The sequence below is a fragment of the Pontibacter populi genome (assembly GCF_040278685.1).
Classification (GTDB): domain Bacteria; phylum Bacteroidota; class Bacteroidia; order Cytophagales; family Hymenobacteraceae; genus Pontibacter; species Pontibacter populi.
The window spans coordinates 171,753-229,423 of record NZ_JBEOKT010000002.1 but is presented as its reverse complement, the minus strand read 5'-3'; the positions used below and the strand labels follow the sequence as shown (position 1 = coordinate 229,423).

Genomic DNA, 57,671 nt, shown 5'->3' with positions numbered 1-57,671 from the left:
TCAGACAGGTTACAGAACAACTGTCGAGTCAGATGGTGGCCGCACGATAAACGTGGCCGGTATTTCGCGCGACGAGAACGACAACCCGGTTGACCAGAACCGCGCCATGATCTTTGACTCTGAGAACTGGACCGGCGATGATGACGACCTGGCTACTACTGACTGGGGTAACGTGCTTATCTCGCAGCAACTGGGCGATGAATCAGCTCCGAACGATAACCAGTGGGGTTCCGAGCTGCGGCTGGGCTTCCTGGAGCCGGTTACGCTGCGCTCGATGCGGGTGATGGATATTGATGCAAACGAGCATGATTCGTGGGCATTTGTGTACGTGGAAGGTGAGGATGAGCCACGAAGAATTTACCTGGAGCCACATGGCGACAACGTAGGTTTTACTGTGGATTTCGGCAACATCCAAAACGTGCTGAAACTGGTGATCTGGTTTGATGGCGACGGTGCGTATGGCTCCGGTGCGATCGATAACGTGGTGTTCTGTGTGCCATAGCCAGCTTAGGAAATAAGAACTAAAAGGGAGGCGTAAGCTTCCCTTTTTTTATGTGTTTTGCTTATGTAAACTATAGCCGGCGATAAAACAGGTCATTCGTTTTAGTCGAAGTTCAAAGCGTATCCAAAGTTAATATTTTAAGATGTAAATATTTGATTTATAGTGTCTTTGATCTGTGTTTTAAGCGCAGAACCAGGTGTCGTTATGCACCTTATTTTGCCAAAATATTCTTTCACGAAAAATTTAAGGGGGTCTAAGCAGTTTAAAGCATCCTTCACTAACATTAGCAGATTGGAGTACTAATCCGTCATCTGTTCTCGTATTAATACAGGGTAAATCTTAATTTATTTATGTAAATATGTTTTGCTGAGCAAAGGCATAAAGTAAACTATAAATGTACATCTTAATTACCACAAGCCATGCTAGCCATGGACCAACACCCTTATAGCAGAAAAAGTGACTTACTTATTATTGTAAACTTTAAAAACTAAAAACTATGAAGGGAATGAACGGAAAACTATTAGCACTTTGTGCATCTGCACTCTTATTTTATGGATGCGATAAAGAAGAAGATGCGTTGGTAAGTTCCAGAAGTGGAAACCAGGTAATGAGCCAAGAGTGCGATATGATCAGCTTTGAGGGCCAGTCAGGTTACAGAACTACTGTCGAGTCAGACGGTGGCCGCACGATAAACGTGGCCGGTATTTCGCGCGACGAGAACGACAACCCGGTTGACCAGAACCGCGCCATGATCTTTGACTCAGAGAACTGGACCGGCGATGATGATGACCTGGCTACTACTGACTGGGGTAACGTGCTTATCTCGCAGCAGCTGGGCTATGAAAGCGCTCCGAACGACAACCAGTGGGGCGCTGAACTGCGCCTGAGCTTTCTGGAGCCGGTTACGCTACGCTCGATGCGGGTACTGGACATCGATCCTTACGAGAATGACTCCTGGGCCTTTGTGTACGTGCAAGGTGAGGCCGAGCCACGAAAAATTTACCTGGAGCCACATGGCGACAACGTAGGCTTTACTGTGGACTTTGGTAACATCCCAAATGTGCTGAAACTGGTGATCTGGTTTGATGGCGACGGTGCGTACGGCTCCGGCGCGATTGACAATGTGGTGTTCTGTGTGCCTGTGCCTGAACAAGAATACGGCTGCACCAGAACACAAGGCTACTGGAAAACTCACTCAGGTGTAGACAACGGTAAAGGAAAAGGTAATGGTAAAGGCAAAACTAAGTATGATGCTACCTGGGATGATTACCTGAACAGTACGCTTGACAGATTAGGCAGCACTACTTATCCTCATTTATTATGGATGGAGCCTAAAGGAGGAGATGCAAACCTGATACTGGCGCACCAGTTTATTGCTGCCGAACTTAACGTAGCTTCAGGTGCATCTATACCAGGTGATGTGTTGGCGGTTTGGTTAAAAGCACAAGCCTATTTTGCCGGCGACAGAGAAGCTACCCGTAGCGAGCTGCTAGACTGGGCCGAAATGCTGGACGACTATAACAATGGTATGGTTGGTCCGGGACACTGCGATGATTAAGATTTGCTGATTACTAGAACAAAAAAGGCAGGTGAGAACCTGCCTTTTTTGTTTTAACCCAACTATGAAATTACGGTTTGAAAAGTTGTAAACTGATTTCACTTAAAATTTTTTAAAATATTTTTCCATAACATAAGGTAAAGGTTGCTTGGGTCAAACATACTTGCGGCAGGCCTCTGGAGTTGAAATAAAGCAATGTAGAGTCTCTTATTAGTGCAATAATGAAAAAATTGTCATATGTGTATGAAATCAAAATTTACCGACAATTTTAAAAACAGGTCAACCTTTTTAGCATACTTCCCCGTACAAGTGTGAAATGTTTTTTGCCAAAGGGACATTAAAATATACAATTCTGATGATATAAGCCCGGCTATAGTTGGGCTCCTCCGGCAACTACATTGTTTTTAAAATTTACCCTTTACACTAGTTGCCATATGAAAACAATCTTCTACAAAACCCTCGCCCTTTCACTTGCAAGTTTTATAGCTACATCCTGCGCTCAGGAAACAGAAGCAGAAGTTAAACCGCTTGCCGCTACAGAATCTAAAAAGTTTGGTACCATACCAGGTGCTACTATCATCGATTTTTCTGAAGCCAACGGTTATATAAGCGAAATCAATGTTAAAAAAGACAGCTACACCACACTGCCTGTTAAAATAAAAGCAACCCGTTTTACCACCGGCAAAGGTGCTTTGGGTAACGCAGCATTGGTCTATGATACCACAAAACCAGACAAAAAGAATGCAGGTTATACTGCTGTAAACCGTGGCCCGTTTCAGTTGGGTAATGTGCTTACGGTTGGTGAAGACCACGGCAGCAACGCAACTATAAACGATAAAGGCGGCAGCATAGAAATGGACTTCTCGAGCTTCGGGAGCGTAGTGATGCGTGGCCTTTACATAGCAGACATTGAGGAACATGAAAAAGGCTCTACACTGGAGCTGCTTGATGCTGCCGGTACCGTTATCTACTCTATGGTTTTACCTGTAACGGGTGCCTATACATTTCAGCCGCTGGTACTTGGCCCGGGTGTGGCTGGTGTAGCAAAACTGCGCGTTACGTTTAAATCTACGACTGGCCGCGGTGGTTCAGGTGCGATAGATGTGGTGCAGTTCTGCCCAGGCACGGTTTGCTACAGATAATTAAACTATAAGCAGTAACCCTGCTGCCATATTTAACCCGTAATATAACTAAGTTTATATTACGGGTTTTTTGTTTTGAGACGGGGTCTAATAATTTTTGTACAGTTTGCAAGGCGTTTTGTGTTTTATGGCTCGTTTATTTTGTGTTTAGTGGTTTTTTTAGGAAGTAAATAGGATTAAGTGTAATTAGTATAACTATTGTTTCGTGTATCAGTATGTTATAAGTAATTGTACTTTTTTGCTTGTGCGGCTACTTGCATAAGCTTAAACATAAAACCTAAATTACTATACTATGAAGACAACTTTATTAAAGACCGGATTACTTGCTCTGGCAACTATAGCATTTATGGGATGCGAATCTGACAACGAGATGGAAGAACTAAACCCAACAATTTCCCAAAGTATAGTTGCAGGCACCTGCGATGTAATTGACTTTGAAAACGCGCCTGTTGGAGAATTTATAACTGAAGTGCAGTCAGCGAAAGGCGTTTCTGTTATGGTGCATAACATGGCCCGTAACTCAAATGGCGAAATGCTGAACGATAACCGGGCAATGATCTATGATACCCGAAAGATCACTGGCGACGATGAAGATCTGTACACGCCAGAGTGGGGCAATACCCTGATAATTCAGGAAATTGGTGTTAATCCGGTTGATGACCCGAATGTGTACGGAGATGGCCCGAACGATAACCAGTGGGGTGGCGAGATGATGGTAACTTTCCCGAAACCAATGTCACTGGAATCTATGAAAGTGCTTGACATCGATACCTATGAAGACAACTCATGGGTTTACCTTTACAACGAAAACGGAGAGGAACTATACAAAGTAAAACTACAGCCACTAGGCAATAGCAGCCGCCAAACAGTTGACCTGAAGAAAACTGCCGGTGTAAAAATGCTGAAAGTAGTATTGGCCGGTACACAAAGTTATTCAGGATCTGGTGCTATAGATGATATCATGTTCTGTGAGACAGCGGTAACGCCACCAGCAGAAGAAGTAACAGGTTGCACCCGCACACAAGGCTACTGGAAAAACCATGCCGACCCTTCTAAAAAGCAATACAACAGCGCCTGGGACAACTACCTAGAAGCTAAGTTTTATAGCAGCGATATGGATTACCTGACTGTACTAAAAACATCTCCTAAAGGTGGAGACGAATACTATATCCTGGCGCACCAGTTTATAGCAGCCGAACTTAACGTAGTATCAGGTGCCTCAATGCCGGCAGATGTAAAAGCTGCCTGGGATGCTGCAGAAGCTTACTTTAAAGGAGAAACAACCCCGACAAGAACTGAGATATTAGCATGGGCGACATTACTGGATGACTATAACAATGGTAAAGTTGGTCCGGGCCACTGCGACTAAACTGCAACTATAGATCATTACAACTATAACTACAAAAAGGAGCTCAAACATTGGGCTCCTTTTTTTGTTTTGAAGAACACAAACCGGTTTGCATTGCCGTACACAGTTTATGGATAAGGAGTTTTTAGCACAACTATACGAAGACCACATGCACACGCGGCACCTGGTTCCGGCATCAGCCACCTGCCTTTTTGCAGAAGCAGTGATTCAGTTACTATTTCCGCCACTTTCCGAAAAGCGCTATACTTCCCTTTCTGATTTTGAACTGCATACTAACCAACTGCAAGTTAACCTGGAGCGCATACTGGATGGAATGCGCAGCACCTTGCCAGAACCACCTGCTTTACTAGCAGCCGCTGTAATGAATGAGTTGCCCCAGATACACAGGGTGTTACTTGGCGATGCAGAGGCTATTACAAAGGGCGACCCGGCAGCCCAGAGCATGGAAGAAGTAATCCGGACCTATCCTGGTTTTAAGGCAGTGGCACTCTACAGGTTAGCACATGCCATGCGTCGGTTGCAAATTCCGTTACTGCCACGTGTAATTTCCGCGTTTGCGCATGCCCGCACTGGTATCGACATTCATCCCGGTGCAACTATAGGCGAATATTTCTGCATCGATCACGGCACAGGCGTAGTTATAGGTGAGACAACTATAATCGGGAATTGTGTGAAAGTATACCAGGGCGTAACGCTTGGCGCCATCAGTGTAGAAAAAAGTATGGCCAACATAAAACGCCACCCAACTATAGAAGACCATGTGGTGATCTATGCCGGGGCAACTATACTGGGCGGAAATACTGTGGTCGGCACGCGCAGCATCATTGGTGGTAATGTGTGGCTTACAGAAAGCGTTCCGCCTTATTCCCGCGTCTACCATCATCCGCAAATAAAAGTACGCAAAGCACCCGAACCTGAGAATGTGCTCAATTTTTCGATTTAATTATACTGTAAAACATGAAAGCTACCACTATACTGGATACTATAGGCCGCACACCGCATGTGCGTATCAATAAATTATTTGGCGACAAAGCAGAGGTCTGGATGAAACTGGAGCGCAGCAACCCGGGCGGAAGCATTAAAGACCGCATTGCGCTTGCCATGATTGAAGATGCCGAACAGAAAGGCATATTAAAAGAAGGGAGTGTTATAGTTGAGCCAACATCGGGTAATACCGGGGTAGGTCTGGCCATGGTGGCTGCTGTAAAAGGCTATCAATTAATACTGGTAATGCCGGAGTCGATGTCGGTGGAGCGCCGCAGATTAATGACCGCTTATGGTGCCCGGTTAGAGCTGACCCCACGCGAAAAAGGAATGAAAGGCGCCATTGAAAGAGCAAAAGAAATACTGACCGAACACGAAAGCTCTTGGATGCCGATGCAGTTTGAGAACGAAGCCAATACCCAGGTGCATATCGAAACTACGGCAGAAGAAATTCTGCAGGATTTCCCGGAAGGCTTTGATTACCTGATAACCGGTGTAGGTACAGGCGGGCATATAACCGGTGTAGCGCGTGTTTTGAAAGCCCGTAACCCGGATATTAAAGTTTTTGCCGTTGAGCCAGCCGCATCGGCAGTGCTGAGTGGAGGTCAGCCGGGGCCGCACCCGATACAAGGCGTAGGGGCCGGATTTATACCAGCCATTATGGATACCAATTTACTGGATGGCGTAATACAGGTAGAGGCAAATGATGCCTATGATTATGCACGTCGCTCGGCCCGCGAAGAAGGTATCTTTATAGGTGTGTCGTCGGGGGCATCACTGGCAGCTGTAGCGCAAAAACTTAAAGAAATTCCGGAAGGCGCCCGTGTTCTTACGTTCTGTTACGATACCGGCGAACGTTACCTTTCTGTAGAAGGACTTTTTGTATAAAACAAAAGCCGCGGCACTTACCGCGGCTTTTATGTTTCAGCTAAACTATAGTTTACACTTCCAGCAATTCCTGTATCTCCTGGTTTAGGGATTGTTTTACTTGTTGTAATTGACCTTTTGATACGCATTTCTGGAGGGCTGTAAATACAGCCCTGAAAGACATCATGATCTCGTCATCCTGCTGAAAATCGTTATTAGCGGCAAATGCATTCTTGTTTCGGATGTAGTTAATCCATCCTTCCCGGTCACGGATCTTTACCGGTACTTTTTCCGTGTCGTACTGGTCAAAGTAAATTCCTTTCCAGATAATAGGGAGCTGCGATGAAAAATGAATCGCCTCGTTTACAGGCAACCTGTCGCGGATAGCATGAAGCACCGCCCTGAAAATACGGCCGGCTTTGTTCATATCGTCAGTTTGTAACTCCTCTGCCACAGCCTGAAGCAGTACGGTTGCATCTTTCTTATTGTCCTCAAAGTTAAAAGCCATAGTTTCCTCCCTTCGGTTAAGTTGAACAACACACTATCCTTATTGGTACGACCGGTAGATGGGCATGTTTGGTTATAGTGTACTTATCGGGTTAGTGAACTATAATATTGAGGTAAGGGGAGAGGGAACAAAAAACGGCAACTATAGAAATAGTTGCCGTTAAGTGGAGAATATCGGAAAGTCTCCGTATGTTTTAAACCCTGATCCTTTAACCCGCAATAGCCTTTTGCAGCGTGTAAACATGGTTTTTAATACGGCTAAAACGCCTTTTGGGAGCATTTTAGTGTGCCAAAAGTGGCATTTGGCACACTAAGTTTTAGGTTAGTTATTAACTTGCTGACCTTTCCTCCAGTGCATTTTGAATGCCAATTCTAATGATTGTTTTTACATCATCAGTGGCATTTTTTAGCTGTATTTGATTAAAGAATTCAGAAGAGCCTAACTCTAAATAAAGTCTCCCAAAAATCTGCTTTGCACAAAAGGTGGCCATTGATTTGATTCCATCAAGATCAACAGTTACTGGTCCCCCGGTTGTAAGGGTACTTTTTATTTTGGTATAGATTTCATCTCCAATAAGCCTGTCGCTTATTATAGGGCTATAATCCAGTAGGCTCACCATTTTCATGTCCAATTTATTTGTAAATCGTTATTTATTTCTTCTGGTTGAATATCTGAAAGAGTAATAGGGTTAAGTAATGGTAAAGATATATAGACTATACTTCCCTGCCAATAACCGCAACTGCCTGATTTCTTTTTCCCATACTCATTTATATAGTAGGCTCCCTGAGAATAAATATGCATTCTCCCCTTTGTTCTTGTTACGATTTCATCTAATATCCAAAGACCATATCCCATATGATTGGTCATTCTCTTTGATGTAACGCCTTTCTTTACGGCGAGTTGCAGAACTTCTTCTGGCTTTAAATCCTGTTCAAAGAGGCTTTTTCCTAAAGTTTCGATAATACCGTTACCTGTATCAGCACAAGCAATTTCAATGTTTTGTTTATTGCCATTGGCAACGATTATAGATTTTGTGTCACTAACAGCATGTTCCCAAAAGTTTAGTAATACTTCTGAGAACACCAAAAAAATCATCGAAACTGCTTTTTCATTGCTCTTATAATACTCATCAATTTTAGGTAAATAAATCTTATTTAGTGAACTCTGTATTGATTTATCATGCCTTAACAATGCTTGAGGTGCAATAATGAAATTCGCCCCTATAGATACTTCTAAGTTCTTATACTCTTTTTCTACTCTTTGTGGCTCTATAATAGGATTTCTTAAAAAGGTGTTAATCAGCTTTGTAAATCCGAACTTTCGGAAAGCATCGTCCATTTCACTACTAATAGTAATTTGACCATGAGTAGTACAATAATTGAAAGCAGCAAATTCAATAATTTTATATGTACATAGCACTCCAAGAATCGATGCTTGTTTGACTTTAGTAAAGTCAAAAATAAACCCAACTTTGTGTTGTCTGATAAGAAAGAAAATTATCTCGCTTTCATTTATGAAATCTATAAGATAACTAGGAGTAAGGTTTTTAGGTGCTTGTAATTTATTTTTATTGATAACCTTATTTGAGGAACTCATTTGTATAATTATCTAATAAAGCTGTTTCAGTTTCATACTTTTTGTTACTTGGATTTAACCCCACACTTGTAAAGTAATCAAGCAGGTCATGAGATGTTTTCCTGAGCTTTTTAGGTATAAAGAGTTGAAATTTATTCATGTACCTAAAGGCTTCTTGAACTTCAGTGACAATGGTAGCAGAATCATTTACGTCTATTTTTGTAAGATTGTCCAGCTTATGGAATAACTCTTCTTGAACAGAAACAAGTCGTGAGTTAATAAGAGAAGCTTTGTTTATTTTCACATCTGCATTTTTGAGTCTCTGGTCAAAATAGTATTTTATGCCTATAGCCCCAATGTTTGCAATGATCAAAACACCTAAAGTAATTCCTAGTGTCTTTAAGTCCTGAATACTCTTTAGTATCAATTCTGCTGCGCTGGTTTCCACAATAATTCTTATTGATATAGTTTAGCTTCTCTTGTCCCTATCTTTAATACCTTGTACTTTATCAGTTGGTAAACTGGAATACATTCCACTTACTTTTTTAGGTAGAGCTATCATATACTCAACAATAACATTTATCAGCACAAACATTTGAGCTACTGTTTCTGGATTATCAGTATCAATCTGTCCTGGGTGTACAGCATCGTTGCCTGTTACCCGAACGATATCAAGTGATTGTTGTACCAGAACAGGCAAACCTTTCTGAACAAGATTTCCAATATCTGTATTAATGTTTTTGCCTGGCTCACCTAACTCTTTGCAAAGAATTTGGATTGCAAGTCGCAGTAGCGCAGCAGCTCCTCGTGGAGATTTTGCCTGGATTGAAGCAGCCTCTAAATATAGTTTAGAAACAGACTCAGGCATTTCAGGGTTAGGGAAAGGAGCATTACCTGTATCTGGAAAAAACATCTTGTCTTCTATCCATAATGTTTTATTCTCACAATGGTGACAGTTGCCAATTCGCACCTTGTTATAGTAATTATTTGATGATTGAGTAAAGTCAAAAGTTCTAGCCCGCCAAGTTTGCTGAGCTATGACTCCGCAATGTGGGCATGTAAACGATTCTAAAAAGACGGAGGGTTGAATGTATTTCATGTGATGTCAGATTGTTTTATAGCTTGGTAACTTTTTAAATTCCTACTAATGGTACTTGCAGGTTTTCAATAGCTCGTAATTTCTTCTCCATCCAGTCATACTTCTCTCTCAGGTTTCGGCTCCTGAACTGCTTACCATGTGCTATAATCTTACAGATATTCTCCACTTGCTTAGCTAAGGTGTTTCGTACAGGGAAATTCTTTTCATTTTTAATAATTAATTCATTCCAGAGATTAATGTCCCTAAACAAGTCAAGTGCAAAAAAGCCTTTTGGAGAGTATGTTATTCTGTGCTTAAAAAAGGACTTCATATGGGGCTGTAATCGATCAATAAAGCAATTATCAAAGACAATTCTTGGGTAAACAGCTTTCTGTTCTAACTCGTAAGCTTTGATTAATCCTTCGCCAAATATTCTGGTAGATCTGTGATACAAGCTACCGATAGAAACTCCACCTCTAATTAAAATGCCTTTATCGTATAGTCCATGTTGTAGTAAAGAGAAGAAACATAAAAGCTCATCTAAAACAAATGTGAAATCTACTTTAATGTTATCCATTGGGTAAGACCAAACTACACAATCAGAGAAAAAAATAATGTTCTGTTTATTGGCATCTGACCTTATACTTTCACCACTAGACTGCTTGCTGGCAAAGTGAGCAATTCCTAATGATGTTGAGTTTTGATCATCTGCAAAGTGTAAAACTCTGTTGAATTCACTAATGATCTCATTGATTTCCTCAAAGCTTCTATTTAATACAGATTGCTTGAAACCCAGAAGATCAATGAACGCAACTATTTTCTCTGAATACATACTGTTTTCCTCTTACTTCCCTTCCAGCAGCTGTATAATCCGCTCCTGGTCTTTAATGCGCTGCTGTAATGCTTTGCGTTGAGACTCACAAAGGGCCAGCTGATGCTGTATTTTTAGTATCTTATCAGTTGGTGCAGTAGCAGCATTCACTTCGTCTCCATTCATTATTTTTTTGCTTCACCAGTAATTTGCATTATAAAAGCAAACTTATAATATATAGTATGCAATATATAAAAAATAGAAGTTATCTATAGCGTGTAAGCATGGTAAAATTTAAGAAGTTTTTGTGTGCCGGGAGGTAGGGGAAAACAAAAAAGGCAACTATAGTTTATAGTTGCCTTTGGTGGAGAATATCGGAGTCGAACCGATGACCTCTTGCATGCCATGCAAGCGCTCTAGCCAGCTGAGCTAATCCCCCGTAATTGTGCCACAAAAATAGATTAATTTTTTAGAAAGCAAAAAATTGAGGCAAGTATATTTATTTTTAGAACAGAAGATATACGTGAAATCTTTTCTATAATTTCGTAGGCCTAAATAAATAGTAGTTAGGAACATTAAGAAATTATTATCACTTGTAAAGTTTGAAAATGTTCCGCTATCTTTGCCCCCGGAATATTAAATACCCAATTAATAATCCATAAATCTTTCAACCCAATCAACCAAAATTAGTTACATGAAAAAGTGTTTACTTTTCCTTATTACTTTAGTAATTAGTTTTACTACTGTAGTAAGTGCTTTTGCTCAGGGAACTGTAAAAGGTAAAATTGTAGATGGAACTACAAAAGACCCTCTTCCAGGAGCAACAGTAATCCTTAAAGGAACCAGTCAGGCTGTTCCTGCAGGTGCCGATGGTACGTTTACGATGCAAGTAAATGATGCCAATGCAACTGCTATTCTTATCAACTTCGTTGGATTTACTCAGAAAGAGGTTTCCATCGCAGGCCTAAACGGTACCAAAAATCTAGGTACAATCTCACTTCAACCAAGCGAATCTTCACTTGGTGAAATTCTTGTAACTGCAAACAGCTACGCTATTGAAAGAGAGACGCCAGTTGCGATCTCTACTATCACCAGCGAAGTTATTGTTGAGAAAGTAGGTAACCAGGAATTCCCTGAACTACTTAAGTCTACGCCAGGTGTTTATGCAACCAAAGCAGGTGGTGGATTCGGTGACTCACGTATTAACCTGCGTGGTTTCCAGAGCCAGAACGTTGCGGTTCTTATAAACGGTGTTCCTGTAAACGACATGGAAAATGGTAGAGTTTATTGGTCTAACTGGGCTGGTTTAACTGATGTTACCAAGTCTATGCAGGTTCAGAGAGGTTTAGGTGCTTCTAAAGTAGCTGTTCCTTCTGTAGGTGGTACTATCAACATCATCACTAAAACTACTGATGCTGTTCAAGGTGGTAACATCACATATGGTATCGGTAACGATGGCTACAACAAAATGGGCTTAACATATTCTACAGGTCTGTTAGAAAATGGATGGGCTTTCTCATTAGCTGGTTCTAAAACAGAAGGTAATGGTTGGGCAGACGGACTTGAGTTCGAAGCTTATAACTATTTCTTCAACGTTTCTAAACTTATCAACGATAAGCACACTATCTCTTTAACTGGTTTCGGTGCACCACAGTGGCACGGACAGCGTCAGAACAGACAGTCTATCGAAACTTTCAGAGAGAAAGGTCTTAAGTTTAACTCTGACTGGGGTTACCTGCGTGGTGAAAAGATCAGTGTTGAAGATAACTTCTATCACAAACCACAGTTCTCATTAAACCACTACTGGACAATTGATGAGACTTCATTCCTATCTACTGCTGCTTATGTATCGATCGGTACTGGTGGTGGTGGTGCAAACGTAGGCCTTCGCGATTACAGAGTTGGTGGCGCGGGTACTGATACACAGTATGACCTTGATGCTGCTTACCAGGCAAACCTTGACTCTCAGGATGGTAGAGCTGTTGCTTTCCTTAACGCATCAAGAAACGACCACAAATGGTATGGTGTACTAAGTACTTACCAGAAGTCGCTTAGCGAAAACTTTGACCTTTTAGGTGGTATTGACCTTCGTTACTACAAAGGCACACACTTTAAAGAAATTACAAACCTGTTAGGTGCTGATTATGTGCTTGATAAAAGTGACGAGAACAACAAAGCAAAACAACTAGGTGTAGGTGATAAGTTCAGCTACTATGACCAGGGTACAGTGCTTTGGGAAGGTGGATTTATCCAGGGTGAATATAAAACTGGTCCATTAGCAGCTTTCGTTTCAGCTTCTGCTTCTAACACATCTTACAAGCGTATTGACTACTTTAACTACGTTAATACTGACCCGGCCCGCGAAACTGATTACCAGAACTTCCTTGGTTTCCAGATTAAAGGTGGCGCTAACTACAACCTGAGCGAAATGCATAACGTGTTTGCCAACTTAGGTTACTTTGAAAGAGCTCCTGGCTTTGATGCTGTATTCCAGAACTTCCAGAACGACATTAACCCGGATCCAAAGAACGAGAAAATCCTTAGCTACGAGTTAGGTTATGGTTTCAGAACTACTCAGATCAGCGCTAACGTAAACCTTTACAGAACAACCTGGAAAGACAGAACCTTTACAAAGTCTCTTCAAGGCGCAGATGACGAGCAGTATTTTGCTAACCTGTTAGGTATTGATGCTTTACACCAGGGTGTTGAATTAGACTTCAACTACAAGCCGATGACCAAACTATCTATTAAAGGTATGGTATCTGTAGGTGATTGGGAGTGGTTAAATGACCTGGAAGCTGTTAAAATATTTGATGATGAGCAGAATCAGATCGATGAGATTGATGCGATGTATATGAAAGGTATCAAAGTTGGTGATGCTGCTCAGACAACTGCTGCTATCGGTCTTGACTACAACATCATCGACGACCTGAAGATTGGTGTAGACTATAACTACTATACTAACTTCTTCGCTGATTTTGATCCTACATTACTTAATAAGCCAGGTCTTTCTGTTTGGGAAGTTCCTTCTTACTCGCTTCTTGACCTGAATGCAGTATTCAAATTTAAGGTTGCTGGCTTAAATGCGTCACTTATTGGTAACGTGAACAACGTGCTAGGTACTGAGTACATTTCTGACGCACAGGCTTCATTCGATACTGAAACTGGAGCAAGTTCAGCTGCTAACTCAAGAGTATTCTTTGGCACAGGCAGAACCTGGACAACAACATTAAAAATTAACTTCTAATTAATATTTAGATGAAAAAGATATTTTATCTCCTGTCTTCTTTAATGTTGGTATTCACGGCATGTGATCCAATGGAAGATGTATATGAAGAGCTTGATAAAGCAAAAAAGGATGATGCTGCTTTCGCTATTGAGCTAAATAAAGATGATTACGCAGTTTATAAGAGTAATACAGAGTATCCTCATATAGCTACGGGTCAGTACTTGACCGGTGAAGAAGAAGCAGCGCTAGTTATTCCGGCAATGCTTAGCAAAAGATATGCTCACCTTGGTAATGGCGCTACTGTAGAAGTTAACTACCACATTCAGAAATTTCCTGGTGTTACCAATAGTGTTTCTTCATGGGAAGCTTATACAGTTACTGCTGAAGATTACACAGCAGTAGGTGAGAAGTTTGCTAACTTTAATAGCTCAAGCGATGTTTACAGGTTACTTGATCACAAGTATCCAACTCCTACAGACAAACAACTTGTTGTATTAACTTACGATATGTATGCAGGTGGTACGACATCTACTATTACTGACTCTTATTTCTTTGTTAATGGTGACTGGTCAAACATTTATCATGTTACTGCACAAGATTACGCTTCAGTAAAAAATACATATGGTAGCTTCTCAGGTTCTGATGATGCTAACCTTAAAGTGTTCTTTGACAAATTCCTTAAGAGTGATGTAATTGTTGCTAAAGAAGGTGACTTCCGTTATGTAAGCTATTACTATTATAACTCTAATGGCGATAAGAGCAGAACTCAGCGTATTATGGCCATGTACTTTGATGGTGAGAACTGGATGCCAGCTGTTGGTGTAAAACAAACTGCTACGCTGAAGTTCCAGAAGAAAGACAATGTATGGGTACCAGATCTTAGCATTCCTTATACACTTGTTGCATCAGACTATACTTACGTGGGAAATGATGATAATAATATTGCAACAGCTGCTGCAAGAGCAAACCTGCGTCAATTTGGTAATTTTAGTACTTATAACTGGACTAACGACCAGCTGTATGAAGCAATGGGTGCTATTCTTAAACTACACTTCTCTGGTGAAGAAGCAGGTAAGAAATTTAAAGTAACTTTTGATTCTTACCCAGCTGGCAAAATGACACTTGTTCTTGTGAAAGCTGAGAACGGTAATTTTGTGAAATTTGAAGAGTAATTTTCGCTCTTTACAACTATAAGAAAGCCCGCTGGTAAATTACCAGCGGGCTTTTTGTTTAACTTTAGTTCTATAGTTAGGTTAAACTATAGTTTAATTAAAGATATATCGTAGCCCCAACTGCCCCTGCCACCTCGAATCGAATTGTGAAATGTTATAGATTCGGGTATTTGTGTTGAATGTGAACGTAGGAACGCCATCATCGTTAAGGCCAGCAAACCGAATCAACTCGTTGGCATTGTTATTCACAAAGTACTGGCGCCCCCAGTCTTTGTTGATCAGGTTGCCAACATTAAAGATATCAAAGGTGATCTGGAATGTGTGCCTGTTTTCACCGGACGTCAGGTAAAAGTCCTGTAACAGGCGTAGGTCAAACTGGTGAGTCCATGGCATACGACCTCCATAACGCTCTGCATACTGGCCCCGGCGATCACTTAAATAATCGTCGCTTCTTATAAGTGCATCCAGTGCTTCCCATTGCTCCTGTGGTGTTGCTGAGCCAGGAATAACCTGACCAGCACGATCTGTAAATGGCACAAGTAGTATGTCACTTTGATCTCTTGGTATATAGATAAGGTCGTTAGCAAAGTTGCCGTCTCCATTAAGGTCCTGAGAGTAAACAAACGTAATTGGCAAGCCTGACTGACCCTGATAGAATAATGATATACCTGTTGCCAGACTCTCCCCGAACCGGAACGTATAACCGCCGGTGCCCACAATTCTGTGTCGGACATCATATCTGGAGTATTCCAGCTCAGGATCATTCGGGCTGTTCACGATCTGGTTAAACTCATAGTTCGATAAAGCAGTGGAACTGGTACCGCTGTTCACATCTTTCGACTTGCCATAAGTGTAGGCAATAGAAGTGTTAAGTCCGCTGGTAAAATCTTTTCGGAGTTGACCTGTCAAACTATAGCGGAAACCTTCGTCTGTATTATCTAAAAGGATAACGTTCGTATAATCTTCGTTTCGGCGGCGGCTATTTTCGCGGTCTGAGAAAATATTACGGTTATCTGGACCTTCTAAAGTGCCTATTGGGTCTACCAGGTTAAGGTCCCGGTAAACTACATCATTCAGGGTTTTAGAATAGATACCCTCTACAGTGGCAATTATTTCTAATGGTAAAGTATAGTCGAAGGCCAGGTTACTACGCCAAACCCGTGGTAGTTTAAAGTCGTCGTTTATAACATTAACTTCTACTGTCTGAACAGGAGGACCAGCATCGATTTGTCTGGAAGGATCAGCAATGAACTCATCCGGGTTCCTGACATCTATAGTTCCAAGTATGGTACCGGTGTTCACAAACTGGTTCGACATCCATACAAACGGTACCCGGCCTGTAAAAATACCTGTACCACCTCTTATCTGGAAAGACCTGTCTTCGGTAGGTGTGAAGTTAAAGCCTAAACGTGGTGCCCAGAGAAGCTGGCCACTTGATGTTCTGTTTGTTCTCAGGTCAGGGTAAAGCGCCGCAAAATCGTCTTCGAGCTTTTCATTGCGTTCTGGCTTGTCTGGGAAAACCGGAATATCCAAACGCAGGCCTAAAGTTAATTTTAACCGTTCTGAAGCTGTGTATTCGTCCTGCAGGTAAAAGCCAAGTTGTGCCGCATTAAACTCAGCAGCCGGGCGTGGGTTATCTGATAGTGAATAACCAGCGCGTACCCTGGATGGGTTATTGGTAATAAAATCTTCGATACTGTTAAAATCCCAGCGTCCGTTCAGGTTATTGATAAACAGGTTCCTGAATTTAAAAAACTCATTGTGCGTACCAATAGTAAAATTATGTTTGCCTAACAGGTAGGTAAAGTTGTCAGTAAATTCAAAGATATCCTGGTCAAGTTCGTTGGCAGTAGAGGAACGTTCTGAGCCAAATACCAGCGTACCTACCGGGTCAAAAATCGTTACCTGAGGGAAAAGTCTGCCAAATGTATCACGGTTTTCACGTATCCTGGAATACCCTACGATCAGGTTATTTGAGAAACTGTTTGAGATACGGCTGTTAAGCTCAGCTACAGTTGAGTTTGTTTTGCTGTTAAATTGGTAAGCATTATTTCCATAGCGTGCTTCTGCCCGGCTTCTGGAAAATGAAATCTGAAAGGCATCTATATAGTTATGACGTAAAGTAAGCGAATGATTATCTGTAACGTTCCAATCCAGACGGGCAAATAGCTTATCGCTTTCTGTGTCTCTGTCGAAACCACCAAAAGAACCTACATCATAATCATAGGTCTCGCTTACAAAAGCAGCCAGGTCCTGTGCGGCGCTTAGGGGTATCTGAGATTCGGCAGAGCCTGGAGCAAAACGTACAGGCTCGGTTATGCGTGTGGCATCGTAGTTCGTAAAAAAGAATAGTTTATCCGGGATAAGTGGCCCGCCTATCCGAACACCATACTGGTAGTTTTTGAACTCATCTGCTTTTACCCGAGGCCCTTCTACCGCTTTGCCTATAATGTCTTCGTTACGCCCAAAGCCATATACAGAGCCCGAGAATTTATTAGTGCCAGAGCGAGTTACAGCGTTTATACCTCCACCTGTAAAATTGCCTTGTTTTACATCGTAAGGCGCAATTACTACCTGTATTTCCTGTATGGCGTCTAACGATATTGGTTGGGTACCTGCTGAGCCCCCGGGAGTACCACTGCCTGATAAACCGAACACGTCGTTATTTACGGCACCATCTATAGTTATATTATTGTAACGGTTGCTGGAACCACCAATAGAGTTGCCAGATGCCTGAGGGGTAAGTCGTGTGAAATCCTGGAGGCTACGGCTCAGTGTCGGCAGGCGTTCTATTTGCTCCCGCGATACGTTGGTAGCAGCACCTGTTCGGTCCTGGTTAAAAACGTCGTTCCGTTCACCTACTATTTCTACCTCGCCCAATTCCCGGCTACTCTCTGTTAAGGTAAAGTCAACCCGTGCAGACTGGCCTAAGGCAAGAGTTACATTCTCGGAGCGTTGTTCCTGGTAACCTACATAAGATGTCCGGACGGTGTAAGGCCCTCCCACACGCATATTCTGGATATTAAAATACCCATCGCTGTTAGTGGTGGCAACATATTGTGTGTTAGTGGGGTTATGGACTGCGATAATGGTGGCACCAGGTAACGGAGTTCCGGTCTGATCTTTTACCGTCCCGTTCATTGCTGCAGTAGTGGCGCCCTGACTCCATGCTAATTGTACTTGCAACAGTACACACCCGCATAGGAGTATGAAAGTGTAAAAATGTTTCATAGAACTATAAGTGGTTAGTGGGCAATAAGTTGTAACTACCTATAGTACGTATGTTGCTTTAATTGAATATTAAATTAGTGTATATTTTTTGGATGTTATCTGAGTATAGTTGTATTATTATAATAAGATAATTGAATGATTATAACTAAATAGATGGCCTTACTGCCTTGATGAAAATCTTCTGGTAATGCTCTGCAAAAAGGTTATTTTCGATGACGCCAAGCGAGGTAGAGGCATGTATGAAACGGATGTTATTGTCGTCGATCACTTCGGTAACCATGCCTACATGGGTGATCTGCCTGCTGTTTCTGTTGGCCCCGAAAAACACAAGGTCACCTTCCTGCAGGTCTTTGACTCTGACTTCTTTGCCAAACCGGCTTTGCTCGTCTGATGTGCGGGGAAGCTTAACATCTATACTCTCGAAAGAAGTGCACAAAAGTCCGGAGCAATCCATGCCTACGCGGGTGGTGCCTCCCCAGCGGTAAGGTACACCAGTGTAGGAGCGGGCCGTTTCGATAACGGTTTCAATATCTTTGTCCAGGTTACGTTTAACTCTGGTGCGGCTGGTACGGTCTTTTGAGGCCAGCGGACGATCGTTGTTGCCATTCTTTCGGGCCAGTTTGCGGGCTCTGCGTTCCTGGCGTTTCTCTTCTGCAATTTCACGTGCAGATTTGTAAGTTTCGCCACGCTTACTGAATACAGGACCCGACGACTGGCACGACGCCATCAGTAAGATAAAAAAGATAAATAAGAGGGAAGTTGTAAAAGCTGTTCTCAAAACGTTACTTTAGCAAGGTAAGTACATAAAAAATATAGGGTTTGCTAATATAGCTATAACCCTGCCTTTTTAAAAATGAAATTTAACACAGTTACCCCGGAAGCCGTCTCAGTTTTCTCAACTATAGTTGGCGAAGCGAATGTGATTTTACCTGCATCTGCTGAAGCCATGTTGCGCTATACCCACGACGAAACCGAAGATCTGCGCTACATTCCGGAAGTTGTTCTTAAACCTGCGAACGCTGCCGAGATCAGCCTTATTATGCAGTATTGCAACAATAATTTGCTGCCGGTAACACCCCGCGGAGCAGGTACCGGGCTGAGTGGTGGCGCATTAGCTGTACACCAGGGAGTTATAGTCTCTACAGAGCGGCTTAATAAAATTATAACTATAGATGAGCGCAACTTACAGGCTATAGTTGAGCCAGGCGTTATTACCCAGGTTTTTCAGGAGGCTGTAATTGCCAAAGGCTTGTACTACCCGCCAGACCCATCGAGTAGGGGGAGTTGCTTTCTGGGAGGCAACCTGAGCGAGAGCAGTGGCGGACCAAGAGCTGTAAAATACGGCGTTACCAAAGATTATGTACTGAATGTGGAAGTGGTGCTGCCAACCGGTGAAATTACCTGGACCGGCGCCAATGTACTGAAGAACGCTACCGGCTATAACCTTACCCAACTGATGATCGGGAGCGAAGGCACGCTGGGCATTATAACCAAGATAGTTTTTAGACTGATTCCTTATCCGCCACAAAATATAGTTATGCTGGTTCCTTTCCGGAATGAGGAGCAGGCCTGCGAAGCTGTATCGAAGTTATTTATGGCTGGTATAGTTCCGTCGGCGCTGGAGTTTATGGAGCGTGATGCTATTGAATGGTCTGGCCGCTATTTAGGCATTGAAGTCAATTTGCCGGAAGATATACAGGCACACCTGCTTATAGAACTGGATGGTAATGACATGGACCAACTGTTTAAAGAAGCAGAGCAAGTTTATGAAGTGCTGGAACAATTCGACATTGATGAAATACTGGTTGCTGACACTGAGAAACAGAAAGATGACCTATGGCGCCTCCGCCGCAATGTAGCGCATGCAGTTAAAGCCAACTCTGTTTACAAAGAGGAAGATACTGTAGTGCCCCGCGCTGAACTACCAAAATTGCTGCATGGCGTGAAAGAGATAGGAGCGAGGTATAACTTTAAATCGGTTTGCTACGGTCATGCCGGTGACGGTAACCTGCACGTGAACATCATTAAAGGTGAAATGTCTGATGAAGACTGGCAGCACAAGTTACCCGAAGGAATAAAAGAGATCTTCAGGTTATGTGTGGAGTTAGGAGGGACTATTTCCGGGGAACACGGCATAGGATTAGTACAACGCCCTTATATTAACATTGCACTAAATGAGGTACAGTTACGCCTCATGCAAGGCATAAAACAGCTCTTCGACCCGAATGGCATTCTGAACCCGGGGAAGATTTTTGCCTGAAAGGTATAGTTTTATAATTCGTATTGCTGGCGCGAGTCTCCAGACTCGTGACTTAGAATGGTGTTGAGTCTCCTGACTCAACTGGCCCGGAAGGGACAATAATTGCAATGGTACTGGCTATAGTTCTATAGTTGCTGTGGTTCAACCACCTCTAACCCCTCCTTATCCAAGGCGGGGAGTTTTTCTGTTCCTGCTATGAGTTACTTTAGAGTTCTATAATTAAAGTTCAAGAGCGGACAGGTCGCGACCTATCCCTACAAAATGGGATTGTAGCGACGTAATACCATTACGTCGTTTTGCAGGTTGCTATAGACTCTAACTATAGGACATATAAGTTCCCTCGGCTTTGCTCGAAATGACATAAGGGAAAACTATAGTTTAAGCCACATGACCTCTTACTTTTTCTTCTTCTCTTTCTCTACTTCATACTCCAACTCCCGCAAGGTATGTAACGATTCCATACGGTTGCGGGGTTTTTCATTTACAAGGTCCTTTTGCTGATTCTTTAGATCTGTTTCGTTTTGGGCATTTGGTTTTGTACCCATATGGTAAAGTTGCTCTTGCTGAGGCTGCTTGTTTTCGTCTGTTGATTCGGGTGCCCGAAGGATCGCTTCTTTAAGAGGTTTGTTCGCTTTCATAATAGAATAGGTTTGGCTTTAAGTTTTTATGTTTGCAAGGCTAGCTCGCGCTTTTTTTGTTCTTCTTTTATAAAGTTACTGACATAACTGGCCAGTTCGTCGGCGTTTTCTTCCTGTAAAAAATGCCCGCTTTCTTCAAAATGTATCACGTAACACTCATGGAAAAATTTCTTCCATTTTTGTAAGGCTTCAATTTTTACAAGTTTGTCCCGTTCCCCCCAGAGTATGAGGGTTGGTATGTCCTGTATGTTTTTGCGTTTTTGCCAGAGCTCTTCGTACCATTTACTTACACCTACCAACTCGCGGGCGCAGGCAAGAGACCGTACCTGTTGTTCGGGTGTTCCGAGGGCATTAATGTACTGATTCTGGATAGCCTCCGGTAGTTTCTGCGCATCACCAAAAAGCTCGTTTACCAAAGCCCCTGTCGAGAGATTTAATTTAGAATGCAGAAACTTGCCCAACGGTCCGACCAGGTATTTACTGGCTTTTGTAAAGGTGTTGTGTTTCGACAACGACCAGGTCCAGGTGTTAAGCATGACAATATTCCGGATATTCTGCGGATTATTAAGCGCATAGGCCAGCCCTACAGGTGCTCCGAAATCGTGAACTATCAGCGTTATATCCTTCAGCTGCAAATGTTCCATCAGTTTAGCAAAGTTCTCGGCATGTGCCCTGGGTTTGTAGCTAAAGTCTTCTGGTTTATCTGACAATCCGAAGCCAAGCATATCCATGGCTACGCAACGGTAATGTGGTCGCAAAAGCTTGATAAGGTTGCGATAAATAAAGGACCACGCCGGCGTACCATGCACCATTACAATTACCGGGCCTTCGCCTTCGTCTATGTAATGCATTCTTCCGCAGTCTAATTCCAAGTATTTAGATTCGAAAGGATATTCCTTAGTATCTAACCAGTCTGGTTTCATATAAAATCAGGGTGTTCTTACTAAGACTATACTTTGTTTCGGAAGGCAGGTTGTTAATATTAAGTAAAACGGGCTTACTTTTTAGGTTTGCGAAAGAGAATAAAGCTATCGACTAAACAGGAAAAGTCTAACTTTACAGACAGTATGTGTGGAATAACAGGAGTTTATGCATTTTCTGAGGCCGGCTCAGAAACTATAGCAAAATTGCAGAAAGCCAGCGAAGCAATTAAGCATCGTGGGCCTGATGCTTCTGGTACGTTCGTGCACAATAATGTGGCGATGGCGCACCGCCGACTAGCCATAATTGCTCCTGCTACAAATGCTGATCAGCCTTTTACAGATACTACAGGCAGGTATACTATAGTTTATAACGGAGAGGTTTTCAACTATAAAGCGCTTCAGGCAAAACTAACAGCTACAGGTGTGGAGTTTTATACAGGGTCTGATACGGAAGTAGTGCTGCAACTATACATAAAGTATGGGCCTGAGTGTTTGAAAAAGCTGCGCGGTTTCTTTGCCTTTGCCATTTACGATGCTGCAGAACAAAGCCTGTTCGTTGCCCGCGACCGTTTCGGCGAAAAGCCTTTACTGTACTATAAAGATGGCGATAAATTCCTGTTTGGCTCCGAGCCGAAAGCTTTACTGGAATTTGGCGTACCGCGTGAACTGGACTATACATCGCTTTACCAATACCTGCAACTGACCTATATTCCGGCACCGGCAACTATGCTGAAGGGTGTAAAAAAACTGCTTCCGGGGCATTACCTGATAGTTAAGCAAAACAAAGTTCATGATAGTAACTGGTATAAGCTTCCGTTTGATGGAGAAAAAGCGGCAACAAACCCCCTGAACTATAAGCAGCAGCAATCAAAATTACAAACCTTATTACAACAAGCAGTTACAGAACGGGTCGTGGCTGATGTCCCGGTAGGAGCTTTCCTGAGTGGCGGAATCGATTCATCTATAGTTGTAGCGCTGGCTTCACAGCAAATGCCGGGCTTGCAAACATTTTCGGTAGGGTTTCCGGAGCAACCTTTCTTTGATGAGACAGCCTATGCCCGTTTAGTTGCTGAAAAATATCAAACCAATCATTCAGAGCTACTCCTGACTAACCAGGATTTGTACAGTAATATTTTCGGGATGCTGGATGGACTTAGCGAGCCTTTTGCGGACTCTTCGGCGCTGGCAGTTTATAGTTTAAGCAAATATGCCGGCAAACAGGTAAAAGTAGCCTTGTCCGGGGATGGGGCCGATGAATTATTTGCGGGCTATAACAAGCATCGTGCGGAGTACCAGGCGCTCTCAAGTGGCACTGCAACGGGATTAATTAAAAAACTTGAATATTTATGGCAAAATCTGCCTAAATCCAGAAACTCTTTTGTTGCGAATAAAGTAAGACAGTTACATCGCTTTGCCTCAGGTGCAAAATTAGCGGCCGCTGACCGGTATTGGCTATGGGCAACTTGGCAAAACGAAGAACAGGCATTAGCCTTATTAAAACCTGAAAACAGAAGTAAAGCAGCTAACCGTTTATACACAGCCAGAAAAAGCAGACTATTAGACTGTTTAAACAGGAAACATTACGACCTGAACAGCGTATTGTGTGCCGATTGGCAACTTGTACTGGCAAACGACATGCTACCCAAAACGGATCTGATGGGGATGGCAAACGGCCTTGAGATCAGAAGTCCTTTTTTAGACCACCGGGTTGTGAAATTCGCATTTTCGCTGCCGGTATCGTCAAAAATAGGTGGTTCATATCAGAAAAAGATTCTGCAGGATTCATTCAGGCACATGCTGCCAGCCGAACTATACAAAAGGCCCAAAAAAGGATTTGAGGTACCGCTGTTATCGTTTCTGCAAACAGAAGGTGCAGGTTTGGTAAACGAATACCTGTCGGATGAACTGATAGAAGCACAGCAGATTTTTGATGTGGCTCAAATAAGAAAACTACGGCTAGCGTTTAAAGGTAATACTGCCGGAACATTGCAAACCCAGGTATGGATGCTGCTTGTTTTCCAGTACTGGTATAGAAACACATTTTTGACTATAAGTTAACACAAGAGAAAAGGATCATACTTCTATATAAAGTATAATTTAATAGATAATAGTATAAATTTGCATTTAGAATAATACAAAGCATATGAGAATAGCAGTAGTTGGCACGGGTTACGTGGGTCTGGTAACGGGCACATGTTTTTCGGAAGTAGGTATAGATGTTACCTGTATCGATATAGATACAAACAAGATAGAGAACTTAAAGAAAGGCATTCTGCCGATATACGAACCAGGCCTGGAAGAAATGGTAGCGCGCAATACGCAAAAGGAGCGCTTATCTTTCTCTACAGACCTGGCTACCAGCATCCAGGGTTGCGATGCCGCTTTTATAGCGGTAGGCACGCCTCCGGGCGAAGACGGCTCTGCTGACCTGAAATATGTACTGGCGGTGGCAAGAGCTATTGGTCAGAACATGAACGATTATATGGTGGTGGTAACCAAAAGCACCGTGCCGGTAGGTACTGCTAACAAGGTACGTAAGGCCATTGAAGAGGAATTAACTGCCCGTGGCGTGGATATTCCGTTTGATGTAGCCTCTAACCCGGAGTTCCTGAAAGAGGGGGCAGCTATTGAAGACTTCCTGAAGCCGGATAGAATTGTAGTGGGAGTTGCCTCTGAGAAAGCAGAAACGGTGATGACCAAACTATACAAGCCATTTTTGATGAACGGACACCCGCTTATCTTCATGGATATTCCTTCTGCAGAGATGACCAAGTATGCGGCCAATGCCATGCTGGCTACCAAGATCAGCTTCATGAACGACATTGCCAACCTGTGCGAGATCATGGGTGCGGATGTGAACATGGTGCGTAAAGGGATCGGTTCGGATGCCCGTATCGGTAACAAGTTCATCTACCCGGGTATTGGTTACGGTGGTTCATGCTTCCCGAAAGATGTGAAAGCGCTTATTCGTACGGCCAACGAAAATGGCTACGAGATGCGCGTATTGAAGTCGGTGGAAGAAGTGAACGAAAACCAGAAGTCAGTACTGTTCAACAAGATCAGCACGCACTTTAACGGTAACCTGGCAGGCAAAACATTTGCCATTTGGGGCCTTTCGTTCAAGCCAAAAACGGATGATATGCGCGAGGCACCGTCCTTGGTGATCATTAAAAAACTGCTGGAGCAGGGTGCACAAGTGAAAGCTTATGACCCGGTTGCCATGGAAGAAGCCAAGCACTCGCTGGGTGATACCATTCAGTATGGCAAAGACGAATACGAAACCCTGATTGATGCCGATGCATTGCTGTTGGTAACCGAATGGCCGGAGTTCCGCTCGCCAAACTTTACGGTGGCCAGCAAACTGATGAAAGACAAAGTAGTGTTTGACGGACGTAACATTTACGATGCCAAAGACCTAAACGAAAAAGGCTTTACCTACTATGGCATTGGCGTGAAGCAGCCAGTGGAACAAGAAAAAGCAACTGTGTAACCATGACTAAGAAACGAGTACTTATTACAGGAGGAGCCGGTTTTCTGGGCTCTCACCTTTGCGATAGATTTATAAAGGAAGGCTATCATGTTATTGCCATGGACAACCTGATTACAGGTAACCTGGAGAACATTGAGCACCTTTTCAAACTAAAAGATTTCGAATTTTACCACCACGATGTATCTAAGTTTGTGCACGTGCCGGGTAAGCTTGATTATATCCTGCACTTTGCATCGCCGGCCAGCCCGATCGATTACCTGAAGATACCTATCCAGACGCTGAAAGTTGGCTCGTTGGGTACGCATAACCTGCTTGGATTAGCAAAAAATAAAGGTGCGCGTATGCTTATTGCTTCTACCTCAGAAGTTTACGGCGATCCATTAGTGCACCCGCAGAATGAAGATTACTGGGGTAACGTGAACCCGGTTGGCCCACGTGGTTGCTATGACGAAGCCAAGCGTTTCCAGGAAGCTATGACAATGGCTTACCATATGCACCATGGTTTGGAGACACGTATAGTGCGCATCTTTAACACCTACGGTCCGCGTATGCGCCTCGATGATGGGCGTGTATTGCCTGCATTCTTAAGCCAGGCTTTGCGTGGTGAGCCGTTAAGTATTTTCGGCGATGGTTCGCAGACCCGTTCTTTCTGCTATGTAGATGATCTGGTAGAAGGGATTTACCGCCTGCTGCTTAGCGACTATGCGTTACCGGTTAACGTTGGTAACCCATCTGAGATAACTATAAAAGAGTTTGCTGAAGAGATCTGTAAACTTACAGGCGTGGAACTGAAAGTAGAATATCAGCCATTGCCACAGGACGATCCGCAGAAACGCCAGCCAGACATTACCCGTGCCAAGGAAATACTTGGTTGGGAACCTCAGGTAGATCGCGCTGAAGGCCTAAAGAGAACACTGGAGTATTTTAAAGATAAGATACAGGTGCCTGCTGAAACAGCATAAAACTCCTAAATTTTAAAAAACAAAAGTGGCTTCAAACTATAGTTTGAAGCCACTTTTGTTTTATAGTTCGTCGCTCAGTAAAATATCCCTCAACCTCTCACCCGCCTTACCATCGAATTTATAAAGCCAATCCTGTTCAAACTTCTTTTTGTTGGGTAGCTGCTGTTGGTGAAGTTGTTCTATGTTTTCGAAAGCTGCCGGCAGGTCATCTAAACTATAGACAGGGTGCGCTACACCAGCATCCACAAAAGATTTCGACACATCCAGCTTTCCGGCAGGGTGGTTTTCAAGAGTAATAAGCGTGGTGTGTTTAAAAGCAGCAAAGGGCATCAGGTAGGTGGAGTAAAAGCCTATAACTATAGGGATGTTTCCACAAGCTTTAAGTAACTGACTATCATTAATGATCTCTACAGTATGAATGCTCTCCCAAATAGAACCATCCTGTTTTGGATGTAATTTTACATAAAGTTTATAGTTATGCTCTTGAGCTATAGTTGCTAAAGCTCTGGCAAAATCATTTTTATACTCAGAAGACCATTGCAACAGATGTTTCTCCGCTAAAGGTTGATCTATAAAAAGAATAGAGCGCTCAGGTATCGATGAGTTTACTTTAGCTAATTTATCAAAATATGGTACACCAATAAAGTGAGCTTTTTGATTTTTCGGGAGATGGTCGTACCGCTGATGAGCCTGATAGACTTTGGGACTAAACGTTATGTAACAATTTGCAATTCGCTTAGGTGATGCTACTATCTTAAAAGTTTCAAGATAATTATGCTTGCCCCGAACCGAAATGTATTCTTTTGCGAAAGCAGCATCTTCTTTAGAAAACTTCTGAATACTATTCTTTAAAAACAGTCTGGCTTTTATCCGGTCTCCCAGGTTGTAAAGTAATGCTCTGAATCTATTGGATGACTTGCTATATAGTTGTGGACTTATAGTTGCATCATAAGCTATCCCATAATCAGCGCGCATGCCATGTTCCAGGTGATAAGTAAATATACCGGCCGCCTTACAGGCCATATTCAATATAACAGCATGGTAAGTATCGATGTATAAGAAAAGCACTTTGTGCGGGGCTAGTGCTTTCAGTAAGTCTTGGGCACTTCTGTAATCTGACCAGTAAATAGCCCGTCCATAGTTTAGGTACGAATTATTTTCCTCTTCAACAGGAGAAGCAAAATATAAAAACCAAAACTCGCAGGCATCCCCAGCCTTATCCAGCATACTGAGATAATCTGTTCTGCAATAATCGCCGATAAATAGTATTTTTGGCTTGTCCACCTTTACATGTAATTGCGAAGAGGTAATTTACTATCAGCAAAGTTAACTTGAAAGCTACTGTACTACATATTATTGAATCGCTTGTAATGGGCGGCGCAGAGGTGCTGTTAACTGAATCGTTAAAAGGATTTTCTGATCAATACAGGCATGTTGTAGTATATATGCGGCCACCTGTGACCTTATTGCCCGAAGTTAAAGCTGATAAGATTTATTGCCTTAACTATTCAGGAAAGTATAGCCTGCTTAAATGCGCATACAGATTAAAACAGATCATAAAGAAGGAGAAAATTGATCTTATTCATGCGCACCATTACTGGCCAACTCTAGTTTCACGGCTGGCTAAACATAAGAATATACCTTTAATTTTTACTGTTCATAACGCTCTGAGTAAAGATGCTTTTGAACTTAACCGATTGAGTTATTATGCTGAGAAACTAACTTATAGTGGAAATAACCATGTTGTTTTCGTTTCCGAAGCTGTATACAAGGATTATGATAGAACTATAGGAGTAAAGGGTAAAGCAGATGTTATATACAACTTTGTTTCAGACCAGTTTTATGATGCCGACTTCGAAAAAACAGAGAGTCAGGTTGCTATTCCATTCCGCCTGGTTGCAGTAGCCACCTTAAAGGACCAAAAGAATTACCCGCTGCTGTTAGCTGCGATGGAACTATTGAAAGATGATGCTATACACCTGGATATTATCGGAAGCGGACCGTTATGGAGTGAGTTGCAGAACATGATAGCCACAGATGGACTAGAGAAGGTTAAACTCAAAGGTGAGCAAAGCAGTGTACATAAGTTGCTACATCAGTATGATGGGTTTATTCAAGCCTCATCTCATGAGGGCTTCGGTATTGCGATGGTTGAAGCTATGGCGATCGGTTTGCCTTGTATCTTGTCTGATATAGAAACGCATAAAGAGATAACTGCAGGTAATGCCTTATTTTTTGATCCGAAATCACCAGAAGAATGTGCAGCCAAGATAAAGGTTTTAAGAGATAACCTGGATTTAAGGAATACGCTAATGGGAGCAGGAAAGGTGAGAGCTAGGGCATTCCGGAAGCAGGTTTATCTGGATGAAATAGAAGCGTTATACCAACAATACCTTACCTAACATCGTGGTTATAGTTTTTCTTTGTCGCTGGAGATTAGATGATGGACTTACTGTTTCTACAGTGATGCCACATATAAAGGCTTTGGTTGAGTTTGAGCAGGTTAAAAAGATTATACTTATAACACTGGAAGAGAAAACAAACCTGGAGGATGGTACAAGTATTATTACAGATCTTCCTAAAGTAAAGTGGTTCCCATTTACGGCATCAAACTATAAGGTCAGGTTACTTAACCAGATAGGCGATTATAGAAATGGTTGTAAAAAGCTGCAGCATGTTATTGCAGCTGAGAATGCAGATGCAGTGATCGCGCATGGCGCACCTGCCGGAACTATAGTCCATAAGGCTACCAAAAGATCAGACGTTCCTTATTTTGTATCGTTGTTTGAACCCCACGCCGACTATATGCTGGAATCTGGTGTTTGGAATAAGTGTGGCCTGAGATACATGATGCAGAAGCGTTGGGAAGAACATCAGAAGAATGCAGCTGGTTTGATGCCGGTTGCAGAAGGTTATAAACAAAAGCTGTTAACCGAAGGTGTACCAGGAAATAAAGTAATAGCAGTGCCATGTTCCGTAGATGCCGATCATTTCAGGTTTGATGCTGCTGGCAGAACCAAAATGCGCCGGAAACTTAGATGGGAGAAGGCAACTATAGGCATCTACGTCGGCAAGTTTGGCGGACTATACTATAACGAGGAAGCTTTTCAGATCTATCAGCAGTGCTTTAGGTTAATCCCTGACTTCAGGCTGATCATACTTTCGCCACAACCCAAAGAGGAAATTAAGCAACAATTAAGTATTTATAAGATGGATCTGGGTAACGTATATGTGGCTTCGGTACCACATGAGCAGGTGCCAATATTCCTTTCTGCTTCTGATTTTGCGTTGGCCACTTACAAAGCTGGACCTTCCAAGAAATACCTTTCTCCCGTAAAAATCGGCGAATATTGGGCAAATGGCTTACCTGTACTGTTAACCGAAGGCGTAGGCGACGACAGTGATATCATTAAAAATGAAGGAGGCGGAGCGCTTTTTAACTTACAACAAACTGGAAGTTTGGAAAAGGCTATTGAGCAGATCCAAACTATAGTTCGCAATCCAAAACACCGATACGAGATTCCAAAGCTGGCGCTTGAATACAGATCACCGGAGAAGATCAGGGAAGCTTATGAATACTTCTTTGCCCAACTAGCTAATAGCGAACTATGAAGATCTTATTTGTAGTTCCTTACCCGGTAAGTAAAGCTGCATCGCAGCGGTACAGAGTAGAGCAGTGGCTACCCGTGCTGCAGGAGCAAACTATAAACTACAAACTCGCCCCTTTCTGGGATACTGCCACCTGGGCCATACTTTACAGAAAAGGCTATAGTCTACAGAAGTTATCCGGCTTAGTAAAGGGCATGTTCAAAAGACTGTTCCTGTTAGCCCAACTGCCGGCTTACGACTACATCTTCATTCACCGCGAAGCCACGCCTGTAGGACCTCCCTGGTTTGAATGGGTGGCAGCAAAAGTATTCCGTAAAAAGATCATCTTCGATTTTGATGATGCGATCTGGATGCCGAATACGACGGAAGATAACAGCATGGCATCGAACTATAAATGGCATCAGAAAACGGCTCAGATTATTAAGTGGAGCTATAAGGTTAGCGCCGGGAATCATTATCTACAGCAATATGCGCTTAATTATGACGCAAATGCTGTTTATCTACCAACCGTATTAAACACAACTATAAACTATAACCGGGTTAAAGAACAGCAAACGGAGCGGGTAACTATAGGCTGGATCGGGTCGCATTCTACGTTGCCTTATTTAAAGCTGATAGAGCCGGTATTGCAGCAGCTTGAGCAAAACTATAGTTTCGATTTTATAGTTGTAGCTGATCGCAAACCTGACTTAAATCTAAGATCGCTGAATTTTATAGTTTGGAGTGCAGATACAGAGATTGAAAGTTTGCTGAAGTTTAATATTGGCGTAATGCCGCTACCTAATACCGAATGGGCAAAAGGGAAGTGTGCTTTTAAAGCGCTGCAATATATGGCCTTGGGTATTCCGGTTGTGGTTTCGGAGGTTGGTGCAAATGTGGTGGCTGTGCCTGATGGTTTAGCTGGTTTTACTTGTAATACTCCTCAGGAATGGTACCAAAAGCTGGAACTGTTACTACAAGATGCCGATCTGAGAGCTAAATTTGGTCATACAGGTAAACTATGGGTTGCACAGACATACTCAATGTCTGCGCGTCAGCAAAATTTCTTAAATCTGTTTACTTAACCTTTTTGTTTGCTTTCAGGAAAGTACGGGCCTCTTTAAAGGCAGCTGATTTTTTCTCGGTATTATTGATAACAATGGTATAGTAGCGCTTTGCCTTCGATTTATCTTTTAACTGATCGCTGATACGGGCCAGGTTCAGGTAAGAATTCACAAAGTATCCCGAATCACGTTCGTTGCTCATCTCTGCATACATAATCGCATCCTGATAATATTGCTTTGCTTTTTCGAGGTCGCGGTATTTGTTCTGGTTAACGTAGGCCAAAATGTAAGATGCATAACGACCACTTACAGCCTCGTAGCCCGGCATTTTCTGGTCTAGCTTATGCAAAATATCCAACGATACGCGCTCAGCCATCGAGAAATGACCCTGTACAAACAATAACCTGGCATAAAAACGCTGGAAATAAGCATTGTCAGGATATTTGGAAACTAATGTTTGCACTAGCTTCATCGACTCTTCCATGTTACCTTCTTCGTTGGCATAAATCTTCATCAGAAAGAACTTAGCCTCGGTAGCGGTATAAAACCCATTGTTGGCAACATGGCGCAATTGTTTTAAACCCAGGCGTTTATCGCCATCCGGGAAAAACACTAGCACAGGGCGCAGCATTTTATAGTTCTCGTGTATCCAGACAGCATAGTAATTGAACAATGCCTCCCCGAACAGGAACTCAGGGCTCAGGCCATTACCGGCTTTGGCAATTTCCATGTACTCCAGGGCGTTTTTGCTGTGCACGGTAGCTTTGCGCCAGTTGCTGCGCTCGGAATGCAGGCGACCCGCAAAACCATGCGCTGCTGCCATAAAGAAAGCCGCTTCGGTGTTATTCTCGTTTCTGTCGTATAGTTCTTCTGCTTTTTCTATGGTGGTATCCATATAAGCAAAGAACAGTTTATCGTATTGGTGTGTCTGTATGTTGGTAGGTACTATTTTCCACCACTGGCTCAGGCCCATCAGGAAATAGGGTAGCGGATGCTCCGGGTAACGGCGACGAAGTGATTTGAACTGCTTTTCGGCACGTTCAAATTTAAAGTTGTACATGTTGTCAACAGCACCCTCCAGTTCATACTGCACATCTTTGTTAAGCAGCAGCATGCCTTTTACCTTCACAGCAGTAGGAATTACATCTACTGTACCAATATTAATCTGGCGCATGGCAGTAGTATCACCCGTAGTTTCCTGGGTCTGTGCCGAAGCCAGAACAGGTAAAAATAAACCGAAGGCGATGTATAAAAACTTCTTCATGTGAAATTGTAAAATTCTATTCTAAGGTGCGCCATTTACTACCGCAGCAAGATAGGAAATGAAAGTACAACTTTTATACTAATTTTGAGTCTGGACCCAAAACTACAAACATGCAGCTCCTGAAACAACTCTGTCAGATACATGCTCCGTCAGGCAACGAAAAAAATATGACTGACTTCCTGCTAAACTATATCGAAACACATAAAGTTCAGTGGAAGGTACAACCCGTTATAGTAAATAACGAAGATTTCCAGGATTGTATTTTGTTGGTTTTTGGGAAACCTAATGCCGCCGTTTTTGCCCACATGGATTCTATAGGATATACCGTGCGTTACGGCCATCAGTTGGTGCCCATAGGTGGGCCAGCCTCTAAAACGGGTTACAAGTTAACAGGCTCCGATAGCCAGGGAGAAATTAATTGTACTTTAAAATATGATGAAGAGGAAGGTGAACTAAGTTATGAGTATCACCGGGAGATAGAGCGCGGTACCGAACTGGTTTTTGCCTGCGATTTCAGGGAGACTGAAGAAACGGTGCAGAGCTGCTACATGGATAACCGACTGGGTGTATGGGCTGCTTTAAAACTGGCTGAGACCTTAGAGAATGGCATTATAGCTTTTAGCTGCTGGGAAGAACACGGCGGCGGGTCGGTAGCTTACCTGGCCAAGTATATTTACGAACATTACCATGTACGGCAGGCTTTAATTGCAGACATTACCTGGGTTACAGAAGGCGTGCAGCCAGGCAAAGGTGTAGTAGTTTCCATGCGCGACAGCCTGATCCCTCGGCGCTCGTATGTGCAGAAGATCATCAACATCGCAAAAGAATCGGGAGTACCTTACCAACTGGAAGTGGAAGGGGCTGGCGGCAGCGATGCCAAAGAACTGCAAAAAGCCGCTTACCCCTGGGACTGGTGCTTTGTTGGCGCCCCCGAAGACAATGTACACACCCCCGACGAGATCGTAAACAAAAAGGACATTGACAGCATGGTGAAACTATACCAGGCGCTGATGGAGAAACTATAGTTAGTTAGAGAGTTTATGAAAGGTGAGCTAAAAGAATACCTGGACTACTGTATTGGTAAATATTTTTACCAACTACTGGAGAAGTATGAGTTCAAGTTAACTGATCAGAAAATGTCAACTATAGCTGCTTCAAATACCTTCATCAATGATACACTGATTCTGAAAATAGTGAATGACAGAGGCGTTATCGAAACACAAATTGCATCTATTTGCAGCAATACTTATTGGAGTTTTGATCTGGTAAATGCTTTGATTACCCAAAAAGAAGAAGTGAAGAGCATCAGTAAGTCTAATGTTCTAAAACGACTCTCTTTAAGCGAAGTAGCAAAATTGATGCATTCGAAAATGGATACTATTACTAAGCTATTTGATAAAGGAAATCTTGTACAGACAGAAAATGCTTTGTTTGAAATTGGTGAATAATGAGCAAATATAATTTTGGCAAAAAGTCAAAATAAGTATCTTTAGATTGATTTATAACCTGAACTATAAACTATAAAAGCGCAGCCCAAAACTGCGCTTTTTTGCTTTTAAACTATAGTTTGGCGTATCCATGCAAACTATAGTTCCAACCTGTTCAGAATAAGAAGTATAGCTACTGGCTCATTAAACCGCTTTCCTTTAAAAATATTTGGAATATTAGAGGCAAAATCATTTCTTTAATAGCTATATTCAAATATTCTTTAACCTTAACACTCTTAAACCTTTTAAATGGAAAATATTCTTTACGCAATTCCGGGTCTCGGACTGGCAGCGCTGATTTACACCTTCATAAGGTCAGCCTGGGTGACGAAGCAGCCTGCAGGCAATGAGCGGATGACCGAGATAGCACGCCACATTGCAGATGGCGCTATGGCTTTCTTAAAAGCAGAGTACAAAGTGCTCTTTTATTTTGTAGTGATCGCAAGTATATTTTTAGGCTATCTGGGTTATTCCGGTGAAAATTCGCACTGGTCCATCGTGATAGCCTTTATAATTGGTGCTGTTTTCTCAGCTACGGCTGGTTTTATTGGTATGCGTATCGCTACCAAAGCAAACGTGCGTACCGCCGAAGCAGCAAGAACAAGCCTTTCTAAGGCCCTTAACGTTTCGTTTGCAGGTGGTTCTGTAATGGGTATGGGTGTGGCTGGTCTGGCTGTGCTGGGTCTTGGCTCCCTGTTTATAGTGCTGTATTATATTTTCGTGCATAGCGTAGGTGGCAATGTAAACGGCCATGAAATGGAAGTTGCCTTGGAAGTTTTGACAGGTTTCTCACTGGGTGCTGAAAGTATTGCCCTGTTTGCCCGTGTGGGTGGCGGTATCTATACCAAAGCTGCCGACGTAGGCGCTGACCTTGTAGGTAAAGTAGAAGCCGGCATCCCGGAAGATGATCCGCGTAACCCTGCAACTATAGCCGATAACGTAGGCGATAACGTGGGTGACGTAGCCGGTATGGGCGCCGACTTATTCGGTTCTTATGTGGCAACTATACTTGCCACGATGGTACTTGGCCGCGAGGTAATAGCGCAGGATAATTTCGGTGGCTTATCGCCGGTTATCCTTCCAATGCTGATCGCTGGTCTGGGTATTGTTTTCTCCCTGATCGGTATGCTGTTTATCCGTGTAAAGGAAGGTGGTGATGTACAGGCTGCCCTTAACCTTGGTAACTGGATCTCTGTATTCCTGACTGCTGTTGGTTCTTACTTTGTGATCCACTGGATGCTACCGGAGCAGATGAACCTGCGTAATTTTGATTTCTCTGCAAACGATGTGTTCCTGGCAGTTATAGTTGGTCTGGTGGTAGGTACGCTTATGAGTATCATCACGGAGTACTACACCGCAATGGGCAAAGGTCCGGTTAACTCTATTGTGCAGCAATCTTCTACGGGCCATGCTACTAACATTATTGCTGGTCTGGCAGTGGGTATGCACTCTACAGTATTGCCAATTATAGTTCTGGCAGCAGGTATAGTTCTTTCGTATGCAGCAGCTGGTTTATACGGTGTGGCGATAGCTGCCGCAGGTATGATGGCGACAACCGCTATGCAGTTGGCTATAGATGCATTCGGTCCGATTGCGGATAACGCAGGCGGTATTGCTGAAATGAGCGAACTGCCGAAAGAAGTACGTGGTAGAACAGACATCCTGGATGCTGTTGGTAACACAACTGCTGCAACCGGTAAAGGCTTCGCTATTGCTTCAGCAGCTCTAACTTCTCTTGCCCTGTTTGCAGCCTTCGTTGGTATTGCAGGCATCGACTCTATTGACCTTTACAAAGCACCTGTTTTAGCTGGTCTGTTCATTGGTGCCATGATTCCGTTTATCTTCTCAGCGCTTTGTATAGCAGCGGTAGGTAGAGCAGCAATGGCGATGGTGCACGAAGTTCGTCGTCAATTCCGTGAAATTCCGGGTATTATGGAAGGTACTGGCCAACCAGAATACGAAAAATGCGTGGCGATCTCTACAAAAGCAGCTATCCGCGAAATGATGTTGCCAGGCGCTATTGCCCTTATTGTTCCGCTTATAGTTGGTTTCGGTTTGAAAGGTGTATTTGAAGATACGCCATCTGCTGAGATCCTTGGTGGTTTACTTGCTGGTGTTACCGTTTCTGGTGTACTGATGGCTATGTTCCAGTCTAACGCCGGTGGCGCCTGGGATAACGCAAAGAAATCATTCGAGAAAGGTGTAATGATCAATGGTGTGATGGAGTACAAGGGCTCTGAGCCGCACAAAGCATCTGTAACCGGTGATACCGTTGGTGATCCGTTCAAAGATACGTCTGGACCGTCTATGAACATCCTGATCAAGCTGATGTCGATCGTGTCGTTGGTAATAGCACCACACATTGCATTAGACCAGACTCCGGCCATACCGGAAGAGCCGAAACTGACACCTGAAGAAGTGAAAGTAACTCCGGCAGCAGAGCAAACTATAAATGCTGAAAATACAGTAACTATAGCTGGCATTGCTGCAAAGTAACCTCAACTATACATATAAGTATAAAGAAGCCCGGCCTTTGCGTCGGGCTTCTTTTTTTATCATATACTAAAATGCTACCTTTGTGTAACTCACCAATACCCGAACTATGAATCCCCGGACGATTACGCTGCACGACTGCGACTTTAGCACTTACCTGTACGAAGAAGAGATAATAGCCCGTATAGCCATGCTGGCTGAGCAAATAAACAAGGATTACGAAGGTAAAAACCCGCTTTTCCTGGCTGTGCTCAACGGTTCGTTCATGTTTGCGTCTGACCTCATGAAGCGGGTAACTATACCTTGCGAGATCGCTTTTATCCGCTTGTCGTCATACAGGGACATGGAAAGTACCGGTAGTGTGAAAGAGGTTTTAGGTCTTACTGAAAATGTGGAAGGCCGCCATGTAGTGGTGCTGGAAGATATAGTGGATACAGGCCATACAGTTCATAATCTGGTAAATCAGCTACAGGCCAAAACCCCGGCTTCGGTAGAGATAGCATCGCTGTTATTAAAGCCGGATTGCCTGCAGCACCAGTTACATGTAAAGTATGTAGCTAAGTCTATCCCCAACGATTTTGTAGTTGGTTACGGGCTGGACTATAACGGCCTGGGCCGCAACCTGCGCGATATCTACAAGATCGTGTCCTAAAAGATTTATTCTTAATAAATTATAGTTGCAGCGGATTGGAGTGAAGCGCTGTCTAAAAAAATAAGCACTTCAGGAATTTTATACCTATTTTTGCCTTTTATTATAACGAAAGATATGCTTAACATCGTTTTGTTCGGTCCTCCAGGTGCTGGGAAAGGCACGCAAAGTCAGAAGCTGATCGATAAATATAACCTCATCCATCTATCAACCGGCGACCTGTTACGCTCTGAAATAGCGGCGGGCACAGAGCTGGGCCTGAAAGCCAAATCTTTAATGGACAATGGCCTGCTTGTTCCGGATGAAGTTGTGATCGGAATGATCTCCAACAAAGTACAGGAGAACAGAAATGCCGGCGGCTTTATTTTCGATGGTTTTCCGAGAACAGTGCCACAGGCGCAAGGACTGGATAAACTGCTTTTAGAGCATGGCACTGAAATTTCGTGCATGATAGCCCTGAAAGTGGACGATGAAGAACTGACAAAGCGTTTATTGCTTCGTGGCAAAACATCGGGTCGCCCCGACGACCAGAATGAAGAACTGATCCGCAAGCGCGTGGATGAGTACAACACCAAAACTACTCCTGTTGCTGATTACTATTCAGGGCAGGACAAGTATTTTGCAGTAGATGGTATTGGCGAGATCGAAGAGATCTTTGCGTCTATCTGCGAGCAGATAGATTCTCTGAAAGCGGAGAAAGAAGAGAAGAAAGAAGAGAAGAAAGAAGAGAAGTAAGCATTTACCGGGCTCCGGCCCACACTACTACCAACATTGGCATCATCAAACTTTATAGATTACGTTAAGATCTGCTCGCGCTCCGGACACGGCGGCGGCGGTTCTGCACACCTGCACCGCGACAAGAAAACGGCAAAAGGTGGGCCTGATGGTGGCGACGGCGGTCGTGGCGGTCATGTTATTCTGAAAGGCAATTCCCAACTATGGACATTGCTGCATTTACAATACCGCAAACACATTATTGCTGAAAACGGCCAGAATGGTGGCCCAAGCCACTCAAGCGGTGCCCAGGGCGAAGACCAGGTACTGGAAGTGCCGCTGGGTACAGTTGCCAGAAATGCCGAAACCGGCGAAATGGTGTGCGAGATCACCGAAGACGGACAGGAGATCATTCTTACTCCCGGCGGACGCGGTGGACTTGGTAACGCACACTTTAAATCGCCTACAAACCAGACGCCACGCTACGCCCAGCCCGGCGAAGAAGGTCGTGAAGAATGGGTGATTCTGGAGCTGAAGCTACTGGCTGATGTTGGTCTGGTTGGTTTCCCGAATGCAGGTAAGTCTACGTTGCTTTCTGTAGTGTCGGCTGCAAAACCTAAAATTGCCAACTATGCCTTTACAACGCTGGTACCAAACCTGGGTGTTGTAGCTTACCGCGATTACCGCTCGTTTGTAATGGCCGATATTCCGGGTATTATAGAAGGTGCTTCCGAAGGAAAAGGGCTTGGTTTACGATTCCTGCGCCATATCGAACGTAACTCTATGCTACTGTTCATGATATCCTGCGAGAGCCCTGATATTGCGGAGGAGTACAGGATACTACTGAATGAGCTGGAAACCTTTAACCCGGAACTGCTGGATAAAAAACGTTTGTTAGCCATCACTAAATCCGATATGCTGGATGAAGAGCTGGAGAATGAAATGCGCAGCACATTGCCCAAAGAACTGGAGACAGTGTTTATCTCGAGTATCACCGGTAAAAATATCTCTCAGTTGAAAGACATGATCTGGAATGCTTTAAACAGCTAAGCCAGCATTTTAAACTATAACATCAGATCGGTAGTGGCTCACAAGGCTGTCTACCGATTTTTTTTAAACGCCTCGGGCTTTAATTTTGAATAACAGACTTCTGATTAACTGAATTTAAACAGTAGCTATTCAGTTAATCAATTATTCAGTCATTTTAAATTAAGCAGTGCCAACTTGGCACAAGCGCCGGTTTGGCAAGACAATTGAAAAGACAAAGTAGACCTATTCATCTAACTTTTTTAAGGCATTATGTCAGATAAAGATATTAAAAAAGAACAGGAGCACGAGGAATTGCAGGAGAATACTGCCAGTGCTGAAACGGAAGAAAACCTTAACCAGGTAGACGAAACCGAAGAAACTGCTACCCAAGACCAGCAAGATGGTCCGGCTGCAGAGTTGGCAGAAATGAAAGATAAGTACATCCGTTTGATGGCCGAGTTTGAGAACTTCAGACGCAGAACTGCAAAAGAGCGCCAGGATCTTCTAAAAACCGCTAACCAGGACCTGATGGGCGAGTTACTGCCTGTACTGGACGATATGGAACGTGCACGCCAGTCGATAGAGGCAACTAAAGATGTGGATGCAATGTTGCAGGGGCTGGAATTAGTTTTCCATAAATTAAAACATGTAACACAGCTGAAAGGCCTGAAGGCAATGGATATTCCGGCTGGTTCTGAATTTGATGCTGACATGCACGAAGCAGTAACCCAGATTCCGGCTCCATCTGAAGAGCTGAAAGGCAAAATAGTAGACGTGATCGAGAAAGGTTATACTTTGAATGATAAGGTGATCCGTTTCGCAAAAGTTATAATAGGAGCGTAAGCAAATGGCCAAGAGAGATTATTACGAAGTGCTGGAGGTAAGCAAGAGCGCCACACAGGATGAAATAAAGAAAGCTTACCGTAAACTAGCCATCAAATACCACCCGGATAAGAACCCGGACGACCACACAGCAGAAGACAAATTTAAGGAAGCTGCTGAGGCGTACGAAGTATTAAGCGACCAGCAGAAACGTCAGCGCTACGACCAGTTCGGTCACCAGGGCATGAATGGCGGTGGCGGCGGTATGAACATGGATGATATCTTCTCTCAATTCGGGGATATTTTCGGTGGCGGCAGCCCTTTCGAGAGTTTCTTTGGTGGTGGACGCCAGGGGGGCGGTGGACGCCGTCAGCGAAAAGGCAGCAACCTACGCATTAAACTTAAGCTTAACCTGGAGGAAATTGCCAACGGAGTTGAGAAAAAGATAAAAGTTAAACGCTATGTAGCCTGCAGTACCTGTGGTGGTAACGGAGCCAAAAACGGAACCGAAATGCAGACATGCGGTCAGTGCCAGGGTTCGGGCCAGGTGCGTAAGGTGGTGAACACCATGCTGGGCCAGATGGTGAGCACGGCAACTTGCCCAACCTGTAACGGCGAAGGTCGCATTGTAACCAAAAACTGTGATGCTTGTCATGGTAGCGGTCGTGAGCTGCAGGAAGAGGTAATAACTATAAATGTACCGGCCGGTGTAATGGATGGCATGCAGTTGTCTATGAGCGGTAAAGGTAACGTGCCGGAGCGTGGCGGTGTGCCGGGAGACCTGTTGATCCAGATCGAAGAAGAGGCTCATCCAACCCTGAAACGTGATGGGAACAACGTGATTTTCGACCAGTACATCAGCTTTATGGATGCTGCCCTTGGTGCCGATATTGAAGTACCAACTATAGGCGGTAAAGTAAAGATCAACATCAAGCCAGGTACGCAAAGTGGCGAGATCTTCAGGTTGCGTGGCAAAGGTATTAAAGACATAAATGGCTATGGCAAAGGCGATCAATTGATCCATATCAACGTCTGGACACCGAAAAACCTGAACTCAGAAGAGCGTGCAATGCTGGAGCGACTGCGCGATTCAGATAACTTTGCACCGCACCCGGGCAAAAATGATAAAGGCTTCTTCGAGAAAGTGAAAGATTACTTTCAGTAAGAAACTATGAACTATAAAAAGAGCCGGTTCCTGATTCAAGGACCGGCTCTTTGCTTTTATATCCTTTACTATAATTGCTTTATCAGGCTATAGTTATAGTTTGTCGAAAAGTATAGTATAAAGCTGATATAAAGTTGTCGTTCTGATGCTTAAAAGCTATTTTTGATTACATCAAATGGTTTTTCAGCTTTGAGTATTCTAAAGATTGATGGCGTTACGAAACGCTATGCTAACCACACTGCCCTCGATAATGTAAGTTTTGCCATACCGGCAGGCTGCATTTTCGGTTTACTGGGCCCTAACGGAGCCGGTAAAACTTCTCTCATCCGTATTATAACCCAGATAACCGGTGCCGACGAAGGCGAGATTTACTTCAGGGGTGAGCGTCTGAAACCCAGCCATATAAAGGACATGGGTTACCTGCCTGAAGAGCGCGGACTTTACAAAAAAATGAAGGTAGGGGAGCAGCTGTTGTACTTAGCGCAGCTCAAAGGCCTTTCTAAAGCTGATGCCACAGCCCGCATAAAAACCTGGGTAGATCGTTTTGAGATACGTGAGTGGTTAGGCAAGAACATCGAAGACCTTTCGAAGGGGATGCAGCAGAAGGTGCAGTTTATAGCTACTGTGCTGCACGAGCCAACGCTGATTATCCTGGATGAGCCATTTTCCGGTTTCGACCCGATCAATGCCAACCTGATAAAAGACGAAATTCTGCGCCTGCGCGACAATGGTGCAACGATCATCTTTTCTACACACCGTATGGAATCTGTAGAAGAGCTTTGCGATAACATTGCCCTTATAAACCGTTCGCAGAAAGTGCTGGATGGACCTGTGCGCGAAATTAAAGATGCTTATAAAACCGATACCTTCCAGGTAATTGGTAACGGCCATCTGCTTATAACCTCTCCTGATTTTAAGGTGCTGGAGCAGCACGAGAATCATGGCGTTTTCCGGGCAAACATTAAGCTGGAAGGCGGAACGACACCCAACGACTTGTTGCGCTACCTGATAGAGCGAGTAGAGATCCACTCTTTTGTAGAGCTGGTGCCAAGTATAAACGATATTTTCATCCGTAAAGTAACCGAAACATACCATGCATAAGATCTGGTTAATTATACAGCGCGAATACCTGACACGAGTTCGTAAAAAAAGCTTTATCATCATGACGTTGCTGACACCGCTATTGCTGGCTACTTTTATGATTCTGCCCGGGTTGCTGATAACGATGTCCGGCGAAGAGGAGACGGTGATGGTGCTAGACGAAAGCGGACTGTTTGCTAATAAACTTGAGAACAAGAAAGACCTGAAATTTGTGCACCTGGGTGGTAGCCTGGAGCAAGCTAAAGCAGTTTACCAGGAAACAGACAATACTGCGCTGCTTTATATCCCCAAGATCACGATTGATGATCCGAAAGGAATAACGATCTACGGCAAAAAGAACACCAGCATACAAACCCAAATGCGATTGGAAAACGCGTTGGAGAAGGAGATTGAGAACCAGCGATTCATGGCTTCCGGCCTGGACCGCGAGACCCTGGATAAAATAGAAGCTGATGTAAAGCTTAATACAATAAACCTGAGCGACGATGGGGAGAAAGGTAACAATGCTATTATCACATCGGCTGCCGGTGTAGTGGCTGCGGTTATCATTTACTTCTTCATCTTTTTGTATGGTGTGCAGATTATGCGGGGTGTTATAGAAGAGAAAACAAGCCGTATTGTGGAGGTTATCATCTCTTCGGTTAAGCCATTCCAGCTGATGATGGGTAAGATAATTGGTATAGCAGCGGTTGGCCTTACACAGTTTTTGCTCTGGATAATTCTCTCTTTTATAGCTGTAACCGCTGTTTCGGCTGCATTTGGTATAGATGCCGCTCCAAGCCCAATGGAACAGTACGAGGCAGGTAAAGTGGCTGCTGAAGGAGAGAGTGTGGCTGACATGGATGAAGAAAGCCCCGAAGAAGCCGCAGCTAACAGCGATGAGTTTGCCAACACTATTCAGGATGTGACCCAGAGCTTTGCCAACTTGCCGTTGCTGCTGATTTTTGGCTGTTTCCTGTTTTATTTCCTGGGAGGTTATTTGCTTTATGGTTCTTTGTTTGGCGCTATTGGAGCAGCCGTTGATAATGAAACAGACACCCAGCAGTTCATGATGCCGATAACTATACCGCTGGTAATCTCATTTATCATGTCTTACTCGGTGGTGCTGAAAAACCCGGATGGGGCAGTGGCTTTCTGGATGTCGATTATTCCGTTTACATCGCCTATAGTTATGATGGTGCGCGTGCCGTTTGGTGTGCCCGCCTGGGAACTACTACTATCTATGGGGCTGCTGATCTTAGGCTTTATATTTACAACATGGCTGGCTTCACGTATTTACCGCGTAGGTATTTTAATGTATGGCAAAAAGATCAACTATAAAGAGTTGTCTAAATGGCTGTTTTATAGGGTCTAAACTATAGTTGAAACTATAAGAGCCGGTGCTGAAAAGTGCCGGCTCTTTTTGTATATTGAATAGATAATCCGGTAGTTTGAATTGATTGGTGCACTACTTAACTATAGAGATATGAAAAAGAGAGTAAGCTTATTCTGTTTGTGTTTACTGCTAACTATAACTGCTATGGCCCAGGACAAACCTGCCTACAAACTTTTCACGAAAGCTGGCAAAGAGGTAAAGTACAGCAAAATGCTGGATGAGCTGCAAAAGGCAGATGTGGTTCTGTTTGGAGAGCAGCACAACGACCCGATAGCGCACTGGCTGCAACTGGAGGTAGCCAAAGACCTGCACGAAGCCCATCAGCAGAAGTTTTCAATAGGAGCCGAAATGTTTGAAGCTGATGTACAACTGGTGCTGGATGAATACTTAAGCGGAAAAGTAGCAGAAAATAATTTTGAACAGGAGTCGCGGCCATGGAACAACTATAAAACCGACTACAGACCGATAGTGCGCTTTGCCAAAGAGGCCAGCGTTCCGTTTATAGCTACCAATGTGCCACGCCGCTACGCTGCTATAGTTTCTTCGGGGAGCTTACAGGCTTTGGATAACCTGGCACCGGAAGCAAAACAATACATGGCGCCTTTGCCTATAATGGTGGATATGAATCTTCCGGGCTATAAAAATATGCTGAGCATGTTTGGAAGCAACACCCACGGTAACACCAAAGCCGAGAATATTGTGCAGGCCCAGGCCCTGAAAGATGCCACTATGGCCCACCTGATACTGAAGCAACTAGCCAAAGGTAACAAAGTACTTCACCTAAACGGCTCTTACCACTCTGATAACTACGAGGGCATAGGGTGGTATCTGAAACAAAAACAGCCAAACCTGAAAGTAGTAACTATAACCACCGTTACCCAGGAAGATGTAGAAAAGCTGACCGACGAGAACAAGAACAAAGCCGATTTTATACTTGTAGTACCGGCTACCATGACCAAGACTTATTAGCAGTAAACTATAAAAACAACAAAGCCCGGCTATCACCGGGCTTTGTTTATCTAAAAAGAAAAAGGTCTTTTTATGCTGAGAATGAGCTTCCGCAACCGCAGGTACTTTTCGCCTGAGGGTTGTTAAACACAAAACCACGTGCGTTCAGGCCATCCTGGAAATCAACTTCCATGCCCATTACATACATACCGTGTTTTTTGTCCATTACAAGCGTTACGCCATCCAACTGAAACACTTCATCAGTTTCTTTCGGCTTGTCAAAACCAAGAAGGTACGACATACCTGAGCAACCACCGCCCTGCACACCAATGCGCAGTCCGTATTCTGCCGGTACATTTTTCTCTGCCAGAATATTTTTAACTTCTGCTAAAGCTCTGTCTGTTATAGTTATAGGGGCTGTTCTTACTTCTGTTGCCATAGTTGTTTTGTTTCTAATAGATAGCAAAGTTACGCATTTCTAAAGATAAATACGTACCACTATACTTCGTTACTCTATTAACAGCGAGGCAGGCAAAATGATTTCAACTATATTAAATTAATTTTTTACGATATTTAGCGTTCTAAACCTGATATTATGGAACTGATCATAGATATTCTGAAAATTACGATTCCGGGACTTATAGTAGCTGTAGCCATGTACAAGCTAATAAAGAACCAGAATGAACGGGACTATAAACTGCGCCTGCTACAACTAAAACAAAAGAACGGCGAAGTGGTGATACCTATCCGTTTGCAGGCTTACGAACGTATTGTACTGCTGCTGGAGCGCATAACGCCAAGTAATTTACTGCTGCGCATAAGTGGTTCCGGCCACACAGCTTCCGATTACCACCGAATGTTATTGAGTGAGATACGTAACGAATTCAGCCATAACATGTCGCAGCAGATCTATATGAGTGAGCAGGGTTGGCAGCAAGTAAAACATGCCCGCGAAGAAGTAGTAAACCTTATCAACAGAACCTACCAGGAAATGCCGGATAAATCGAAAGGCACAGATCTGGCAAAACGTATCCTGGAATCTATCCTCGCCACAGAAACAGACCCAACTGCCCGCGCTATTAATTTCATAAAGCAGGAGATTGCACAGGTATTTTAAGGTAATGTTATAGTTTCTCTTTTGTCATCCAGACCGTCAGCTGAGGGATCATGTGTCCTATACTATTTGTCATTTCAAACAGCTTGAGAAATCTGGATTCTATAGTTTGATTTACATTTAACTTGAACCAAGCTATCCTTTCAAATCACTTCCAATGCTGGGAGCTTTAGTTACCTATCTTTTCAAAAGAGCTTTGGTGCCCTCACGGCCGGGAGGCCACGTCTTTGGGCATCGCGCTGCTGATTTGAAGCTACCCTCGTTACCTCGGGTTGGCTGCGCCACCGCAACAAATCAAAGGCGCTCAACCCAAAGACTGTGATCAATTCGATAGTAAAAGCTAAACTATAGTTCAAACCGGTAAGCTTCGAGTTTTATCGTGGCTGTAGTTCCGTAGGGACAGGTCGCGACCTGTCCGCTCTTGGTCTGTAACTATAGAACTATAAAGTCAACTATAGCTACAACAGAAAGTCCCCCTTTCGAAGGGGGCAGGGGGATGACTAACAGCAACTATAAAACTATAGCCCTAACCATAGCAAAAGCATAAATACCACGCTAAAAAAAATCCCCGGCACAGATCATTTACACCTGCACCGGGGATTTTTAATATCAAACTATAGTTTAACCGTTTATTTCGGCAAGCTGGGAGGCTATTATTTTCTGATAGAAGGCTTCATAAAGCGGAACGATCTTTTCCACATCAAATTCGTGGGCCCGGGCTAATGCATTGGCTTTAAAAGTTGGCAGGCGTTCATCATCCAGCACATAAAGGGCATTCTTAACCATACTTTCCACGTCGCCAACCGAGCTTACAAAACCGGTAACGCCATTCATGTTAAGTTCCGGAATACCACCGGCATCTGTCGAGATAACAGGTACTTCGCAGGCCATGGCTTCGAGCGCTGCCAAACCAAAACTTTCCTTTTCAGATGGCATCAGGAATAGGTCGGCGATAGACAATACTTCTTCAACGGCTTCCAGTTTACCTAAAAATCGCACGTCGTGGTAAATGCCCAGGTCACGGCAAAGCTTTTCCATTTTAGGGCGCTCTGGGCCGTCACCTACCAGCAAAAGTTTACTCGGTATATGCTCATGCACTTTATTGAAGATCTCGATCACATCTTCCACGCGTTTTACCGACCGGAAGTTTGACGTATGTACTAACAGCTTTTCGTCGTTAGGGCTGATAGCTGTGCGGAAATGCTCTTTCTTCTGGCGGCGGAACTTCTCGAGGTTTATAAAGTTTGGAATAACTTCAATGTCACGCTCAATCTGAAAAAACTCATATGTTTCGGTGCGCAGGCTTTCCGATACAGCAGTTACACCATCAGACTGGTTGATACTGAACGTTACCACCGGCTCAAAAGAAGCATCCTTTCCAACCAATGTAATATCTGTACCGTGTAGCGTAGTAATTACCGGGATATTTATACCCTTTGTTTTGAGTATCTGTTTGGCCATATAAGCTGCCGAGGCGTGCGGAATGGCGTAATGTACGTGCAACAGATCCAGCTTTTCGAACTGAACGATATCAACCATTTTACTGGATAAAGCCAGCTCGTAAGGCGGATACTGGAACAGAGGATATGATGGAATATATACTTCGTGATAGAATAGGTTCTCGTTAAAGAAATCGAGGCGGGCAGGCTGGCTATAGGTGATAAAATGGACCTGGTGACCCTTAAGTGCCAATGCTTTACCAAGTTCTGTAGCTACTACGCCACTACCGCCAAAGGTAGGATAACAGACAATGCCGATCTTCATAGTTGTTTTAAATATGCTGTAAACAACAAGTGCAGCAAACTTTTGTTGCTGCACCTGCCAAATTACGGATAATATTTATGTTTTCGGTATGATTGATTTATAGATCACATCATGTATACGGGTTCTGATGTTATACTTCACCAGTTTGGTATTGCCTGCATCCGGGAAAACCCTGTTAGACAGGAAGATATAGATCAGGTTGTTTTCCGGATCAACCCATGCGGCTGTGCCCGTAAAACCAGTGTGCCCATACGTACCAGGTGATGCCAGATTAGATGTCGGTCCATTGCCATCTGGTGCCGGTTTGTCCCAGCCAAGCCCACGACGGCTGTTCTTGTATTGCTTTTTGGCAAATTCGGTTACCACATCGGTCGTGAAGAACTTATGACCGCCATATTCACCTTTCTGCAGGTTCATCTGCATTAGCTTGGCCAGGTCGTTAGCGTTAGAGAATAAGCCGGCATGGCCACCCACACCACCTAGCATAGCAGCTCCCTGGTCGTGTACTGTTCCCCAAACCAACGTTTTACGGAAATAATTGTCATCCTCGGTAGGAGCAATAACTTCGCGAGAGTGTTTTAAAAGCGGGTTATAAGTTAGCGTACTCATGCCCAGCGGCGCATACAGGTTCTGCTCCAGGAATTCATCAATCGGCTGGTTAAGCATGTGCTCCGCCATTCGTTTCATGATATAAAAACCAAGGTCGCTGTACTTATATTCGTAACCTTTTACCTCCTTTTTCTTTGGCAGCAACTTCGAGTTCACAGTCCAGGTCCAGAGCGAATCTTCCATCGATTTGATAGAGTAGATACCTGGTGTTACTTCGTTAGGGAACACATCGGTCTGGGAGCTGGCGTAATATACCTGTGCTAAGGTGCGGTTATCCATGGTTTTCTGCCAGTGCGGTAAGGTAGCCTGCAAGCCAGCCTGGTGCGTCAGAATGTCACGTAGTATAAGGTTTTCTTTGTTTGTGCCTTTCAGCTCAGGTAGGTAAGTGGATATCTTACCATCCATATCGATCTTGCCCTGGTCTTTCAGGAACATAACGGCCTGCAACGTGGCTGCTACTTTTGTTATAGAGGCGATGTCATAAACCGTGTTGCTGGTTACAGGCTTTTCTTTGTCGTAGGTATAGTGTCCGTAAGATTTATTGAAAACCACAGTTCCATCTTTCACCACCATTACCTGTGCACCGGGTGTAGCGGCATAAGCAATTGCTTCCAGGGCGATGTTGTCGATTTGCGCCAATACTTTAGAATCCATGCCTACACTCTCCGGAACACCATATTTCAGGCGGCCTAAAGAAGTCGTAGCTATACCGGTACCAGATTTAAATTTAGGAGATGCCGTAACCGGAAGCTTGCCTTTTGCAGCACGTGCACCAAACAGGGCCTGCGCCATCAGCGACTGCGAAACCGGGTTATCTTCGTAGCCAACGGTCAGCCAGTTCGCATTCTCAAAGAATTTTAAACTATAAGCATTGCCCATCACCGTCACGATCACTTTCTTATCGGTGCGGTCCTGCAGGTATTGTATAAAAGCGCGTGTTCCTAAACCAATTCCGAAATCTTTGGCAGGCGTGCTGTTCATGTTGTGTATGCTTACAAGCACTACATCATGGCCTTCCAGTTGCGGAATAATGTTAGTAAAGGCTGAGTCCGGAGCAAAGCGGTCTGATATAGAGAATTTAGATACAGGCGCATAGTTGCCCAGTATTTCCTGGAACTTGTTATCCGGAGCCACACCCACAGCCACCGAAGCTATGCTCAGCGTATCGAGGTTACGGAAAGGGATCAGGTTATTTTTGTTAGCTACTATGGTTACAGCCTGCTCGTATAGTTGTTCCTGTACCACACCTGCCAGTGGGCGCGCCATATCCTGTTTCAGGTTGGCAAGCTGCACCGGCTTATAGTTGTTAAGGCCTACCCAGTATTTGGCGTGCAATATTTTACGCACACGCTGGTATAGTTCCGTTGTGTCGATCTGGCCTGCGGCTATAGCGCCTTTTATCTTATCTATAGCAGTAGGTACATCTTCCGGGAAAAGCAATACGTCGTTACCAGCCATCAATGCTCTCAGGTCTACTTCGCCTGGTTTATAGTAATTGGCAACGCCTTTCATGTTCAGGGCATCAGTAAACACCAGCCCCTTATATTTCATTTTTTCTTTTAGCAGGCCCGTTACAAGTGGCTTAGACAGCGTAGTTGCAAGGTTTTTGGTGCTATCGATCTTCGGTATATAAAGGTGCGCCACCATTACGCCCATAACGCCAGCTTCGAATGATTTCTTAAAAGGATATAGTTCTACCTCGGTCAGGCGCTTCATGTCGTGCTTGATGACAGGCAGGGCCAGGTGCGAGTCAGTATCAGTGTCGCCGTGGCCCGGGAAGTGTTTGGCAACAGCCATTACGCCGTGGTCCTGCAAACCTTTAATGTAGGCAATACCACGTTTGGTCACCTCTTCTTTCGACTCACCAAAAGAACGGTTACCAATTACCGGGTTAGCAGCATTTACGTTTACATCCAGTACCGGCGAAAAACTTACGTTCACACCTAGGCGCTTCATCTTCAGGGCAATTTCGCGACCCATCATATACACGTATTTCTCGTCGTTCATGGCGCCCAGCGTCATCTGGCGGGCAAAGTGTGTGCTACTGTCCAGGCGCATGCTCAGGCCCCATTCGGCATCCATAGCAATCAGCATCGGTACTTTGGCTTCGCCCTGGAAGCGGTTATTCAGGCGGGCCTGGCGCTCTGGCCCACCCTGCATGAACATAAGGCCGCCAATGCCATAGCGGGCTACTAGGGTATCAATTTCGCGGAAGTGTTTTTCTTTTTTATTGGAGTAGGCGGCAACCATAAAAAGCTGCCCGATACGCTGGTCAGGTGACATGGAATTGAAGACGCTGTCTACCCAGTTTCGCTCTTTTACGCCCACCACAATCTCTTCTGATGGCGATAACGACATCAGAGGGCCCATCCCGAGGAAAATAAGTATAAACAATCCTAAACTAAAACTCTTCAACATCCTATGCAGGTATTATATAATTGGAACAAGTCGAAATTAAGCCTATTTTTGCAAAAGGCGGTTACGGGAAACGGTAGTTAATCCGGCGAGATTAAAATGATCTCAGAAGGCTACCCGAAAGCTCAAAAGGAACCGAGTGGGCGGCTTAACTTTGCGGTAGCGCAGAAGTTTGATATTAGCCGATGCCTTTCTTCGTTAACGACCCTCAACCCCGAATCCGTACATGCTAATATTGCAAATTTAAGGATAAAAGCAATCGGTAGCTTATAAGTTTCCGAATGCCTTTTCTTAATCGGTCTGTAAATTAGTAATAAATTTTAATCAGAATTAGTTCTGTTTTCACAAATTAGTAAAAGTCAAAAATCCGGCCGTTTTTTAGAAATACCGGATTTAGTGCAAATCGTTTGATTTAATTAGCCAGATACCGGATGCCCGATATTATAAATTTACTGCCAGACTACTTAGCAAACCAGATCGCTGCCGGTGAGGTGGTGCAAAGGCCGGCTTCTGTGGTAAAGGAATTGCTGGAGAACGCCATTGATGCAAAGGCGACCAGTGTGCAGCTTATCGTGAAGGAGGCAGGCAAGCAACTGATACAGGTAGTGGATAACGGCATAGGCATGAGCGAGACAGATGCCCGTATGTGCTTTGAGCGCCATGCCACGTCTAAAATAAAGAGTACCGAAGACCTGTTCCGTATCCGGACAATGGGTTTCCGGGGCGAAGCAATGGCATCTATAGGTGCGATAGCGCAGGTAGAGATGAAAACCAAGCCACATGGCGCCGATGCCGGAACAAGGCTTTTAGTAGAAGGGTCGGCAGTTGTTACCCAGGAGCCGGTTGTGTCGCCATCAGGTACAAGTATAGCCGTTAAGAACCTGTTCTATAACGTGCCGGCCAGACGTAATTTTCTGAAGACCAATGCGGTAGAAATGCGCCATATACTGGATGAGTTTCAGCGTGTAGCCCTGGCATACCCGGAAATTGCTTTTTCGCTTTATCATAACGATGTGGAGGTATTTAACCTGCCATCGGCTAAGCTGAGCCAGCGCATTATCGGTATTTTCGGGAGCAACTATAAAGAGCAAATGGCCCTTTGCGATGAAGAGACGCCGTTTTTGAGTGTACGTGGCTACATAGGTAAGCCCGAGTTTGCCCGCAAAACACGCGGTGAGCAGTTCTTTTTTGTTAACAACCGCTTTATTAAAAGTGGCTACCTGAACCATGCTGTCATGACGGCATTTGAAGGGTTGTTACCAAAAGAGAGTTACCCTTTCTACGTGCTCTTTATTGATATTGAGCCTGATAAGATCGATATAAACGTACACCCGACCAAAACCGAGATCAAGTTTGACGACGAAAAAACGGTGTATGCTATAGTTCATTCGGCTGTTCGTAAGTCGTTGGGCACGCACAACATTGCCCCGTCTTTGGATTTTGAAGGAGACGTGAACTTTGCACCTTTACAGCCAATTCGTATTCAGCAGAATGAGGAAGCTTTTGAACAGGAGCGAACAACAACTGCTTATTCCTCGGGTTTCTCGAATCCATCTTCAGCTCCGAAACGAATGAGCTCTGCCGGGTGGGAGCAACTGTACGAACCAATCCGCAACCAGCCAACCGGCGAAGAACGTATTTCGTCGTCGGCAAGCACGAGCCTGCTGGATGATGCTTTTGCTGATAGTCCGGCCACTTCCAACAAAACGCTGCAGGTACATCAGAAATACCTGTTAGTTCAAGTAAAATCCGGGATAATGGTAATTGACCAACATGCAGCCCAGGAGCGGATATTGTATGAAAAGTACGTGGCGTCGCTGCAGAAGAAAGCTGTGATCTCGCAGGCATTGTTGTTTCCGCAAACTATAGATCTGTCGCCAACCGATGCTGCGCTGGTTAAAGAACTGAAAGCCGAGTTCCTGGAACTGGGATTCCAGTTCGAGGATTTTGGTGGTAACACGATCATCCTGAATGCGATACCTGCCGATGTGCAGGCGGCTAATGAAAAGGAATTGCTGGAAGAACTGGTAGAGCAGTACAAAAACAATATGGCCACCCTGAAGTTAGACAGAAGGGAAAACCTGGCGCGCGCGATGGCTAAACGACTGGCAAGCCGCCTGCAAACGCGTATGTCGGAACTGGAAATGAACTCGTTGGTAGATAAATTATTTGCCTGCCAGGTGCCAAACTATACGCCAGCCGGACAGAAAACACTTGTGATCATGGAACTGAACCAGTTGCACGAGCTTTTCCAGAAGAATTAATTGTTGAATTGTTGCTTGCTTTTTTCGGACTGAGCACCAACTATAGTATAGATTTCAGGCTGTTTACGTAAGCTGCATTTATACTTCAAACGAAATAAAACATGTTCAATATATCTCCTATGGTCAGGAATCTCCTGATCATAAATGTGGTGGTCTTTATACTTCAGGGTAATATTTTTGATGCCCGGCAGTTTGCGCTTTACCACTTCGGGTCTGATTACTTTAACCCAATTCAGTTCCTTACACATATGTTTCTGCATGGTGGCTGGGGCCACCTGTTTAGTAATATGTTCAGTTTATTTATTTTCGGGCCCATGCTGGAGCGTTTCTGGGGTTCGCAACGATTCCTGGCTTTTTACCTGATAACCGGTTTGGGTGCAAGTGTGCTTTACTCTGGTGTGCGTGCCTATGAGCTGCACGAATTGCGCGAGAACACTATAGCTTATGTTGAGAATCCGAGCCCGGTTGCGTTCAACAACTATATGGATGAGCATTATCGTGAGGGTTCAGGTCGCGAGCTTGCCGTCATGATGAAGCGTAACCCGGACATTCCGGAATATACAGAACAAAGCAAGTCTACAGTAAGAGAAGTATACGATGCTATTTTTAACAGCCCTATGTTGGGTGCTTCCGGCGCGGTATTTGGTATCTTGATGGCCTTTGGTATGCTCTTCCCGAACCTGGAATTGATGCTGTTGTTTATCCCGTTCCCTATAAAGGCGAAGTATTTTGTACTACTGTATGGAGCTTACGAACTATACACCGGGTTTAACCGCGTAGCCGGCGATAATGTGGCCCATTTTGCGCACCTTGGCGGAATGTTGTTTGCGTACATACTTATTAAAATGTGGCAGCGAAACGATTACCGCAAGTATTAAGTATAGATACCCTGCGACACAAACTATAGTCCTTACTTGTTCCTTCGAATTGATAAGAAAACTGAAAATACCCGTGTCACCTAAAGCCTCTTTCCGAGCATCTAAAACATGAGTATACTTCAAGATATAAAAGACGCTTTCCGGCAGCCCAACAACACACTCAAACAGCTGATCCTGATCAATGTGATCGTGTTTGTTGTGTTGATCGTGATGCGCCTGTTGCTCACATTTACGGTAGGGCCGGGTGCATATAACTACCTGATGAGCTTCATAGCTCTGCATTCAGACATGGGCACCTTTATTACCCGCCCCTGGACGCTGATCACATATTTCTTTACGCACCAGGGCTTTCTGCACATCATCTTTAACATGCTGAACCTGTACTGGTTCGGGCAACTGATACGCGAGTACCTGGGTGATAGAAAACTTCTGAGTTTATATGTGATCGGTGGTATTGCCGGTGGCGTGCTGTATATGTTGAGCTATAACTTTATTCCTTACTTTGAGGATCGCGCTGCCAGTTCTGTGATGATCGGGGCTTCGGCAAGTGTGCTGGCTATAGTTGTAGCTGCTGCTACGTTACTTCCGAACTATACTTTCAACCTGATCCTGATCGGGCCTGTCCGTATTAAATACATTGCGCTGTTCCTGGTTATACTTTCTATTTCCGGCGCGGTTGGCGATAATGCAGGCGGTAACATTGCCCACCTGGGAGGCGCTTTAATTGGCTGGTTATTTATAAAGCAACTTCAGCGTGGCAACGACATGGGGCGTCCGATGCATGCCTTCTTCGATTTCATAACCGGCCTGTTCAAACGAAGACCGAAACTAAAAGTAACCCACCGCCGCACTACCACCTTTACAGGTAAAGCAAACGGCAGCACTACAACCGTAGCCGGCAAACCAAGCCAGAAAGAGATCGACCTTATACTGGATAAAATTTCCAGCTCTGGCTACGAAAGCCTTTCCAAAGAAGAGAAACAGAAGTTGTTTCAGGCAAGCCAGAAGGAGTAGAGAAGCTATAATTCTATAGTTTCGTTACTGTCATCCCGAGCGTTAGCCGAGGGGTCTTATGTGTCCTATCCCATTTGTCATTTCGAACAGCGTGAGAAATCTATCTCAGCTTATAGTTGATATTCTTTCCACCTTGAACCAAGCTATAGTTTCAAACCACTCTTCATCCTGGGAGCTTTAGTTACCCATAGTTTCATTTTTGGCTTTGGTGCCCTCACGGCCGGGAGGCCCCGTCTTCGGGCATCGCGCTGCTGATTTGAAGCTACCCTCGTTACCTCGGGTTGGCTGCGCCACCGCAACAAATCAAAGGCGCTCAACCCAAAGACTGCGATCTTTCTCATAGTTATAGTTTGTCTATAGTTTGAACTGGTAAGCTTCGAGTTTTATCAGCAACATATTTCTGTAGGGACAGGTCGCGACCTGTCCGCTCGACAGGCTGTAACTATAGCACTATAGTTTGAAAATTGGCAAAGGACAGAAAGTCCCCCTTTGAAGGGGGCAGGGGGATGACAAACGACAACCATAAAACTATAAATCAAACTAAAGCATCAGCAGAAATTCCCCTCTCGGGAGGGGCAGGGGTGGGTTTACTCCCCGCTATGCACAAGAGAGAGTAATTAGACCGCAGCAACTATAAACCGACACATTCAACCTGATATCGAGTCAACAGTAGGATTATATGCTGATTTTTTCTACCTTATAATCCAATTCATAAACAAACTTAAACCTCTATGAAATACATCCTTTCAGGTGTCACTTTACTGCTGGCTCTCATCTCGGGAAATGCTGTTGCGCAGGGCAATGTTGAAGATAATAAGATAATGAGTCGGTTAAATACAGGTGAGTATGCCGGACCTTATTTTGCTAATGACCAGAATAATCCGTTGGTTTTACTGACGGACGGTGATAACACTTTTAAAATTGGGAAATCATCGTTGCTGAATGAGATAGAGGAAAGCTGGATTGAAAATATGGAGGTGTTAAAAGGCGCAAAAGCTACGCAGCTGTATGGCAACGAAGGTGCTAATGGTGTTGTCATCATCACGCTGAAAGAAGGAGTGGAGGCTACAAAACTATACCTGGATAGGGTAAAGAAAGAGCAAAGCGAACAGTAATTCTCATTCTAAAGAAAGATTATAAACAAAAACGCCGCTCCTTTTCAGAAGCGGCGTTTTTGTTATCAATAAGTAATTTTATACTTAAGCTTTTGCAGCGTTGATGTTGTCAAGCGCTTCCATTACTTCTTTCACGTGTCCGCGAGAGGTTTCAAGCAGTTGCTTCTCGTCTTCGTTCAGTTGCAGTTCGATGATCTTCTCGATACCGTTCTTGCCAAGTATAACTGGTACACCTAAGTATACGCCATCAATACCGTACTCACCTTCAAGCTTCACGCAAACCGGGAATACACGACGCTGGTCACGAACGATAGCTTCAACCATCTGGGCAGCTGCTGAACCCGGCGCATACCAGGCAGAAGTTCCCATTAGTTTAACAAGCTCGCCGCCACCGTTCTTAGTGCGCTCAACTATAGCATTCAGTTCCTCTTCACCGATCAGCTCCGTTACCGGGATACCACCAACTGTAGTGTAACGCGGAAGCGGAACCATAGTATCGCCATGGCCACCCATTAATACCGCCTGGATATCTTTTGGAGATACGTTCAGGGCCTCAGCAAGGAATGCTCTGTAACGGGCTGTGTCCAGGATACCAGCCATTCCCATTACGCGTGTGCGTGGCAGCTTAGACGTAATGTGTGCAGCGTAAGTCATTACATCAAGTGGGTTAGATACCACAATGATGATAGCATCCGGAGAGTGCTTTACAATATTTTCAGTTACTGACTGCACAATGCCTGCGTTTGTAGAGATCAGGTCATCACGCGTCATGCCTGGCTTACGTGGCAAACCAGACGTGATAACTACAACATCAGAACCAGCAGTTTTGCTGTAATCGTTAGTTACGCCAACAGTGCGTGTGTCGTAAAGGTTGATAGGGGCTTTCTGCCAGATATCAAGCGCTTTGCCCTCAGCAAAACCTTCTTTAATATCCACTAAAACTACTTCGTTCGCGATTTCGCGGTAAGCAAGCACATCAGCGCATGTAGCACCTACGTTACCAGCTCCAACTACAGTTACTTTCATTATCGGATATACTTTATGTTAGTTTGAGAATTCGGTTAACTCCCGTAAAATTAGAAAAATCTATTATTAAAAGCGTGACTTTAAGACAAAAGACTATGCGACAAAGGACAAAAGATTTTTTACACATAATTCAGTCCATTGTCTTTCGTCAAAATCTTCTTTTTCGCGCAGCCTAAGGCTTTGCCTGCAGACTTATCTCCACCACTTTCTCGGTCTTGTCTGTTACCTTAAACCTGTTATCCAGGCGCTGGTTCACGATCCAGGCTATCGACTGGTCGGATACTAATACTAGGGTTTGAGATTTAAGGTTGGCCGGTACTTTTTTGTCGATCAGGAAATCGCTGATCTTTTTCTTGCCGTTCATGCCCAGTGGTACAAACCAGTCGCCTTCCTGCCAGCTTCGCAGTTTCAGCGGAAACCTGAGTTGCCCGGCATCCAGGGCTGCTACAAAGGGTTTGGTATTCAGTTTATAGTTGGCGGCATCAACATACTTAATGTTAAAGGTAAAATTACCGGCATCTATAGTTGTGTCGCCTTCCTGAATAAGTATACTTCCGAAACTGCTCAGGTTGCGGGGGGTAATAACCAGTTGGTCGCGGTCTTTTACCAAAGTGTGCGTAGGCGAATCGAATTGCTTTCCTGAAATACCATCCAGCGCATCCACCAACTCCAGCACCACACTATAACTATAGTTGAACGGGCGAAGCAGTTCGTGCAGCACCACCGGTGTTCCGGTAGCGTTCTGCAGGGGCACCAGCGAAATATACCAGGCGTTCTCTGCTTCTTTTACGCTCTCCTGTTTTAACCTGTCTATATAAGCAGCAACTATAGCTTCGGCGTGGCTTACGCGCTCGGCAGTCTGCTGCATGGTTTCTTCCAGACTTGGGTTTATCTCCTTCAGGACAGGGATAACCTCGTGGCGGATCTTGTTGCGCTGATATTTGGTCGTTTCGTTCGATGCATCCTCGCGCCAGATCAGTTTGCGTTCTGTTACCAGTTCAAAAATATCGTCTTTGGTAACCGAGAGCATCGGGCGGATGATGTAGCCGTTTTTAGGTGGAATGCCGTGCAGGCCCGCAATGCCGGTGCCTTTGGTAAGGTGCAGCAATATGGTTTCGGTTGTGTCGTTGCTATGGTGGGCAGTGGCAATGTAGTCGTAACCTTCCTGCTGCCTTACCTGCTCAAACCACTGGTAGCGCAGGGTGCGGGCAGCCATTTGTATCGAAAGTTTTTCCTGTTCCGCAAAAGCTCTGGTGTTAAAGTTTTCGGTAAAGAAAGGTACATCGTATTTCTTGGCCAGCTTTTTGACGAATACCTGGTCAGCTTCTGTGTCTTCGGCACGTAACCCGAAATTGCAGTGTGCTATGGCAAAATCATATTTGAGTTTATGCAAAACTTCGCAGAGCACCACCGAGTCTATTCCGCCGCTTACAGCTGCTAATATTTTACTCTCTGGCTGGCAAAGCGTATGAGC

The 57,671-nt window shown here is 44.1% G+C and carries 49 protein-coding genes and 1 tRNA gene (2 of these 50 cut by a window edge); 31 read left to right on the top strand and 19 right to left on the bottom strand.

Annotated elements, in window-relative coordinates:
- From ABS362_RS02855 to cysK, 6 genes are all read left to right on the top strand, one after another.
- Positions 1 to 502, top strand: partial view of a hypothetical protein gene (locus ABS362_RS02855; RefSeq protein WP_350410773.1) — the 3' portion only. The gene continues 695 nt to the left of window position 1, outside the view; only the last 502 of its 1,197 coding nucleotides appear in the window; the start codon falls outside the window, past its left edge; its stop codon occupies positions 500 to 502.
- 496 nt (positions 503 to 998) lie between these two features.
- Complete coding sequence (locus tag ABS362_RS02850) at positions 999 to 2,060, top strand: hypothetical protein (RefSeq protein ID WP_350410772.1); 1,062 nt, start codon at positions 999 to 1,001, stop codon at positions 2,058 to 2,060.
- A 434-nt stretch (positions 2,061 to 2,494) separates the two neighbouring features.
- A complete protein-coding gene (locus tag ABS362_RS02845) occupies positions 2,495 to 3,202 on the top strand; it encodes a hypothetical protein (RefSeq protein WP_350410771.1) in 708 nt (235 codons plus the stop codon).
- 292 nt (positions 3,203 to 3,494) lie between these two features.
- The gene (locus ABS362_RS02840) at positions 3,495 to 4,571 is read left to right on the top strand and encodes a hypothetical protein (protein ID WP_350410770.1); all 1,077 of its coding nucleotides are present in this window, start codon (positions 3,495 to 3,497) and stop codon (positions 4,569 to 4,571) included.
- A gap of 109 nt (positions 4,572 to 4,680) precedes the next feature.
- On the top strand, positions 4,681 to 5,514 hold the full coding sequence (gene epsC / locus ABS362_RS02835; protein ID WP_350410769.1) for a serine O-acetyltransferase EpsC: 834 nt from the start codon (positions 4,681 to 4,683) through the stop codon (positions 5,512 to 5,514).
- A 14-nt stretch (positions 5,515 to 5,528) separates the two neighbouring features.
- Positions 5,529 to 6,443 carry a cysteine synthase A gene (cysK, locus tag ABS362_RS02830; protein ID WP_350410768.1) on the top strand — a complete coding sequence of 305 codons (915 nt, stop codon included), beginning with the start codon at positions 5,529 to 5,531 and terminating at the stop codon, positions 6,441 to 6,443.
- 52 nt (positions 6,444 to 6,495) lie between these two features.
- Here cysK and ABS362_RS02825 read toward each other — a convergent pair whose 3' ends face one another.
- The 8 genes from ABS362_RS02825 to ABS362_RS02790 form a co-directional block, all read right to left on the bottom strand.
- Positions 6,496 to 6,930, bottom strand: a complete 435-nt coding sequence (locus ABS362_RS02825) for a DUF2267 domain-containing protein (RefSeq protein ID WP_350410767.1) — start codon at positions 6,928 to 6,930, stop codon at positions 6,496 to 6,498.
- 328 nt (positions 6,931 to 7,258) lie between these two features.
- On the bottom strand, positions 7,259 to 7,555 hold the full coding sequence (locus tag ABS362_RS02820; RefSeq protein ID WP_350410766.1) for an STAS-like domain-containing protein: 297 nt from the start codon (positions 7,553 to 7,555) through the stop codon (positions 7,259 to 7,261).
- Positions 7,552 to 8,526 carry a hypothetical protein gene (locus ABS362_RS02815; RefSeq protein ID WP_350410765.1) on the bottom strand — a complete coding sequence of 325 codons (975 nt, stop codon included), beginning with the start codon at positions 8,524 to 8,526 and terminating at the stop codon, positions 7,552 to 7,554. The genes ABS362_RS02820 and ABS362_RS02815 overlap by 4 nt, the downstream gene beginning before the upstream one ends.
- Positions 8,510 to 8,953, bottom strand: a complete 444-nt coding sequence (locus tag ABS362_RS02810; protein WP_350410764.1) for a hypothetical protein — start codon at positions 8,951 to 8,953, stop codon at positions 8,510 to 8,512. Before ABS362_RS02810 ends, ABS362_RS02815 begins: the two co-directional genes overlap by 17 nt.
- 21 nt (positions 8,954 to 8,974) lie before the next feature.
- Entirely contained in the window at positions 8,975 to 9,604 is a 630-nt protein-coding gene (locus ABS362_RS02805) for a DUF4145 domain-containing protein (RefSeq protein WP_350410763.1), read from the bottom strand.
- A gap of 34 nt (positions 9,605 to 9,638) precedes the next feature.
- On the bottom strand, positions 9,639 to 10,415 hold the full coding sequence (locus tag ABS362_RS02800; RefSeq protein WP_350410762.1) for a hypothetical protein: 777 nt from the start codon (positions 10,413 to 10,415) through the stop codon (positions 9,639 to 9,641).
- Positions 10,416 to 10,427: 12 nt separating this feature from the next.
- The gene (locus tag ABS362_RS02795) at positions 10,428 to 10,580 is read right to left on the bottom strand and encodes a hypothetical protein (RefSeq protein WP_350410761.1); all 153 of its coding nucleotides are present in this window, start codon (positions 10,578 to 10,580) and stop codon (positions 10,428 to 10,430) included.
- Positions 10,581 to 10,756: 176 nt separating this feature from the next.
- Positions 10,757 to 10,833, bottom strand: a tRNA-Ala gene (locus ABS362_RS02790).
- A 255-nt stretch (positions 10,834 to 11,088) separates the two neighbouring features.
- Here ABS362_RS02790 and ABS362_RS02785 point away from each other — a divergent pair.
- Both ABS362_RS02785 and ABS362_RS02780 read left to right on the top strand, forming a co-directional pair.
- Positions 11,089 to 13,641 carry a TonB-dependent receptor gene (locus ABS362_RS02785; RefSeq protein ID WP_350410760.1) on the top strand — a complete coding sequence of 851 codons (2,553 nt, stop codon included), beginning with the start codon at positions 11,089 to 11,091 and terminating at the stop codon, positions 13,639 to 13,641.
- 11 nt (positions 13,642 to 13,652) lie between these two features.
- The gene (locus ABS362_RS02780) at positions 13,653 to 14,795 is read left to right on the top strand and encodes a hypothetical protein (RefSeq protein WP_350410759.1); all 1,143 of its coding nucleotides are present in this window, start codon (positions 13,653 to 13,655) and stop codon (positions 14,793 to 14,795) included.
- Positions 14,796 to 14,888: 93 nt separating this feature from the next.
- Here ABS362_RS02780 and ABS362_RS02775 read toward each other — a convergent pair whose 3' ends face one another.
- Both ABS362_RS02775 and ABS362_RS02770 read right to left on the bottom strand, forming a co-directional pair.
- Entirely contained in the window at positions 14,889 to 17,981 is a 3,093-nt protein-coding gene (locus tag ABS362_RS02775) for a TonB-dependent receptor (RefSeq protein ID WP_350410758.1), read from the bottom strand.
- A gap of 190 nt (positions 17,982 to 18,171) precedes the next feature.
- A complete protein-coding gene (locus ABS362_RS02770; RefSeq protein ID WP_350410757.1) occupies positions 18,172 to 18,804 on the bottom strand; it encodes a C40 family peptidase in 633 nt (210 codons plus the stop codon).
- A gap of 75 nt (positions 18,805 to 18,879) precedes the next feature.
- Here ABS362_RS02770 and ABS362_RS02765 point away from each other — a divergent pair, with 75 nt between their 5' ends.
- Complete coding sequence (locus tag ABS362_RS02765) at positions 18,880 to 20,286, top strand: FAD-binding oxidoreductase (protein ID WP_350410756.1); 1,407 nt, start codon at positions 18,880 to 18,882, stop codon at positions 20,284 to 20,286.
- Between the two features lie 395 nt (positions 20,287 to 20,681).
- Here ABS362_RS02765 and ABS362_RS02760 read toward each other — a convergent pair whose 3' ends face one another.
- Both ABS362_RS02760 and ABS362_RS02755 read right to left on the bottom strand, forming a co-directional pair.
- The gene (locus ABS362_RS02760) at positions 20,682 to 20,924 is read right to left on the bottom strand and encodes a hypothetical protein (RefSeq protein WP_350410755.1); all 243 of its coding nucleotides are present in this window, start codon (positions 20,922 to 20,924) and stop codon (positions 20,682 to 20,684) included.
- 26 nt (positions 20,925 to 20,950) lie between these two features.
- Entirely contained in the window at positions 20,951 to 21,775 is an 825-nt protein-coding gene (locus tag ABS362_RS02755) for an alpha/beta fold hydrolase (protein ID WP_350410754.1), read from the bottom strand.
- Between the two features lie 216 nt (positions 21,776 to 21,991).
- Between ABS362_RS02755 and asnB the strand changes: the two genes are divergently transcribed.
- The 3 genes from asnB to ABS362_RS02740 all read left to right on the top strand — a co-directional run bounded on the left by asnB (position 21,992) and on the right by ABS362_RS02740 (position 26,299).
- Positions 21,992 to 23,905, top strand: a complete 1,914-nt coding sequence (asnB, locus tag ABS362_RS02750; RefSeq protein ID WP_350410753.1) for an asparagine synthase (glutamine-hydrolyzing) — start codon at positions 21,992 to 21,994, stop codon at positions 23,903 to 23,905.
- 85 nt (positions 23,906 to 23,990) lie between these two features.
- The gene (locus tag ABS362_RS02745) at positions 23,991 to 25,337 is read left to right on the top strand and encodes a UDP-glucose dehydrogenase family protein (protein ID WP_350410751.1); all 1,347 of its coding nucleotides are present in this window, start codon (positions 23,991 to 23,993) and stop codon (positions 25,335 to 25,337) included.
- 2 nt (positions 25,338 to 25,339) lie between these two features.
- Entirely contained in the window at positions 25,340 to 26,299 is a 960-nt protein-coding gene (locus ABS362_RS02740; RefSeq protein ID WP_350410750.1) for a UDP-glucuronic acid decarboxylase family protein, read from the top strand.
- Positions 26,300 to 26,359: 60 nt separating this feature from the next.
- Here the strand turns inward: ABS362_RS02740 and ABS362_RS02735 are convergent, their stop codons facing one another.
- Entirely contained in the window at positions 26,360 to 27,583 is a 1,224-nt protein-coding gene (locus ABS362_RS02735; RefSeq protein ID WP_350410749.1) for a polysialyltransferase family glycosyltransferase, read from the bottom strand.
- Positions 27,584 to 27,630: 47 nt separating this feature from the next.
- Between ABS362_RS02735 and ABS362_RS02730 the strand changes: the two genes are divergently transcribed.
- From ABS362_RS02730 to ABS362_RS02720, 3 genes are all read left to right on the top strand, one after another.
- Positions 27,631 to 28,701: a glycosyltransferase gene (locus ABS362_RS02730; RefSeq protein ID WP_350410748.1), complete on the top strand. Its 1,071-nt coding sequence runs from the start codon at positions 27,631 to 27,633 to the stop codon at positions 28,699 to 28,701.
- Between the two features lie 64 nt (positions 28,702 to 28,765).
- Positions 28,766 to 29,911 (top strand): glycosyltransferase family protein, encoded by a 1,146-nt coding sequence (locus ABS362_RS02725; protein WP_350410747.1) that lies wholly within the window; start codon positions 28,766 to 28,768, stop codon positions 29,909 to 29,911.
- Positions 29,908 to 30,972 (top strand): glycosyltransferase, encoded by a 1,065-nt coding sequence (locus ABS362_RS02720; protein ID WP_350410746.1) that lies wholly within the window; start codon positions 29,908 to 29,910, stop codon positions 30,970 to 30,972. The genes ABS362_RS02725 and ABS362_RS02720 overlap by 4 nt, the downstream gene beginning before the upstream one ends.
- Here ABS362_RS02720 and ABS362_RS02715 read toward each other — a convergent pair.
- Positions 30,965 to 32,215 carry a tetratricopeptide repeat protein gene (locus tag ABS362_RS02715; protein ID WP_350410745.1) on the bottom strand — a complete coding sequence of 417 codons (1,251 nt, stop codon included), beginning with the start codon at positions 32,213 to 32,215 and terminating at the stop codon, positions 30,965 to 30,967. The genes ABS362_RS02720 and ABS362_RS02715 overlap by 8 nt on opposite strands.
- A 110-nt stretch (positions 32,216 to 32,325) precedes the next feature.
- Here ABS362_RS02715 and ABS362_RS02710 point away from each other — a divergent pair, with 110 nt between their 5' ends.
- From ABS362_RS02710 to ABS362_RS02660, 11 genes are all read left to right on the top strand, one after another.
- Positions 32,326 to 33,240: a M20/M25/M40 family metallo-hydrolase gene (locus tag ABS362_RS02710; protein ID WP_350410744.1), complete on the top strand. Its 915-nt coding sequence runs from the start codon at positions 32,326 to 32,328 to the stop codon at positions 33,238 to 33,240.
- Between the two features lie 15 nt (positions 33,241 to 33,255).
- Positions 33,256 to 33,663 carry a hypothetical protein gene (locus tag ABS362_RS02705; protein ID WP_350410743.1) on the top strand — a complete coding sequence of 136 codons (408 nt, stop codon included), beginning with the start codon at positions 33,256 to 33,258 and terminating at the stop codon, positions 33,661 to 33,663.
- Between the two features lie 288 nt (positions 33,664 to 33,951).
- The gene (locus tag ABS362_RS02700; protein WP_350410742.1) at positions 33,952 to 36,198 is read left to right on the top strand and encodes a sodium-translocating pyrophosphatase; all 2,247 of its coding nucleotides are present in this window, start codon (positions 33,952 to 33,954) and stop codon (positions 36,196 to 36,198) included.
- A 106-nt stretch (positions 36,199 to 36,304) separates the two neighbouring features.
- A complete protein-coding gene (gene hpt, locus ABS362_RS02695) occupies positions 36,305 to 36,847 on the top strand; it encodes a hypoxanthine phosphoribosyltransferase (protein ID WP_350410741.1) in 543 nt (180 codons plus the stop codon).
- A gap of 114 nt (positions 36,848 to 36,961) precedes the next feature.
- Positions 36,962 to 37,579, top strand: a complete 618-nt coding sequence (locus ABS362_RS02690) for an adenylate kinase (RefSeq protein WP_350410740.1) — start codon at positions 36,962 to 36,964, stop codon at positions 37,577 to 37,579.
- A 36-nt stretch (positions 37,580 to 37,615) separates the two neighbouring features.
- Complete coding sequence (gene obgE, locus ABS362_RS02685; protein ID WP_350410739.1) at positions 37,616 to 38,608, top strand: GTPase ObgE; 993 nt, start codon at positions 37,616 to 37,618, stop codon at positions 38,606 to 38,608.
- Between the two features lie 249 nt (positions 38,609 to 38,857).
- Positions 38,858 to 39,430, top strand: a complete 573-nt coding sequence (locus ABS362_RS02680; RefSeq protein ID WP_350410738.1) for a nucleotide exchange factor GrpE — start codon at positions 38,858 to 38,860, stop codon at positions 39,428 to 39,430.
- Between the two features lie 4 nt (positions 39,431 to 39,434).
- Positions 39,435 to 40,574 carry a molecular chaperone DnaJ gene (gene dnaJ / locus ABS362_RS02675; RefSeq protein WP_350410737.1) on the top strand — a complete coding sequence of 380 codons (1,140 nt, stop codon included), beginning with the start codon at positions 39,435 to 39,437 and terminating at the stop codon, positions 40,572 to 40,574.
- A 189-nt stretch (positions 40,575 to 40,763) separates the two neighbouring features.
- On the top strand, positions 40,764 to 41,675 hold the full coding sequence (locus ABS362_RS02670; protein ID WP_350410736.1) for an ABC transporter ATP-binding protein: 912 nt from the start codon (positions 40,764 to 40,766) through the stop codon (positions 41,673 to 41,675).
- The gene (locus tag ABS362_RS02665) at positions 41,668 to 43,029 is read left to right on the top strand and encodes an ABC transporter permease (RefSeq protein ID WP_350410735.1); all 1,362 of its coding nucleotides are present in this window, start codon (positions 41,668 to 41,670) and stop codon (positions 43,027 to 43,029) included. The genes ABS362_RS02670 and ABS362_RS02665 overlap by 8 nt, the downstream gene beginning before the upstream one ends.
- 111 nt (positions 43,030 to 43,140) lie before the next feature.
- The gene (locus ABS362_RS02660; RefSeq protein ID WP_350410734.1) at positions 43,141 to 44,019 is read left to right on the top strand and encodes a ChaN family lipoprotein; all 879 of its coding nucleotides are present in this window, start codon (positions 43,141 to 43,143) and stop codon (positions 44,017 to 44,019) included.
- 70 nt (positions 44,020 to 44,089) lie between these two features.
- On the opposite strand, the gene ABS362_RS02655 is transcribed toward ABS362_RS02660, so the two are convergent.
- Positions 44,090 to 44,437 carry a HesB/IscA family protein gene (locus tag ABS362_RS02655; RefSeq protein ID WP_350410733.1) on the bottom strand — a complete coding sequence of 116 codons (348 nt, stop codon included), beginning with the start codon at positions 44,435 to 44,437 and terminating at the stop codon, positions 44,090 to 44,092.
- A 156-nt stretch (positions 44,438 to 44,593) separates the two neighbouring features.
- On the opposite strand from ABS362_RS02655, the gene ABS362_RS02650 reads away from it, so the two are divergent.
- On the top strand, positions 44,594 to 45,115 hold the full coding sequence (locus ABS362_RS02650; protein WP_350410731.1) for a DUF7935 family protein: 522 nt from the start codon (positions 44,594 to 44,596) through the stop codon (positions 45,113 to 45,115).
- 618 nt (positions 45,116 to 45,733) lie between these two features.
- On the opposite strand, the gene bshA is transcribed toward ABS362_RS02650, so the two are convergent.
- Both bshA and ABS362_RS02640 read right to left on the bottom strand, forming a co-directional pair.
- Entirely contained in the window at positions 45,734 to 46,876 is a 1,143-nt protein-coding gene (bshA, locus tag ABS362_RS02645) for an N-acetyl-alpha-D-glucosaminyl L-malate synthase BshA (RefSeq protein WP_350410730.1), read from the bottom strand.
- A gap of 75 nt (positions 46,877 to 46,951) precedes the next feature.
- Positions 46,952 to 49,903, bottom strand: a complete 2,952-nt coding sequence (locus tag ABS362_RS02640) for a serine hydrolase domain-containing protein (RefSeq protein WP_350410729.1) — start codon at positions 49,901 to 49,903, stop codon at positions 46,952 to 46,954.
- A gap of 428 nt (positions 49,904 to 50,331) precedes the next feature.
- Between ABS362_RS02640 and mutL the strand changes: the two genes are divergently transcribed.
- From mutL to ABS362_RS02620, 4 genes are all read left to right on the top strand, one after another.
- Positions 50,332 to 52,164 (top strand): DNA mismatch repair endonuclease MutL, encoded by a 1,833-nt coding sequence (mutL, locus tag ABS362_RS02635; protein ID WP_350410728.1) that lies wholly within the window; start codon positions 50,332 to 50,334, stop codon positions 52,162 to 52,164.
- 101 nt (positions 52,165 to 52,265) lie between these two features.
- A complete protein-coding gene (locus tag ABS362_RS02630; RefSeq protein ID WP_350410727.1) occupies positions 52,266 to 53,042 on the top strand; it encodes a rhomboid family intramembrane serine protease in 777 nt (258 codons plus the stop codon).
- Positions 53,043 to 53,150: 108 nt separating this feature from the next.
- Positions 53,151 to 54,056, top strand: a complete 906-nt coding sequence (locus ABS362_RS02625) for a rhomboid family intramembrane serine protease (RefSeq protein ID WP_350410726.1) — start codon at positions 53,151 to 53,153, stop codon at positions 54,054 to 54,056.
- A gap of 731 nt (positions 54,057 to 54,787) precedes the next feature.
- The gene (locus tag ABS362_RS02620) at positions 54,788 to 55,171 is read left to right on the top strand and encodes a hypothetical protein (RefSeq protein WP_350410725.1); all 384 of its coding nucleotides are present in this window, start codon (positions 54,788 to 54,790) and stop codon (positions 55,169 to 55,171) included.
- An 84-nt stretch (positions 55,172 to 55,255) separates the two neighbouring features.
- Here the strand turns inward: ABS362_RS02620 and mdh are convergent, their stop codons facing one another.
- Both mdh and tilS read right to left on the bottom strand, forming a co-directional pair.
- Positions 55,256 to 56,197, bottom strand: a complete 942-nt coding sequence (mdh, locus tag ABS362_RS02615) for a malate dehydrogenase (protein ID WP_162427443.1) — start codon at positions 56,195 to 56,197, stop codon at positions 55,256 to 55,258.
- 172 nt (positions 56,198 to 56,369) lie between these two features.
- Positions 56,370 to 57,671, bottom strand: partial view of a tRNA lysidine(34) synthetase TilS gene (gene tilS / locus ABS362_RS02610; protein ID WP_350410724.1) — the 3' portion only. Its footprint extends 30 nt past the window's final position; only the last 1,302 of its 1,332 coding nucleotides appear in the window; its start codon lies beyond the right edge, outside the window; its stop codon occupies positions 56,370 to 56,372.

What these genes read in the sequence shown, in the direction of transcription:
- ABS362_RS02690 (WP_350410740.1), top strand. Translation starts at nt 36,962, where the DNA reads ATGCTTAACATCGTTTTGTTCGGTCCTCCAGGTGCTGGGAAAGGCACG.
- ABS362_RS02655 (WP_350410733.1), bottom strand. Translation starts at nt 44,437, where the DNA reads ATGGCAACAGAAGTAAGAACAGCCCCTATAACTATAACAGACAGAGCT.
- ABS362_RS02820 (WP_350410766.1), bottom strand. Translation starts at nt 7,555, where the DNA reads ATGAAAATGGTGAGCCTACTGGATTATAGCCCTATAATAAGCGACAGG.
- ABS362_RS02630 (WP_350410727.1), top strand. Translation starts at nt 52,266, where the DNA reads ATGTTCAATATATCTCCTATGGTCAGGAATCTCCTGATCATAAATGTG.
- ABS362_RS02640 (WP_350410729.1), bottom strand. Translation starts at nt 49,903, where the DNA reads ATGTTGAAGAGTTTTAGTTTAGGATTGTTTATACTTATTTTCCTCGGG.
- ABS362_RS02625 (WP_350410726.1), top strand. Translation starts at nt 53,151, where the DNA reads ATGAGTATACTTCAAGATATAAAAGACGCTTTCCGGCAGCCCAACAAC.
- ABS362_RS02815 (WP_350410765.1), bottom strand. Translation starts at nt 8,526, where the DNA reads ATGAGTTCCTCAAATAAGGTTATCAATAAAAATAAATTACAAGCACCT.
- ABS362_RS02660 (WP_350410734.1), top strand. Translation starts at nt 43,141, where the DNA reads ATGAAAAAGAGAGTAAGCTTATTCTGTTTGTGTTTACTGCTAACTATA.
- ABS362_RS02760 (WP_350410755.1), bottom strand. Translation starts at nt 20,924, where the DNA reads ATGAAAGCGAACAAACCTCTTAAAGAAGCGATCCTTCGGGCACCCGAA.
- ABS362_RS02785 (WP_350410760.1), top strand. Translation starts at nt 11,089, where the DNA reads ATGAAAAAGTGTTTACTTTTCCTTATTACTTTAGTAATTAGTTTTACT.
- ABS362_RS02715 (WP_350410745.1), bottom strand. Translation starts at nt 32,215, where the DNA reads ATGAAGAAGTTTTTATACATCGCCTTCGGTTTATTTTTACCTGTTCTG.
- ABS362_RS02800 (WP_350410762.1), bottom strand. Translation starts at nt 10,415, where the DNA reads ATGTATTCAGAGAAAATAGTTGCGTTCATTGATCTTCTGGGTTTCAAG.
- ABS362_RS02680 (WP_350410738.1), top strand. Translation starts at nt 38,858, where the DNA reads ATGTCAGATAAAGATATTAAAAAAGAACAGGAGCACGAGGAATTGCAG.
- ABS362_RS02840 (WP_350410770.1), top strand. Translation starts at nt 3,495, where the DNA reads ATGAAGACAACTTTATTAAAGACCGGATTACTTGCTCTGGCAACTATA.
- ABS362_RS02725 (WP_350410747.1), top strand. Translation starts at nt 28,766, where the DNA reads ATGCCACATATAAAGGCTTTGGTTGAGTTTGAGCAGGTTAAAAAGATT.
- asnB (WP_350410753.1), top strand. Translation starts at nt 21,992, where the DNA reads ATGTGTGGAATAACAGGAGTTTATGCATTTTCTGAGGCCGGCTCAGAA.
- mdh (WP_162427443.1), bottom strand. Translation starts at nt 56,197, where the DNA reads ATGAAAGTAACTGTAGTTGGAGCTGGTAACGTAGGTGCTACATGCGCT.
- ABS362_RS02765 (WP_350410756.1), top strand. Translation starts at nt 18,880, where the DNA reads ATGAAATTTAACACAGTTACCCCGGAAGCCGTCTCAGTTTTCTCAACT.
- mutL (WP_350410728.1), top strand. Translation starts at nt 50,332, where the DNA reads ATGCCCGATATTATAAATTTACTGCCAGACTACTTAGCAAACCAGATC.
- ABS362_RS02845 (WP_350410771.1), top strand. Translation starts at nt 2,495, where the DNA reads ATGAAAACAATCTTCTACAAAACCCTCGCCCTTTCACTTGCAAGTTTT.
- ABS362_RS02720 (WP_350410746.1), top strand. Translation starts at nt 29,908, where the DNA reads ATGAAGATCTTATTTGTAGTTCCTTACCCGGTAAGTAAAGCTGCATCG.
- ABS362_RS02745 (WP_350410751.1), top strand. Translation starts at nt 23,991, where the DNA reads ATGAGAATAGCAGTAGTTGGCACGGGTTACGTGGGTCTGGTAACGGGC.
- ABS362_RS02780 (WP_350410759.1), top strand. Translation starts at nt 13,653, where the DNA reads ATGAAAAAGATATTTTATCTCCTGTCTTCTTTAATGTTGGTATTCACG.
- ABS362_RS02705 (WP_350410743.1), top strand. Translation starts at nt 33,256, where the DNA reads ATGAAAGGTGAGCTAAAAGAATACCTGGACTACTGTATTGGTAAATAT.
- ABS362_RS02805 (WP_350410763.1), bottom strand. Translation starts at nt 9,604, where the DNA reads ATGAAATACATTCAACCCTCCGTCTTTTTAGAATCGTTTACATGCCCA.
- hpt (WP_350410741.1), top strand. Translation starts at nt 36,305, where the DNA reads ATGAATCCCCGGACGATTACGCTGCACGACTGCGACTTTAGCACTTAC.
- ABS362_RS02700 (WP_350410742.1), top strand. Translation starts at nt 33,952, where the DNA reads ATGGAAAATATTCTTTACGCAATTCCGGGTCTCGGACTGGCAGCGCTG.
- bshA (WP_350410730.1), bottom strand. Translation starts at nt 46,876, where the DNA reads ATGAAGATCGGCATTGTCTGTTATCCTACCTTTGGCGGTAGTGGCGTA.
- dnaJ (WP_350410737.1), top strand. Translation starts at nt 39,435, where the DNA reads ATGGCCAAGAGAGATTATTACGAAGTGCTGGAGGTAAGCAAGAGCGCC.
- ABS362_RS02665 (WP_350410735.1), top strand. Translation starts at nt 41,668, where the DNA reads ATGCATAAGATCTGGTTAATTATACAGCGCGAATACCTGACACGAGTT.
- ABS362_RS02740 (WP_350410750.1), top strand. Translation starts at nt 25,340, where the DNA reads ATGACTAAGAAACGAGTACTTATTACAGGAGGAGCCGGTTTTCTGGGC.
- epsC (WP_350410769.1), top strand. Translation starts at nt 4,681, where the DNA reads ATGGATAAGGAGTTTTTAGCACAACTATACGAAGACCACATGCACACG.
- ABS362_RS02795 (WP_350410761.1), bottom strand. Translation starts at nt 10,580, where the DNA reads ATGAATGGAGACGAAGTGAATGCTGCTACTGCACCAACTGATAAGATA.
- ABS362_RS02620 (WP_350410725.1), top strand. Translation starts at nt 54,788, where the DNA reads ATGAAATACATCCTTTCAGGTGTCACTTTACTGCTGGCTCTCATCTCG.
- ABS362_RS02850 (WP_350410772.1), top strand. Translation starts at nt 999, where the DNA reads ATGAAGGGAATGAACGGAAAACTATTAGCACTTTGTGCATCTGCACTC.
- ABS362_RS02710 (WP_350410744.1), top strand. Translation starts at nt 32,326, where the DNA reads ATGCAGCTCCTGAAACAACTCTGTCAGATACATGCTCCGTCAGGCAAC.
- ABS362_RS02755 (WP_350410754.1), bottom strand. Translation starts at nt 21,775, where the DNA reads ATGCATTACATAGACGAAGGCGAAGGCCCGGTAATTGTAATGGTGCAT.
- cysK (WP_350410768.1), top strand. Translation starts at nt 5,529, where the DNA reads ATGAAAGCTACCACTATACTGGATACTATAGGCCGCACACCGCATGTG.
- ABS362_RS02650 (WP_350410731.1), top strand. Translation starts at nt 44,594, where the DNA reads ATGGAACTGATCATAGATATTCTGAAAATTACGATTCCGGGACTTATA.
- ABS362_RS02825 (WP_350410767.1), bottom strand. Translation starts at nt 6,930, where the DNA reads ATGGCTTTTAACTTTGAGGACAATAAGAAAGATGCAACCGTACTGCTT.